A 57077-nucleotide genomic window follows, 5' to 3' on the forward strand; every position below is an offset into this window, starting at 1 on the left:
CGCAGCGGGTCGCTGAAGTCGGCCTTGAGGGCGGCGCGCCAGTCGCCGCAGTCGCCGGCCGCGGTGGCCACGCTGGCGGGCAGCTGCACCCCGGCCAGCGGCGGCTCCACATGGACCGCCGCCTGGCCGTTGCGGTCGGGGCTGAAGGTCATGACGATGGACTTGAAATTGAGCAGCAGGGCGTCGGGCGCGGCGTTGTAGGGCCGCAGCGGCTCGCCGTCGAAGGCTCCCGGGTCCTGCGCCACGGTCTCGAAGGCGCTGTGGTCCAGGACGATGTCGCCGGCGATGGCGCGGATGCCCAGGCCCTGCACCCGGCGCAGCAGCAGCCACAGGCGCTCAACCACCAGCTTGGGGTCGCCCTGGCCGCGGATGTAGAGGTTGCCCTGCAGCGTGCCGCCTTGCACCGGTCCATCCACATAGACCGGGGTGGACCAGGCGAAGGCCGGGCCCAGCAGGTCGAGCGCGGCGATGGTGGTGGCCAGCTTGGCCACCGAGGCCGGATTGACCGGCACGCCGGTGCGGTGGGCAAGCCGAGGCGCGGCCTTGCCGTCGGCATCCACCACCAGCACGGTGATGGCGCTGGCCGGCAGTCTGGCGCGCGCCAGCGCCGCTTCGGCTTCGGCAGGCAGGCCCTGCGCAAGCGTGGAACCGGTGGACAGCAGGGCCAGCCACAGGGCCAGGCGGGAGGGCAGGAGCATGGGGCAATTATCAGCCTCGATAATCAGGGCTTGCCGGATTGCCACCTTTGAAACTCCTTGCCTTCGATACCAGCACCGAGGCCCTGTCCATCGCCGTGGGCTGGGAGGCCGGCGGCCGCCTGGAGCGGCTGGAACACAGCGGCCCCGGCGGGGCCCAGGCGTCTGCCACGCTGATCCCTGCCGTGCAGGACCTGTTGCGCCGCGCCGGCCTGCGGCTGCAGGCGCTGGACGCCATCGTCTTTGGCCGCGGGCCGGGCTCGTTCACCGGCCTGCGCACGGCCTGCTCGGTGGCCCAGGGCCTGGCCTTCGGCGCGAATGTGCCCGTGCTGCCGGTGGACACGCTGATGGCGCTGGCCGAGCAGGCCCGCATCCAGCAGGGCGCCACCCAGGTCGTGGCCTTGCTGGACGCACGCATGGACGAGGTCTATTCGGCGGCCTATGCCTTCGGCGACGGCGTCTGGCGCCAGCAGGGCGAGTTCCGCCTGGGCCGGCCCGAGGCGCTGGAGGTCCCGCCAGGCTGGGTCCTGGCCGGCAATGCCTTCAAGGCTTACGGCGACCGGCTGCCGGCCGCCGCCGACCGGATCGAGGCCCTGCCCACGGCCGCCGCCCTTCTGGCGCTGGCGCCGGCGCTGCTGGCCGCGGGCCGGGCTGTGGATGCCGCCGGCGCCCTGCCCCTGTACATCCGCGATAAAGTGGCGCAAACCACCCAGGAACGCGCCGATGCGCGCGCCCTTGCCGCCGGTCCCCCATGAGCGCCGTCCTCCACACCTCCATCGAAGCGCAGTTCGAGCCGCTGTCTGAAAGCCGGCTGGAAGCGGTGCTGGCGATCGAGCAGCTCGCCTACGAGCACCCCTGGACACGCGGCAACTTCACTGATTCGCTGCGCGCCGGCTACCAGGCCCAGGTGCTGCATGCGGCCGACACCGTGCTGGGCTACTTCGTGGCCATGCAGGGCGTGGACGAGGTCCACCTTCTCAACATCACGGTGGCGCCCGCGCACCACGGCCAGGGCTGGGGCCGCGTCATGCTCGATGCACTGGCGGTGTGGGCGCGCGGCCAGGGCGCGCAGTGGCTGTGGCTGGAGGTGCGCGCCGGCAACCAGCGCGCCCAGCAGATCTACGAGCGTCACGGCTACCGCCGGGTGGGTGAGCGCAAGAACTACTACCCCGCAGCCCAGGGCCGGCGCGAGGACGCGGTGGTCATGAGCCTCAAGCTATGAGCCTGCAGCTTGATGCGCGCCGGCTGGCGATGCTGGAAGAGATGGGTCTGAAGATCTGGCAGCCGCCGGAGGCTGTCCAGGCCGCGCCGCAAACCCGGGCCGCTCCTGAAAAGATAGCTGACCAGGTCCGTCCCATCCGGGAATCGGCCCCATTCGTCCCTCAAATGCCAGCCCAGCCCGTGGCCAGGGCGCCCGCGGTCCAGGGCGACCGGCCGGCCGGCATCGAGGCCATGGGCTGGGAGGCGCTGACCGAGGCCGTTGCCGGTTGCCGCGCCTGCGGCCTGTGCCAGGGCCGGCGCAACACGGTCTTTGGCGTAGGCGACCAGCAGGCCGACTGGCTGATCGTCGGTGAGGCGCCGGGCGAGAACGAGGACCTGCAGGGCGAGCCCTTTGTCGGCCAGGCCGGCAAGCTGCTGGACAACATGCTGCGCGCGCTGGCGCTGGACCGCCACAACAAGGTCTACATCACCAACGTGCTCAAGTGCCGCCCGCCCGGCAACCGCAACCCCGAGCCACAGGAGGTGGCGCAATGCGAGCCCTTCCTGCGCCGCCAGGTGGAGTTGCTGCAGCCGAAAATCATCCTGGCCCTGGGCCGCTTTGCCGTGCAGTCGCTGCTGCAGACGACCGAGCCGATCGGCAAGCTGCGCGGGCGAGTCCACCAGTACAACGGCGTGCCGGTGGTGGTGAGCTACCACCCGGCCTACCTGCTGCGCAACCTGCCAGACAAGGCCAGGGCCTGGGCCGACCTGTGCCTGGCGCAGTCCGTTCTGGACAAGATGACGCCCCAGTGACACGGGGCTGGGGCATTTCCGGGCTTATTGCGCACCTGGGCGCCTGAAGACGCACTGCGAGGATTGCGAGGCGCCGCGGCCCTGTGCTACTTTCAATGCATTTCCGTGGCCGGTCTGGCGTTCCTGCAAGCTGCCGCGAACCTCCAGTCCCGCAGCATGACGCACAAAAAATCTCTTCGCCTGCCCGCCAACAGCCCCGCCGTCGCGGGCTTTCGCCCGGCTGGTGCGGCGCTGGCTGTGGCGGCCGCTTTTGCCGCCATGCCTGCCATGGCCCAACCCACAGGCGCGCAAGCCATCCACGGCGCGGCCAGCCTGAGCCAGCAGGGCAACCGTCTGGTGGTCACGACGCAAAACGGCGCGGGAACGAACCACTCGGCGATCAACTGGCAGTCCTTCTCGGTGCCCGCGGGCAGCGCCACCCAGTTCAACCAGCCATCGGCGGCCAGCACCTCGATCAACCGGGTGCTGGGGTCCAACCCCAGCGCCATTTTTGGCACCCTCAGCTCCAACGGGCGCCTGGTGCTGGTCAACCCCTCGGGCATTGCCGTGGGCGCCGGCGCGGTGGTCGATACCGCGGGCTTCACGGCATCGACCCTGCGCATGAACGATGCCGATGCCCTGGCAGGCCGCCTGCGCTTTGAAGGCGGCGGCGGTGCATTGAATGTGGCCGGCCAGGTTCTGGCGCGCAGCGGCGACGTGGTGCTGGTCGCCCCGAGCATCGAGACCACGGCCAGCGCCTTGCTGCAAAGCCCCAACGGCGCCACCGTGCTGGCGGCCGGCCAAAAGGTCCACATCACCGGCCGCGGCCTGGAAGGCATCCAGCTGGAAGTGCAGGCGCCTGGCGACAGCGCCGTGAACCTGGGCACGCTCTCGGGCGATGCCGTGGGCATCTTTGCCGGGACCTTGAAGCACTCCGGCCTGGCCAGCGCTAACGCGGTCAGTGCCGAGGGCGGAAAGGTTGTGCTCAAGGCCCAGGATGCGGCCGATATCGCCGGCCGCATCACGGCCAGCAAGGGAACGACAGGCGGCCAAGTCCATGCCACGGCCAACAAGGTCATGCTGCGCAGCGGTGCGGTGATCGATGCCAGCGGCGCCAATGGCGGCGGTGAGGTGTTGGTGGGTGGTGGCTGGCAGGGCAAGGACGGGCGCGTGGCCAATGCGCAGCAGACCACGGCTGAAGCGGGCTCCAGCATCAGCGCCGATGCCACGGCGAGCGGCGATGGCGGCACGGTCGTGCTGTGGTCCGATGGCGCCACGCGCAGCCAGGCGGCCATCAGCGCCCGTGGCGGCGTCGATTCCGGCAACGGCGGCCAGGTCGAGACCTCGGGCAAGCAGTACCTGGACGTGACGGTCGCGCCGCAGGCCAACGCCCGCGCGGCCGGATGGCTGGGCGGCCAGTGGCTGCTGGACCCGCAGGAGATCGTGATCGGCACTGGTGGCCCGGCTGCGGCGCCCACGCCCGCGCCCAACACCTACACGGGCGCCAACGCCGGCGGCGCCTCCTACCTGTCGCCCGCGACCATCCAGACCGCGCTGAACGCCGGTACCAACGTCACCGTCCAGACCTCGGGGGGCACCACGATTGCGGGGGCCAACGAGCCGCGCATCCGCGTCGCCGAGAACATCAGCAAGAGCGCCGGCGGGGCCGCCACGCTGCGTCTGGTGGCGCACGAGAACATCCAGGTGGACAGCAACGTCACCATCGGCTCGACCAGCGGCGCCCTGCACCTGGACTTCACTTCCGGTTACGCGCTCGACGCGGGCGCGCCGTCTTCCACGGGCGGCTCCATCCTGCTCAAGAGCGGCTCCACCCTGCAGTCCAACGGCGGCTCGATCGCGATCTCCGGCGTGGCCACCGCCAGCACGCCGACCGAGGCCGTGGAGATCAATGGCCTGGTCAGCGCCGGCGCCGGCGCCATCAACATCACCGGCAACCATCCCAGCATGGACCGGCGCAGCGTGCTGGTCTATTCCGGCCGGGTGGAAAGCACCACCGGCCCGATCTCCATCAATGGCGCCGGGTCCGTGCAGAGCGTCAAGCTGCTGCAGGGCACGGTGAGTTCGGGCGGCGGTGCCATCAACATCACGGCCAGCGGCGCCAACAACAACCACTCGGTCGAGATCGTCAACCAGACTGGCCAGTCAACCGTGGGCTCGGGCAGCGGCGCGATCGGCATCACGGGCAACCTCACCAGCGGCGGCGCCAGCGCGGGTTCGGAAGCGTCCGGCCTGCTGGTACAGAACTCCACCATCAGCTCGACCACGGGCGCCATCACCCTGGCCGGCGATTCGGGCTGGACCAGCGGCGTCGCGCAGATTTCCCGCGGCGTGCTGCTCAAGCCGCTGGCCAATGTAACGACTGCCGGCAACATCAGCATCACCGGGCGTGTCGGGAACAGTGCCTCGGCCACCAGCGTGGGCTTGCGGCAGGATGCGACATCGACCGTCTCCAGTTCGGGCGGCAATGTGACGCTGTCGGGAACGCTGAACAACCCTTCCACCGCCGATGGCACCGGCGCGCGCATCGCCGGTAAGGTTGCTGCGCCGGCCGGCTCCGTGACGATCACCGGCAACGCCAGCGTCGGTGGCTCGTCCGGCACCGGGCTGCTCATCACCAATGGCGCCGACATTTCGGCCCTGCTGGGCGTGACCGCGACGGGGACCGCGCAGTCCTCCACCACCGCGACCAACGTCATCGGCGTGCAGATGACCGTCACCGCCCCGCCTCCACCGGGCGCACCGACGATCACGTCGGCCGGCAACATCGTCATCACCGGCACGCTGGATGCCAACAGCGCCAGCGGCAACGGTGCCTTGCTGCTGGAAGCCGGGACAGTGGCCGCGACGGGCGCGGCCAACACCATCACCCTCACCGGGAGCGGCGTCCCCGCGCCCGCGCCGGTGTCCGCTCGCGACGTCTACATCGGCGGCACGTCCATCACCAGCGGCGGCGGGGAGATCAAGCTGAGGGGCGACCGGATGGAGATTCTGTCGGGCGTCAACGCCGGCACCGGCCGCACGATGATCACGCCGTTCAACACCAGCCGGTCCATCACGCTGGGCGGCACCAGCGAGGCCATCGCGCTGAACCTCAGCAACAGCGAGCTGAACCTGATCACCGCCAGCACTCTTGTGATCGGCGGCAGCACCTACAACGGCGGCATCAGCATCGGCAATAACGGCGGAGCGGTGAACCTCGTCAACGCACCGTCGCTGAGCCTGATCAACAAGAATGCGGGTCCTGGGATCAGCCAGACCGCGAGCCTCACCGTCACCAAGCTGAACGCCGACGCGAACACGGTGACCTTGAACAACGCCGGCAACCAGATCACCCAGCTCAGCGGCCGCAGCTACGGCGGCCTGTTCGATGTCAGCAGCGCCAATGCCCTGGCGGTGAGCACGGTCGATGGCATCGCTGGCATCGATGCCGGCACCTATTCGGTGGTGCTGACCAGCGGCGGCGCCCTGTCCCAGACCCAGGCCATCAAAGTCGGTGCCAGCAATAGCTTCACCGCAAGCGCCACTGGGGGCATGACACTGAACCACAGTGGAAACGTGCTGTCCACCATCAACGGCGCCTCCAACAGCGGGTCGGGAAATCTGGTGCTGCGCAGCACTGGCGCCACCACGATCAGCGGCTCGGTCAACAGCGCCGGCAGCGTCGACGTGGCCAGCACCGGCACCCTGACCCTGGCCTCCACTGGGGGTGTCAGCGGCAGCGGCGCCTCGCTCAAGTCCGGCAGCGGCGCTCTAACGCTGCAAACCGGCGTATCTGCCGGCACCGGCGTGCTCAAGCTCGAGTCGGCCAGCGACATCATCCTGGACATCGGCGGCAGCGCCAGCGCAGGTCTTTATGGCGGCAGCACCACCTTGCTGACGGGCGCCGGCGGCAAGCTCAAGAAGACGGGCACGGGTGTGGCCATCCTCAATGTCGACGTGAGTGCGGCGGAGACCGAGGTCAGCGACGGCAAGCTGCGCATTGCCAAGACCTTCAGCAACACCGGCAACCTGATCGTCTCGGGCAATGGCGCGCTGGAGCTCGATGGCAACGGCGCCACTCTGGACAACAGCGGGGTCGTACAGTTCCAGATCGACAACGGCCTGACCGCCCTGAGCAACGGCACCTCGGTGCAGAACCACGGCCACTTCAAGAAGACCGCTGGCTCGGGCACCAGCCTGGTCAGCGGCTATGACCTGAGCTTTGCCAACCACACGGATGGCAAGATCTACGCCATGAGCGGCACGCTGGCATTTGGCACCGACGTGCTGACCGGCAGCTCCGGATTGATCAACCTGTCCACCGGCGCGACGGTCAAGGCGGCGGTCACCGCGCCCGCCACTTTCGCCAACGCGGGCGTGATCGAAGGCACGGGCACGCTGGACCTCTCGGCGGGCGGCACGCTGACCAACACCGGCACCATCCGTCCGGGCGGCAGCGGTGCGGTCGGCACCCTCAACCTGATCGGCAGCCTCAACACCTCGGCCGGCACCATTGAGCTGGAGCTCGCCAGCACGGCCAACTACGACAAGATCGTCTTCACCGGCAATCTGACCACCGACCCGAACACAGTGCTGAATTTCACACCGCTGACGGGCGCCACCTACGTCGCCGGCGACTCCTTCACGCCTTTGACGCGCAGCGCCACCGGCGGCTCCGCCAGCGGCGGCCTTTCCGCGCCCACGGGCTATACGCTTGCCGTTGCCTCCGACCCGCCCGGCGTGATCGTGACCGCGCAGGCGCCGGCGCCATCAGCGCCTGCGCCCGGTCCGACGCCCCCTGCCCCGCCGGCCAGCCCGACGCCGCCTGCGCCCCCGCCTGCGGCTCCCACGCCGCCGACCCCGCCCGCGCCGCCACCGGAGCCGACCCCGCCCGCGCCTCCACCGGCCAGCCCGCCGCCGCCCGCACCGAGCCCAACGCCCCCCGCCTCCCCGGCATCACCCGCGCCGCCCCCGCCGCAGGCGAGCGCAGAAGAAGTGCGCGAGCCGCTCAACCAGGTGCTGGTCTTCCAGGACCTGTTCCAGCGCGCGCTCGACGACCAGGCCTTCTTCAAGGACAAGGGGCGCGGCGGCAGCGGCGAAGCCGTCATCGTCAACGAGGTGCAGTGCCGGACCTGAGGTGATGGGCGGTCAACAGGCCGCCAGCTCCCGTGGAATGGACGTGGTGCGCTGCGCTTTTGATAGCAACTGAGGCGCCGGAGGGCCGGTGACCCCAAACACCGGGGGGCTGGGTCCTTTTTCACAGACTCAGGGATGGCGTTCGCGGCCAAACCGCAGGAAAATCGGCCCAGTTGCCAGTTGTTACAGGGGCCTTCGCCATGTCCACCGAGTTGTCCTTCACTGCGCGCGTCGCAGCAAGCCCCGCAGTTGCCGGCTTCCAGCCGCTGGTGTTGGCGGTTGCGGTTGCCGCGTGCTTCGGCAGCACTGCCGCGCTGGCCCAACCCACAGGCGCGCAAGCCATCCACGGTGCGGCCAGCCTGAGCCAGCAGGGCAACCGTCTGGTGGTCACGACGCAAAACGGCGCCGGCAGCAACCACTCGGCGATCAACTGGCAGTCCTTCTCGGTGCCCGCGGGCAGCGCCACGCAGTTCAACCAGCCCTCGGCGGCCAGCACCTCGATCAACCGGGTGGTGGGCACCAACCCCAGCGCCATCTTTGGCACCCTCAGCTCCAATGGCAAGTTGGTGCTGGTCAATCCTTCGGGCATTGCGGTGGGCGCTGGCGCGGTGGTCGACACCGCAGGCTTCACCGCCTCCACCCTGCGCATGAGCGATGCCGATGCCCTGGCCGGGCGCCTGCGCTTTGGCGACGGCAGCGCCGCCGGCGCGCTGAGCGTGCAAGGCCAGGTGGTGGCCCGCGGCGGCGACATCGTGTTGATCGCGCCCCAGCTGGAGATCGGTGCAGCGGCGGTGGTGCAAGCCATTGGCGGTGACACCATCCTGGCCGCCGGCCAGAAGGTGAGCATCACCGGCCGCGGCCTGGAAGGCATCCAGCTGGAAGTGCAGGCGCCGGCCGACCGTGCCGTCAACCTGGGCAAGCTGCAAGGCGATTCGGTTGGCATGTTCGCCGGCCAGCTGCAGCACAGCGGCCTGGTGCAAGCGGCCAGCGCCGTTGCGGAGGGCGGCAAGGTGGTGCTCAAGGCGGTTGGCGACACCCTGGTCGATGGCCGCATCACGGCCACTGCCGGCACGCGCGGCGGCAGCGTCGACTTGCTGGGCGGCCGGGTGGCGCTGTTCGGCAGCGCCGTGGTCGATGCCTCCGGCAGCCAGGGCGGCGGCCAGGTGCGTGTGGGCGGTGACTACCAGGGCGCCAATGCCGGCGTGCCCAACGCCAGCCACAGCTTTGTTGGCGAGGGTGTCAGCATCCGTGCCGATGCCGGTGTGCAGGGTGATGGTGGCCGGGTGATCGTCTGGTCCGACGAGGGCACGCGCATGCGCGGCCAGATCTCGGCGCGTGGCGGCGAGCAGGGCGGCAACGGCGGCTTTGCCGAAGTCTCCGGCAAGCAGTTCCTCGAATTCACCGGTCTCGCCGACCTACGCGCGCCGCATGGCACTGTGGGCACCTTGCTGCTGGACCCGAGCGACATCGAGATCAGGGTGGCGGGTCCGTCGACGGTGCCGCCCGCTGTGGGCTACGACTTCAGCGGTGGCCCGGCCAGCGCCGTGCTGATGGTGTCCGACCTGGAGCGGCAACTTGGCTTGGGCCACACACGCGTCGTCGCGACGGATACCAGCGGTGGCCCCCCCGGCGGCAGCATCACTGTGAGTGACGCGGTGAACTGGACATCGGGCAATGCGCTGGCGCTGGAGGCCAGCAACGGCATCGTCCTCAATGCCGATGTGAAAGGCTGGGCGAATGCCAGCAGGGCGGCGGCCGGCGGGAAGCTGCTGCTGTATGCGAAGGGTCCCGATGGCATCACGCAGAGCAACGGCATCGTCCAGGTGTCGGAGCTGATCTTGGCTTCCGCGGCAGGTGCGGTGACCATGGCCAAGGACAACAAGGTTGGCAAGCTGGCCGCTTCGGTGGCCAGTCTTCTGGATTTCCGCAATGTGAGCGGCCTGTCCATCGGCAGTCTGTCAAACCCTTTCCTGCTCGAACCGGTGGCTGGCATTGCGGCTGGCGACAGCATCAGCATCAGCGCCGGCGGCAACATCAACCTGGGCACTTCCAACGTGCATTCGTACGATGGCGACATCACGGTCAAGGCGGGCATCGTGGGGTCCACCCCAGGCAATGGCAGCATCCTGGGCAGCGCGAACATCACGAACATCACGAACATCAGCACGGGGTACTACGGGGTCCACAGCGGTTCGGTCACCCTGAAAGCCCACGGGGCCGGCACCATCAACGTTGGCAACATCGACACCTACGGCTGGGGCGTCAGCTCTGAAAGCATCGGCACCAACGGCGGCCATGTGACCGTCACCTCGGCTTCCGGCGCGATCACCACCGGGACCATCAACACCAGTGGCTACAGCGGTTACGGAGGCTATGAGAGCGCCGGCGGCGCCGGTGGCGACGGCGGGAATGTCAGCATCAATTCCACCGGCGGTGGGGCCATCCGGCCGGGTGCCATCTTCACTTTCGGCGGCAGCGGCGGCAGCGGCTATGACGACGGTGCTGCGTGGGCCGGCGGCCGTGGCGGCAAGGCCGGCAATGTGACGGTCGTCACCTCCGGCTTGCTCTCTACCAACCACAGCGCCGGTTCGGCTGCCTTCCCCATCACCGCGCTGGGCGGCGTCGGCGGCAGCAGCGATACCGGCGCCGGCGGCAATGGCGGCGCCGGCGGTGTGGTCAGCCTGCAGTTCGGCAGCCTCGCGGCCGGTTCCCTGGGGACGATTGCCACCCGCGGCGGCGACGGTGGTCTGGGTGCCACCGTGAACCCCGGGGACAGCAGCTTGCGGCGTCGCGGCGGCAACGGCGGCGATGTCAGCATCAAGGGGACGGTCGGCAATCAGTCGTTGACCGACCTGGTCGTCATTGCCAATGGTGGCGACGGCGGCGAGAAGCGCTCGGCGAGCTCGGCCGACAGCAGTGGCGGCGACAGCGGCAACATCTCGGTCAAGGCCACGGCCGGCAACCTGGCCCTGGGTGGCTTGCTCTTCGCCTCTGGCGGCCTGCCTGGCGTGCTGGGCGAATCCTGCGATGCATGTGATCCCCCCATGAGCCTGACGCCCGGCACGGGTGCGGGCGGGGTGTTCACCCTGTCGGCGACGGGGGGTACGGTCCAGGTCTTCAATGCGCTCTTGCTCGATGGCGCGAAGTGGGGCAACAACAGCCAGCTGGCCGTGTCCAGTGGCGGCAGCATCGGCGGCACCATCGTGCTGGTCAACGAGGCTGACGGCGGTGTGATCACCGTGACCGACCGGAGCTCCATCACGCCTTCAGGCGGCGTGGAGAACCGCGGCACGCTCAACATCGGCAACAGCGAGGGCAGCGGCAGCTATGCCTACAACGTCAATCTCACCCGGAACCTGGGTCTGGTGGATGTGCGCACAGGCGAGCTCTACACACCCAGCCTGAGCAGCAACGAAGGCCGGCTGACCGTCAGTGGGGCCCTGCATGTCGGCTACACATCCGATGCAAGCGGGGGGCCCTCTCCGGGCAATCTCACCAACCTCGGCACCATCCAGGGTTCCGGCACGGTCTACGCCAACCTGACCAACTCGGGCACGGTGTCGCCGGGCATCGCATCGACGCCAACTGTTCCGCAGCCGATCGACGTGCGCATCGGTGCGCTGACCATCGAAGGAAATTTCATCCAGACCTCCAGCGGCACGCTGTCGATGGAGATCGCCGGTCCCCGTGACGGACCTAACGAGCCCTACGACCGCCTCATCGTCAGGGGCACGACGGTGCTGGGTGGCCAACTGCTCGCCACCCTGACCGAACGGCTGGTGTCGCCACCGCCACCGCCTTTGCCGCCGCTGTCTCTGCAGATGCCGATGACAGAGCCGGCACCGCCACCACCCTATGTGCCGGTGCCTGGGGATACCTTCAACGTGATCCAGTCGACCGGCGCGGTCAGCGGCCAGTTCAATCAGATTCCCGCGCTTGCGGGGCTGCGGGTCAATGACGCGCCCCCGCCGGTGGCGCCACCACCGCCCGGGGCATCGCCGCCGCCGGTGGTGGTGGTGACGGCCCCGCCGCCCGGAGCGCCGGCGCCGATCCCCGATGCGCCACCACCGCCGTCGGTGTCGCCTCCGCCTCCGTCGGTGTCGGGCCCGCCTCCGTCGGTCTCGGGACCGGCCACCCCTTCGCCGCCGGCCGTCAGCCTGGACCCAATGGATCCGGCGGACCCGGTGGAGGTGGTGCGGCAGCAGCCCAATGCGGTCACCCAGGACCTGAACAACGTACAGACCTTCCTGGCCCTGCTGACGCAAGAATCCCAGGACCAGAGGGACGAGAAGAAGCAGGGAGACATCACGTTCACCGACGCCCAGTGCAAGCCCTGAGGGCCCGCCGCTGCGCACCAGCAGTTCACCAGCGGCAGGCGCGCGTCAAGGGCTGGCGCGGCCCAGTGTCTTGAGCGCGTCCTTGCCGATCCAGCGCGCCGTCGCATCGTCCGATGCTGCCAGCCGCCTTGCAAGCGCCACAGACGCCTTGGCCAGCTGTGCGTTGCGCCGGCCCACCGCAGCCAGCGCCATCGCCACCGCCTTCTTGACGAAGTTGCGTTCGTCGGTGGCGGCGGCCTCGAGCAGCGGCAGCGCCGCCAGGAATTGCGCATCGCTCGCCTGCTTGTCGTGCAGCGCCAGCGCCCACAGCAGGGCGAAGGCGGCGCGCTTGTGGAATTCACCTTTCTTCGCGGCCCAGACGGCCGGCTTGTCCCAGCGCGGCGCCACGCGGTCGAACAGGTTGAAGCAGACCGTGTCGACGATGGCCCAATTGTCAAAGTCCTTGCACCAGCGCTCCATCTGCGCGGCCGTCACCAGGGCCGGCTCGTCCACCATGCAGGCGAGCATGCGCGCCTCGTAGATGCCGCTGTCCCAGAGCGCCGCGGCCAGGGCGTGGTCGCGGCCCAGCTCCCTGGCCAGGCGCTTCATGTCCGCCATGCTCACGCCCAGCGCATGCTCCTGCGGGATGGCATAGCGGGTCATCCCGGCCAGCGTGGCGGTGCTGGCGTGGGATTTGAGCCAGGCCAGGGCGGAGGCGGCGTCAGCTTGCATCGGCCATCAGCTCCAGCAGCGCTTGCACCTTGCCGTCGCCTCTGGCTTCAGGCCGGCCGCGGGCTGAACTGGGCCGGGTCGTAGAAGAACTGTTCCTGGGCGATGCGCTCGCCTTCCCAGCGCTGCCAGGCCAGCTCCTCGATGCGGCGGGTGCTGCCGTCGTGGCCGGTGAAGACGAAGACCCAGCGCAGCACCACATGGTCGCCGTTAAGGAGGGCCGGCCGCACGCAGCTGGACTGCACCGAGGCCGCGCGCGCCAGGGCCTTCGCCTCGTGGGCCATCAGCGTGTCGCGGCCCACGCGCGGCTGCGCGTTGTTCTCCTGCATCGAGGCCTGCTCGGTGTAGAACTCTTCGATGGCCTCGACGTGGGCGTTGCTCTCCACGCGGGCGATGAAGGCTTCGAGGGTGGCTGGGCTGGGCATGGGCGGATGATGCACCAGAGCACCAGTTACGTCGCTTTGTTTGCCACTGAACAAGCCTGCCTTGACCTTGTTGCGACCGAGTGTTACCAACTTTGTATGCACTCGATCACTCCGCAAGAACGACGCGCCATTTACGCGCGGCTGTTGCAAGGATTCGCCGATGCGCGCTCTGCAGCGCAGGACGCGGATGCGCGTTGGACCTGGCTGATGGCCGCCCATGTGGTGGGCCAGCACAGCCCCAGCCTGCACCTGGACAGCCACCGCCGCATGCTGGGGCTGGCGCGCGAAACCCGCGACTGGCCGGAAGCCGCGGGCCAGCTGCTGCGCTTGCTGCTGTTGCCGCTGGGCCATCTGCTGGACCGCATCCCGCTGGGCAATCTGGGGCGCTCCACGGTCGGCATCACCGAACCCATGACGCCGCCCGAACCGATTCAGCTGCTGATCGACATCGCCACCCTGGAAGCGCAGCTGGAGCGCCTGCAGCACCAGCCGGCTTGATCTCCCTGCGCGGCTTCAACAGCGCATGAGGTTCTGCTCCGCCAGCTTCTTCTACAAGCAAATTAGCCTGCAGCCCCCGGCTGCTGGGCCTGATTTGCTATCGAAAGAGTAGCGTTTACGGAGCCGACAGATGCTTGCCGACGATGCCGGCCAGCTCGAACATCGTGACCTGGTCCTTGCCGAACACCGGCAAAAGCTTGGCATCGGCATTGATGCTGCGCTTGTCCTTGGCGTCCTGCAGGCCGTTGGCCTTGATGTAGTCCCACAGCTTCTTGACCACCTGGGGGCGGGCCACGTTGTCCGGTCCGATCACCGCTGCCAGTTCGGCGCTGGGTTTGAGGCCCGCGCCCGGGGCGCGCGGCTTTTTCGGTGCCGCTGCCTTTTTGGCCGCTGCGACCTTCTTGGCGGCCGGGGCTTTCTTGGCCGCTGCCTTGGCGGGGACGGCCTTGCCGGCGGCCGTTTTGCGCGGCGGGAACTTGCTGGTGCGCGGCTCGAACTCGAAGTTCACCTTGCCCGCTTCCGCGTCCCAGGCCAGGAAGGCCTTGAAGGGCCGGCGCGTGCGCATGGAGACGAACTTGTCCAGCAGGTCAGTCTTGCCGTTGGCCAGCAGTTTTTCCATCTGCTCGCGCACCACCGGCTGCTGCAGGATGATCTGGCCGGTCTTGAAGTCGCAGCTGGGCGTGGCCTGGTCGGCTGTGGGCACCGATTTCTCGCACAGATAGTTCTTGCCGAACTCGAAGATCCGCGCCTTGCACTTGGGGCAGGGGCCCAGCGACTGCTGGGCGCTGAAGTCCACAATTTCGCCGGTCTCGGCAGGGTCGGCCTCGTTGCCGAAGTCGAACTCCAGCTTCCAGTTCTTGTCTTCCTCGCTGAACTTCAGGGCGATCTCGGCGGTGAAGGGCCAGCCGGCCTTGGAGCGGAAGCCCTCGAGCGGGCCGACCTTCTTGTCGCGCAGGAACTGCTCGACCTCGTGCAGCTCGAAGGCGCGGCCGGCCGGAATCTTGGTGAAGGAGAAGCCGCAGGCGTCGGCGCCGTCGGCGCTCTTGCCCATGCAGGTGTAGCGACGGTAGTTTTCCTTGACGACGCCGCCGCAGTTGGGACACGGCGTGACCAGGGTGGCGTAGTCGCCCGGCACGGTGTCGCGGTCGTACTCCTTGGCCTTCATCACGATGCGCCGGGTCATCTCGGCGATCTCCAGCATGAAGGCGTCGCGCGAGAGCTTGCCGTGCTCCATCTGGGCCAGCTTGTACTCCCAGTCGCCGGTCAGTTCGGGGCGCGACAGTTCTTCCACGCCCAGGCCGCGCAGCAGCGTCATGAGCTGGAAGGCCTTGGCCGTGGGGATGAGCTCGCGGCCGTCGCGCAGCATGTACTTCTCGTTGATCAGGCCTTCGATGGTGGCGGCGCGGGTCGCTGGCGTGCCCAGGCCTTTTTCCTGCATGGCTTCGCGCAGCTCGTCGTCTTCCACCAGCTTGCCGGCGCCTTCCATGGCGCCCAGCAGGGTGGCTTCGGAGTAGCGCGCGGGCGGCCGGGTCTTCAGGCCCTTGGGCTCGACCACCTCGGCGCGCACCATCTCGCCGGGCTTGACGGCCACCAGGGTCTTGGCGTTCTCGTCGCCCTCCTGCTCGGCCTCCTTGCCCCAGATCGCCAGCCAGCCGGGCTTGACCAGCACCTTGCCCTCGGTCTTGAAGCTGTGGCCAACCGACTGGCTGATGCGGGTGGTCACCATGGATTCGGCGCTGGGGAAGAACACCGACAGGAAGCGCTTGACGACCAGGTCGTAGAGCTTCTGCTCGGCGTCCGACAGGCCGCTGGGCGCTTGCAGCGTGGGGATGATGGCGAAGTGGTCCGAGACCTTGGCGTTGTCGAAGATGCGCTTGCTGGGCTTGACGTAGGCGCCGTCAATCGCCTGTTTCGCGTAGGGTGCCAGGTGCTTCATGCCGCTGTCGGCCAGCATCTGCATGGTGTCCTTGACCACCGGCAGGTAGTCCTCGGGCAGGGCGCGCGAGTCGGTTCGCGGGTAGGTCAAGGCCTTGTGGCGCTCGTACAGCGACTGGGCCAGCGACAGCGTGGTCTTGGCCGAATAGCCGAAGCGGCCGTTGGCCTCGCGCTGCAGGGAGGTCAGGTCGAACAGCGCTGGCGAGGCCTGGGTGGTCGGCTTGGACTCCTCGGTGACGCTGGCGGCCTTGCCGCGCACCGCGTCGGCGACGGCCTGGGCCTCCTTCTGGGTCCAGACGCGGTCGGCCTTGAGCTCGGCATCGTCCGGATTCTTCTTCCACTTGGTGTCGATCCACTTGGCTTGGTACTCGCCGGCCTCGGCCAGGAAGGTGGCGTGGACTTCCCAGTAGTCGCGGCTGATGAACTTGCGGATCTGTTCCTCGCGCTCGACCACCACCGCCAGGGTCGGGGTCTGGACCCGGCCGACGGTGGTCAGGAAGAAGCCGCCGTCGCGCGAGTTGAAGGCCGTCATGGCGCGCGTGCCGTTGATGCCCACCAGCCAGTCGGCCTCGGAGCGCGAGCGCGCCGCGTCGGCCAGGCCCATCATCTGCTTGTCGCTGCGCAGGCTGTCGAAGCCGTCGCGGATGGCCTGCGGCGTCATCGACTGCAGCCACAGGCGCTTGACCGGCTTGCCCAGCGGCACGTGCTTGCCGGCCTTCTCGCTGCCGGCGTACTGCTCGATCAGACGGAAGATCAGCTCGCCCTCGCGGCCCGCGTCGCAGGCATTGATCAGGTCGCCCACGTCCTTGCGCTTGGCCTGCTTGACCACCGCGTTGAGCCGCGTCTTGGTCTTGTCCACCGGCTTCAAGTCGAAGTACGGCGGGATCACGGGCAGGTGGGCGAAGCTCCACTTGCCGCGCTTGACGTCGAACTCCTCGGGCGCCTGGATCTCCACCAGGTGGCCGACGGCGCTGGTGACGATGTATTTCTCGCTCTCGAAGAACTCGTCGTGCTTCTCGAACTTGCCCGCCACGGGCGTGAGGGCGCGCACGATGTCCTGCGCCACCGAGGGCTTTTCGGCAATTACCAGAGTCTTTGATGTCACAGCTCAAAACGCGGCGCCTTTCGGCGTCCCGTCCTTTTGTTTCTACAATCCACGCTTCCCGCGCATGCGCGCACGCGCACGTACGTGTGCATATTCAACTTAACAGAGTTTCGCGAATGGCCAAAAAACCCGGCGGCGACCCCTACCGCAGAATCCAGACCCGCAAGTCGGGGGTCCACGGCAAGGGGGTCTTCGCCCTGCAGCCCATCGCCCAGGGCGAGACCTTGATTGAATACGTGGGCGAGGTCATCACCTGGAAGGAAGCCCAGCGCCGCCATCCGCACGATCCCAAGGATCCGAACCACACTTTCTACTTCCACGTGGACGACAAGCACGTGATCGACGCCAAGGTCGGCGGCAACTCCTCGCGCTGGATCAACCACTCCTGCGATCCCAACTGCGAGCCCGACGAGGAAGAAGGCCGCATTTTCATCAAGGCCCTGCGCAACATCAAGGCCGGCGAAGAGCTCAATTACGACTACGGCCTGATCATCGACGAGAAATACACCAAGAAGCTCAAGGCCGAATACCCCTGCTGGTGCGGCAGCAAGAACTGCCGCGGCACCCTGCTGGCGCCCAAGCGGGGCAAGCGCTGACGTGATCTGGCCGGCGGAGGCTGTCTGGGAGGGCGTTGCGCCCTTGTTGCCGGATTTCACCGTCGAAATCCTGCCTGAGGTCGATTCGACCAACACCGAGCTGATGCGTCGGGCCCGCGCCGGCCGGCTCGAGCCGGTGCTGCTGGTGGGCGAGCGGCAAAGCGCCGGCCGCGGGCGGCTGGGCCGCCAGTGGCACAGCGCGCCGGGCGACTCCCTGACCTTTTCCCTGGGCCTGCCGCTGGCGCCGGCGGACTGGTCGGGCCTGTCGCTGGCCGTGGGCGTGAGCTTGGCCGAAAGCCTGCACCCGCGCGTCCAGCTCAAATGGCCCAATGACCTGTGGCTGCAGGACCGCAAGCTCGGCGGCATCCTGATCGAGACGGCCAGCTTCGGCCAGGGCGAGGCCGGCCGCTATGCCGTCATCGGCATGGGGCTGAACATCGCGCCGCGCGCCGCCCAGGGCCTGTCCACCGCCCCGGCCTGGCTGCAGGAGCTGCTGCCGGCGCTGGACGCCGGCCAGGCCCTGGAGCGCATCGCCGCGCCCCTGATGCAGGCCGTGCAGGCCTTTGAAAGCCTGGGCTTCGCCCCCTTCCAGGCCCGTTTCAACGCCCGAGACGCCTTGCGCGACCGGGCCGTCACGCTCAGCGACGGCCAGGCCGGAACGGCCCACGGCGCCAGCGAGAGCGGCGCCCTGCTGGTGCATACTGCACAGGGCATGCAAGCCGTCACCAGCTCCGAAGTGAGCGTCCGCCCCGCCTGATCGCCGCCCCCATGCTTCGCATCATTGTTTTGCTCCTGCTCCTGGCCAACGGCGCCTTCTTCGCCTGGACGCAGGGTCTGCTGCTGCAGTGGGGGCTGGGCCCGGTGCAGCAGGCCGAACCCCAGCGCATGGGCCAGCAGATCCGGCCCGAGGCGCTGAGCATCGTCGGCGCCGAAGAGGCCCGGCGCATCGAAACCACGGCGCCGGCCGCGCGCCCGCCCGAATGCCTGCAGGCCGGCCCGCTGGCCGACAACGTGGCCGAGGCCGTTCGCCCTGCGCTGCAGGCCTGGCCGGCCGGCACCTGGACGCTGGAGCCGGTGGTCGAGCCGGCGCGCTGGATCATCTACATGGGCAAGTACCAGACGGCGGACAGCGTCAACAAGAAGAAGGCCGAGCTGCGCCAGATCGGCGTGTCCTTCGAGCCCCTGTCCAACCCCACCATGGAACTGGGCCTGTCGCTGGGCAGCTTTGCCAGCCAGGCGGCCGCCAGCGGGCAACTGGAGCGCCTGAACGAGCGCGGCGTGCGCACCGCCCGCGTGGCGCAGGAGCGGGCCGAGGTGCGCGGCCAGCGGCTCTTGCTGCCGGCGCTGGACGAGAGCCTGCGGCCGCGCCTGGACGAACTGCGGCCCCTGCTCAACGGGGCTGCGCTGCGGCCCTGCCGCTGAACAAGCACAGGAGACATCGACCATGAAGCTGTACTTCGCCCCGGGCGCCTGCTCTTTCGTGCCCCACACCCTGCTCGAGACCATCGGCGAGCCTTTCGAGCCGGTGCTGGTCAAGCTGCACAAGCAGGAGAACCTGTCGCCTGAGTACAGGGCCATCAACCCGCGTGGCCAGGTGCCGGTGCTGGTCGATGGCGACACGGTCATCACCCAGATCCTGGCCATCGTCAATTATCTAAGCGATCGTTTCCCCGAAAAGGGCTTGCTGCCGCGCGATCCGCTGGCCAAGGCCAAGGTCCTGGAAACCCTGGCCTGGATGAACAACACGGTGCATCCCACCTTCACCCATGTGTTCATGCCCTTCAAGTTTGCGCCGACCGAGCAGGGCCAGGCCGAGATCAAGGCCCATGCGGTCTCGCTGTACGGCCCCATGCTGACCGAGATCGAGGCCATGGCCCAGGCGGCGGCGGCCAAGGGCCAGGCCTTCCTGGGCGGCGAGAGCTTCGGCCCGCTGGACGCCTATGCGCTGACCCTGCTGCGCTGGGGCGGCTTTGCCGGCATCGATCCGGCGGGCTTTCTGGCCCTGTGGGCCCATGCGCAGAAGGTCGCGCAGCTGCCTGCAGTGGCGCGCGCCATCGAGCGCGAGCGCCTGCAGATCAATGTCTACAAGCCGGCCTGAGCCGATGCGTCCAGCACAAAGCGCACGCTGACCCGCGTGCCCGGCGGCGTCTCGCCCGGCCGGGCATCTTCCAGCGAGATGCCGGCGTCGTGCTGGCGGGCGATCTCCAGGACGATGGGCAGGCCCAGGCCCGAGCCGTCGACATTGGTGCCCAGGGTGCGGTAGAAGGGCTGGAACACCAGCTCGCGCTCGTTTTCGGGGATGCCCGGGCCCGAGTCCTCCACCTGCAGCACCAACACATGGCCGAAGGGATCGGCCAGCACCCGGGCCGTGATCACGCCCGGATGTTCGGCGCTCGACGGCGTGTAGCTGATGGCGTTGTCCAGCAGGTTGCGGATCATTTCCTTGAGCAGGGTGGGATTGCCAGCGACGGCGACGCCGGCCGTGCCCGGCGCCGCGCCTTCGTAGCCCAGGTCGACGTGCAGGGACATGCTGCGCGGCAGTGAGTCTTGCACCGCCTCCATGGTCAGCCGAACCAGGTCGCAAGGCTGGCGCGCCAGGGCCCTGCCGCTGCTCTCGGCCCGCGCCAGTGCCAGCAGCTGATTGACCGTGTGGGTGGCGCGCATGCTGGAGCGGCCGATCTGCTTGAGCGACTGCTTGAGTTCCTCGGCGCTGGAGCCCTCGCGCTGGGCCAGATCGGCCTGCATGCGCAGGCCCGCCAGCGGCGTCTTGAGCTGGTGGGCGGCGTCGGCCAGGAAGCGCTTTTGCGTGGCGATTGAGTCCTTCAGGCGGGTCAGCAGGTCGTTCACCGACGACACCAGGGGCGCCACTTCCAGCGGCACGGCCTTGTCGTCCAGCGGGCTCAGATCGTCGGGCTTGCGCTGGCGGATGCGCTCTTCCAGCTGCGACAGCGGCTTGATGCCGCGCACCAGGGCCAGCCAGACCAGCAGCACGGCCAGCGGCAGGATGACGAACTGCGGCAGCATCACGCCCTTGATGATTTCGGTGGCCAGGACCGAGCGCTTCTCGCGCGTCTCGGCCACCTGCACCAGGGCCGGTTGCGCGCCCGGCAGGTCCAGCCGCACCCAGGTGTAGGCCACGCGCACGTCCAGCCCGCGCATCTCGTCGTCACGCAGGCGCACCTCGCCCGGCTGCAGCTTGTCATCCTCGGGCGGCACCGGGAAGTCGCGCTCGCCGCTCAGGAGCTCGCCGCGGGCGCCCAGCACCTGGTAGTAGACGTGGTCCGAATCGTCGGCGCGCAGCATCTCGCGCGCCGGCTGCGGCAAGTTGAACACCACGCGCTGCTGCTGGATGGTGATCAGCTGCGACAGGGCCTGGACGTTGTACTCCAGCGCGCGGTCGAAGGGACGGCCGGCGATGCTTTGCGCCACCAGCCAGGTCAGCGCCAGGCTGACCGGCCACAGCAGCAGCAATGGCGTGAGCATCCAGTCCAGGATCTCGCCGAACAGCGAGCGTTGCTCACGCTGGAAGATTTTCATGCGCGGCCGGTCATCCCGGGATCTTCTCCAGGCAGTAGCCCAGGCCGCGCACGGTGGCGATGCGGATCGGGCCTTTCTCGATCTTCTTGCGCAGGCGGTGGATGTAAACCTCGATGGCGTTGTTGCTGACCTCTTCGCCCCACTCGCACAGGCGCTCGACCAGCTGGTCCTTGCTGACCAGGCGACCGGCGCGCTGCAGCAGTACCTCCAGCAGGCCCAGTTCGCGCGCCGACAGTTCGACCATTCGGCCGTCAATGGTCGCCACGCGGCCGGCCTGGTCGTAGACCAGCGGGCCGTGCTTGATGGTGTTGCTGGTGCCGCCCATGCCGCGCCGCGTCAGCGCCCGCACGCGGGCCTCCAGCTCCTGCAGGCTGAAGGGCTTGGCCATGTAGTCGTCGGCGCCGTAGTCCAGGCCCTTGACGCGTTCTTCCACGCTGTCGGCCGCGGTGAGGATCAGCACCGGCATGGAAGAGCCCCGGCTGCGCAGCTTGCGCAGCACCTCCAGGCCATGCATCTTGGGCAGGCCCAGGTCGAGGATCAGCAGGTCGAACTCGTTGTTGGTCATCAGGGCCGCATCGGCCTCGGTGCCGCTGCCCACATGGTCGACGGCGGCGCCCGAGGCGCGCAATGTCCGTAGCAGGCCGTCTGCCAGCACCTGGTCGTCTTCGGCGATGAGAATCCGCATGGCTGTCTCCTGTTGTATACGCCCGCTCCCAACGGTGCTGCCTAAATTCTAGGCCGTGGGGCCGGCGTAGGCCTCCAGGCCGATCATCACCACCGCCGCGACCTCGGTCCCGACCTCGGCGCGGAACTCCGCCTCGGCCTGTGCCACCGCGTCCTTGAAGGCCTGCAGCCAGGCCAGGCCGGCGGGCGTGAAGCGGACCTTGCGGGCGCGGGCGTCCTGCGGGTCGCTCTCGCGCACCACCACGCCCCAGGCCTCGCACTGGTTGACCAGGTCGCCCATGGCCTGCTTGCTCATGCCGGCGTTTTGCGCCAGCTCGGTCAGGCGCGAGCCCGCCAGCGCCAGGTGGCGCGTGACATGGATGTGGGCGGCGCCGATCTGGGCCCGCGCCGCCAGGTTGGACAGGGCCAGGGGCACGTCGATGTTGTGGGCCATCAGGTAGAGCACGCGTTCGTCGAAGCGGCGGGTCGCGTGGCCTAGCAGGCGGCCCAGATGGGTCTGGCGCCAGCCTTCTTCGATCGGAGTCTGCATGCCTTAATAGTAAGGCAAACTGACCAAAAAACGCGTTTACTTCCGGCAAGCGGCTGCGTTAAAGTACTGGTCAAGCATCCAGCCTGTGCATGAAGACAGCTGGATGAAATGAGCTAACCCACTGATTCACAAGGAGAATTTCTATGGATGCCCAAGTCAAAGGAACCCGTATCGCCGCCGACAGCGAGAAGAGCAAGGCCTTGCAGGCCGCGCTGGCCCAGATCGACAAGCAGTTCGGCAAGGGCACGATCATGCGGCTGGGTGAGGGCGAAAAGCTGGAGGACATCCAGGTGGTGTCCACCGGCTCGCTGGGCCTGGACATCGCCCTGGGCGTGGGCGGCCTGCCGCGCGGTCGGGTGATCGAAATCTACGGCCCGGAGTCCTCGGGCAAGACCACGCTCACGCTGCAGGTCATCGCCGAGATGCAGCGCCAGGCCGGCCAGTGCGCCTTCATCGATGCAGAGCACGCGTTGGACGTGCAGTACGCGCAGAAGCTGGGCGTGAACCTGTCGGACCTGCTGATCAGCCAGCCCGACACCGGCGAGCAGGCCCTGGAAATCTGCGACAGCCTAGTGCGTTCCGGCGCGGTCGACCTGATCGTCATCGACTCGGTCGCCGCGCTCACGCCCAAGGCCGAAATTGAGGGTGAGATGGGCGACTCCCTGCCCGGCCTGCAGGCCCGTTTGATGAGCCAGGCCCTGCGCAAGCTGACCGCCACCATCAAGAAGACCAACTGCATGGTGATCTTCATCAACCAGATCCGCATGAAGATCGGCGTGATGTTCGGCAGCCCCGAGACCACGACCGGCGGCAACGCGCTGAAGTTCTACGCCTCGGTGCGCCTGGACATCCGCCGTACCGGCACCATCAAGAAGGGCGAGGAGGCCATCGGCAACGAGACCAAGGTCAAGGTGGTCAAGAACAAGGTGGCGCCGCCCTTCAAGACGGCGGAGTTCGACATCCTGTTCGGTGAGGGCATCAGCCGCCATGGCGAGATCATCGACATGGGCGTCACCGCGCGCATCCTGGAAAAATCCGGCGCCTGGTATGCCTACAACGGCGAGAAGATCGGCCAGGGCCGCGACAACGCCCGCGAGTTCCTGCGCGAGAACCCCGTGCTGGCACGCGAGATCGAGAACAAGGTGCGCGAGTCGCTGAACATCCCGCTGCTGCCGGCCGACGTCGAAGCCGAGGCCTGAGCACGCAGCCATGGCATTGCTGGGCCAGCTGTCGCTCAAGGGGCGGGCCCTGCGCCTGCTCAGCGGCCGTGAGCATTCGCGCGCCGAGCTCGAGCGCAAGCTGGCCCCGCATGAGCAGGAGCCCGACCAGCTGCGCGCCGTGCTCGACGAGCTGCAGGCCAAGGGCTTCATCAGCGAGGAGCGGGTCGTCGAATCGGTGTTGAACCGGCGCGCTGCCAAGCTCGGCGCCGGCCGCATCCGCCAGGAACTGCAGGGCAAGGGGCTGGACGGCGAACTGGTGGCGCAGGCCATGGAGCGGCTCAAGGGCACGGAGCTGGAACGGGCGCGCGCGGTCTGGCAGCGCAAGTTCGAGGTCTTGCCGCGTGATGCGGCCGAGCGCGGCAAGCAGGCGCGCTTTCTGGCTGCGCGCGGCTTTGGCGGTGAGGTGATCGGCAGGGTGCTCAAGGGCTCCGGCGCTGCTGATTAGGAGCAAAATTTGGCGCTAGCCCGCGTCAAAACTGGACTCTTTGCTCCTGAATCAGGAGCAAATCACAGGCCCAGCATCAACTTCAGGTTTTGCACTGCGGCGCCGCTGGCACCCTTGCCCAGGTTGTCCAGCCGCGCCACCAGGATGGCTTGGCGGTATTCGTCGCTGCCGTAGACCCGCAATTCCATCTTGTTGGTGTCGTTCAAGGCCAGGGCGTCGAGCTTGCCATCGGGGGTCGGTGCTTCCACCGTGACCCATTCGCTATCGGAATAATGTTTATGCAGGGCCGCCTGCAGGTCGGCCACCGACGGTGTGCCGGGCAGGGTGTCAAGATGCAGGCCGAGCTCCACCAGCATGCCCTGGCGGTAGTTGCCGACCGAGGGGATGAAGATGGGCCTGCGCGTCAGGCCGGTGTACTTGATGATCTCCGGCAGGTGCTTGTGCTTGAGGCCCAGGCCATAGATCTCGAAGCCCGGCGCATTGCCCTGTTCATGGGCCTCGATCATGCTGCGGCCGCCGCCCGAATAGCCGCTGGTCGCCGGCAGCACGACGGGATGGTCCTTGGGCAAGATGCCAGCGTCCACCAGCGGACGCAGCAGCGCGATCGCGCCGGTCGAATAGCAGCCCGGGTTGCTCACCTTTTTCGCTCTGGCCACAGCGTCACGCTGGCCCGGCGCGAGCTCCGGAAAACCGAAGACCCAACCCTGCGCTGTGCGGTGCGCGGTGGACGCGTCGATGATGCGGGGCGCGCGTCCCGTGGTCTTCTCGATGTCATCGATCATGGCCACCGATTCGCGTGCGGCGTCGTCGTGCAGGCACAGGATCACCAGGTCCACGCTGGCCATCAGTTCGCGTTTGGCGGCGGCGTCCTTGCGCAGTTCCGGCGCGATGCTCACGAGTTCGACCTGCGGCATTTTTTCCAGCCGCTCGCGGATTTGCAGACCGGTGGTGCCGGCTTCGCCGTCAATGAAGATTCTGGCCATCTTTTGTTCCTGAAAAACTGCTTCCTGGCACTGTAAGCCAAGCTGCGTTTTGGTGCATTGCAGCATGATACAGTTGGAGGCTGCACCTTGCAGGTGTGCTGCAAGACGCCCCACGCCCGTCGTCGGGCACAACCCCAGTTCCTCGAGAGACACCTCATGAAGATTCACGAGTACCAGGGCAAGGAAATCCTTGCCAAGTTTGGCGTCCCGGTGCCGCGCGGCATCCCGGCCTTCACGGTTCAAGAGGCGGTGGAAGCCGCGCAAAAGCTCGGCGGGCCGGTCTGGGTGGTCAAGGCCCAGATCCACGCCGGCGGCCGCGGCAAGGGTGGCGGCGTCAAGGTCGCCAAGTCCATCGACGATGTCAAGCGCCTGGCTGGCGAGATCCTGGGCATGCAGCTCAAGACCCACCAGACCGGCCCGGAAGGCCAGAAAGTGCGCCGTCTGTACATCGAGGACGGCGCCGACATCAACAAGGAATACTACATTTCGGCCGTGACCGACCGCGCCACGCAGAAGGTCGCGTTCATCGCCTCCAGCGAAGGCGGCATGGACATCGAGGAAGTGGCGCACTCCACGCCCGAGAAGATCATCACCGTGTTGGCCGACCCCAAGGACGGCCTGACGGACGCGCAAGCCAAGCAGATCGCCGACGGCATCGGCATGCCGGCCGACTCCACCGCGCAGACTGTGGATATCCTCAAGAAGCTGTACGCCTGCTACATGGAGACGGACGCCTCGCTGGTCGAGATCAACCCGCTCAACCGCGACGGCAAGGGCAAGGTCATGGCGCTGGACGCGAAGTTCAACTTCGACAGCAACGCGCTGTTCCGCCACCCCGAGATCGTGGCCCTGCGCGACCTGGACGAGGAGGACGCGGCCGAAGTGGAGGCTTCCAAGTTCGACCTGGCCTACATCTCGCTGGACGGCAACATCGGCTGCCTGGTCAACGGCGCCGGCCTGGCCATGGCCACCATGGACACCATCAAGCTGTTCGGCGGCGAGCCGGCCAACTTCCTGGATGTGGGCGGCGGCGCCACTCCCGAGAAGGTGACCGAGGCCTTCAAGATCATGCTCAAGAACAAGAACGTGGAAGCCATCCTCGTCAACATCTTCGGCGGCATCATGAAATGCGACACCATCGCCACCGGCGTGATCGCAGCCTGCAAGGCGGTGAACCTGCAAGTGCCGCTGGTGGTGCGCATGAAGGGCACCAACGAAGTCGAAGGCAAGAAGCTGCTGGCCGAGTCCGGTCTGCCCATCATCAGCGCCGACACCATGGCCGAAGCAGCCCAAAAAGTGGTTGCGGCCGTCGCGAAGTAAGGAACAGTCATGTCGATCTACATCAACAAAGACACCAAAGTCATCACCCAAGGCATCACCGGCAAGACCGGTCAGTTCCACACCGAAAAGTGCCAGGAATATGCCAACGGCAAGAACTGCTTCGTCGCAGGCGTCAACCCGAAGAAGGCCGGCGAGTCGATCTTCAACATCCCGATCTTCGGCTCGGTCAAGGATGCCGCCAAGCAGACCGGCGCCACCGTCTCGGTGATCTACGTGCCGCCGGCCGGCGCCGCTGCCGCCATCTGGGAGGCCGTCGAGGCCGACCTGGACATGGCCATCTGCATCACCGAAGGCATCCCGGTGCGCGACATGCTGGAAGTGCGCAACCGGATGAAGGCCAAGGAGGCCGCCGGCGGCAAGAAGACCCTGCTGCTGGGCCCCAACTGCCCCGGCCTGATCACGCCCGAAGAAATCAAGATCGGCATCATGCCCGGCCACATCCACCGCAAGGGCCGCATCGGCGTCGTCAGCCGCTCCGGCACGCTGACCTACGAAGCGGTGGCGCAGCTGACCGAGATCGGCCTGGGCCAGTCCAGCGCCGTGGGCATCGGCGGCGATCCCATCAATGGCCTCAAGCACATCGACGTGATGCAGGCCTTCAACGACGATCCGGAAACCGATGCCGTCATCATGATCGGCGAGATCGGCGGCCCGGACGAGGCGGACGCCGCCCGCTGGTGCAAGGCCAACATGAAAAAGCCCGTGGTCGGCTTCATCGCCGGCGTGACCGCCCCTCCGGGCAAGCGCATGGGCCATGCCGGCGCGCTGATTTCCGGCGGTGCCGATACGGCCGAAGCCAAGCTGGCCATCATGGAAGAAAGCGGCTTCACCGTGACACGCAACTTCTCCGAGCTGGCCAAGCTGCTCAAGGCCAAGCTGTAAGCAGAATTACGAACGCTCCCCGCGGGCCGCACGGCTACACTGCGACGGGGAAACGGAGGCGCTCCGGACCTGGGTTCGCGGCGCCTCTTTCATGTGGCCCATGGCGGGTTTCCACCCGGGCCGAATTTTTCCAAACTTGACGCCAGTCAAGAGCTTTTGTCCTGAACCAGCCGAGGATGCGCACGCACCCCATGGCGATGGGCAAGCACAACATATAACAATGGAGATGGCGCATGGAATTGCTGCAAAGCACAGACTTCTGGATCGGTCTGGTCAAGATCATCTGGATCAACATCATCCTGTCGGGTGACAACGCGGTCGTGATCGCGCTGGCCGCCCGCTCACTGCCGCCGCACCAGCAGCGCAAGGCCGTTCTCTGGGGCTCCGGCGCCGCCGTCGTCATGCGCATTGCGCTGACCATTGTGGCGGTCCAACTGCTGGCTCTGCCTTACCTGCAGATCGTCGGCGGGCTGCTGCTGCTGTGGATCGGTGTCCAGTTGCTTGGTGACGAGGGCGAAGAAGAGGGGGGCGCCAAGGAGAACGGTTCCCTGATGGCGGCCGTCCGCACCATCCTCATCGCGGACCTGGTCATGAGCCTGGACAACGTCATCGCCGTCGCCGCGGCTGCCAAGGGCAGCACCACCTTGTTGATCATCGGCCTGGCAGTGAGCATCCCGCTGGTGATCTTCGGCAGCACGCTGATGATCAAGCTCATGGAGCGCTTCCCCATCATCATCGTGCTGGGCGCTGCGCTGATCGGCTGGGTGGGCGGGGAAACCATGCTTGGCGACGCCATGCTCAGGGACGTCGTGGCCGCCAACCCCTGGCTGCACTATGCTGGCGCTGCTGCCGGTGCGGCCCTTGTGGTCGGGCTGGGCAAGTTCCTGCAAGGACGGGCCAAGACAGCCTCTCACGCTGGCTGAGGCCGGTTTCAGACGCGACGCGGCCGGCTTTTGCTGGCCGTGCGCGTTTGCAACAGAACGTACTAATGCGGTGACAAAGTCCCTTGTCCGTCCGTTGGGGCTCTGTTAACGTCCAGCCAGGAGTCTGCACCCTTCTCGTGGCGTAGCGGGCGCGGAATGCTGTGAAAAATCACAGTATTTTAGATCGGCCATCTGGACAAGGGGTGGGGAAGTGAGCACATCGTCGTCGGCAAAGCGCAGCCAGTTTTGGCGCACGGACTGGTTCGTGGGCGTGCTGGTCGTGGCCGGCGTGGTAATCCTGCACCAGGCCACCGACTTGATCGGCACTTTGGAGCGCCGTTTCTACGATTACGCCAGCACCCAGAGCTCGCGCCAGCCCTCAGACCGCATTGCCATCATCGCCATCGATGACCAGAGCATCGCCAATATCGGTCGCTGGCCCTGGCCGCGCGATGTCCATGCCCAGCTCATCGACCAGCTGGCGGCTGCCAAGGCCAAGACCGTGGTCAACACGGCCTTCTTTTTCGAGCCACAGGCGGACCGTGGCCTAGTGTTCATCCGCAAGATCAAGGAGGCCCTGGGTCCATCGGCGGAGGCCGGGCAGGGTGGGATCGGCGAGCAGCTTGGCAAGGTGATTACCGAGGCCGAAGAGACACTGGACACCGACGCCAAGCTCGCCGCCAGCATCACCAAGGCTGGCAACGTGCTGATCCCCTCGGTTTTCCTGCTGGGCGAGCCGCAGGGCAAGGCCGACAGTCCGTTGCCGGGCTTCATGGCCAAGAGTGTTGTCGACGAGAGCAACGGCTTCTCATTCCCTGCGGTCCGCGGCCAGTACCCAATTCCGATTCTGGGCAGCGCTGCGGCCGGTGTCGGCCACCTCAACCAGCTCAACGACGTCGATGGCGCTGTGCGCGACGATCCACTGCTGGTCAATTACTACGGCAAGGCCGTCCCGTCCATGGCCCTGCTTGCTGCCGCACGCAGCCTGAACCTGGGGCCCGGCGACATCAAGCTCCATCCGGGTGAGTCGGTCCAGATCGGCAAGCTGCGCGTCAAGACCGACGACATGGCACGCATGCTGCCGCAGTTCTACCGGGCGCGCGATGGCAAGCCGGCATTCGCGATCGACTCCTTCTACGACGTGCTCAGCGGCAAGATCCCGGCCAGCAAGTATGCGGACAAGATCGTCCTGATCGGCGCGACCGCGGCGGGCGTGGGCACGACCTTTCCCACCCCCGGCTATGCCGGCCTGTCACCCGCCGAGATGCTGGCCCACATCACCTCCAGCATTCTGGGTGAGCATTTCATCGTCCAGCCGGGATGGGGCGTATGGGCCGCGCTCGGAGTATTCCTGCTGGTGGCCGGCTATCTGGTGGCCCTGTTGCCGCGTCTGAGCGCCGGCATGGGCGCGGCCCTCACGGCAGGCCTGTTCGTGCTCCTGGTGGGCAGCGAGTTCGTCCTTTTGTCCAGTGCGGCGTTGTGGCTCAAGCTGGTGTTCCCCGCGGCCTTGCTGGTGATCGGCCATCTGGCGTTGACCACCAAGCGATTCCTGGTCGCCGAGGCTGGCAAGCTCAAGTCGGATGACGAATCTGCGGAGACCAACCGGATGATGGGCCTGGCCCTGCAAGGCCAGGGGCAACTGGACATGGCGTTCGACCGTTTTCGCCGCGTGCCCATGAGCGACGCCGTGATGGAGAACCTCTACAACCTGGCCCTGGACTTCGAGCGCAAGCGCCAGTTCAACAAGGCCCAGGCGGTGTACGAGCATATGGCCGCCTGGAACAAGGGCTTCAAGGACCTGCAGTCCAAGCTGAACCGGGCCAAGAACCTGTCGGAAACCGTGATCCTGGGCGGGGGCGGCGCCCACCCCGGCGGCACCATGCTCCTGGACGGCGGAGCTGTCGAGAAACCCATGCTGGGCCGTTACCAGGTCGAAAAAGAACTGGGCAAAGGCGCCATGGGCGTGGTCTATCTGGGCAAGGATCCCAAGATCGGGCGCGTGGTGGCCATCAAGACCTTGGCCCTGAGCCAGGAGTTCGAGGGCGACGAACTGAGCGACGCCCGGGAGCGCTTCTTCCGCGAGGCGGAAACGGCTGGCCGGCTGCAGCACCAGAACATCGTCACGATCTTCGATGCAGGCGAGGAACACGACCTTGCGTACATTGCCATGGAGTTCCTCAAGGGAAAGGACCTGGCGGACTTCTGCAAGGATGGTCAACTGCTGCCGGCGCCCAGGGTGCTGTCCATCGTGGCCCGGGTGGCCGAGGCGCTTGCTTATGCCCATCGGCAGAACGTGGTGCACCGCGATATCAAGCCCGCCAACATCATGTACGAGGACGCCAGTGACACGGTCAAGGTGACGGACTTCGGCATCGCGCGCATCACCGACTCCAGCAAGACCAAGACCGGTCTGGTGCTTGGCACGCCCAGCTTCATGTCGCCCGAGCAGATTGCCGGGAAGAAGGTCGATGGCAGATCGGACCTGTATTCGCTGGGCGTGATGCTGTTCCAGATGCTGTCCGGCGTTCTGCCCTTCCGCGGCGATTCGATGGCGGAGCTGATGTACAAGATCGCCAACGAGGAGGCGCCCGACATCCGGATCATCCGCAAGGATATTCCTGCGCACCTTGCCGGCGTGGTGGCGCTGTCGCTGGCCAAGAAGTCCGAGGCGCGCTACCAGGATGGCGACCAGTTCGCGGCCGACCTGCGCGCGGCCATTGCCGAATTGTCCGGCGCCGCCCGGGCGCCGGTGACGGCCGCACCTGCAGGGACTGGCGTCGATGCGCAGAAGACAGTTGCGTTCGCCGCCACGCCGGCGGCAGCTTTCGAGGCCACCGTGGTTGGGGCAGATGTTTCGCCCTCAGCTGCACCCAGCTATGATGCGACCCAGAAATTGGCGGCGAGCGACATTGACGCATTTGCGAAAACCTCAGTGACCAGCAGGCCCCCGATGCCTGACTCGTCGCTCGCCGGTGATGGCAAAGCCGGCAACGAAGCGTAACCCCCGGACAATCAATGAATTACGAGTTCTGTTTACGCACCGATCCGGGTCTCGCGCGCGAGAACAACGAGGATTCCGTCACGTTTGAAGAGTTGACCCGGCTCGGGGTGCTGGCCGACGGCATGGGTGGCTACAACGCGGGCGAGATTGCCAGTGGCATGGCGACGACTTTCATCAAGTCCGAATTGGGCCGCTGGCTGTCCCAGGCAGGACGGCATGCCAATGCCAGGGAGGTACGCCGCGCCATGGAAATCTGCGTGGACAATGCCAACCGCTCGATTTTCAACGCCGCCAATTCCAACCCCCAGTACAGCGGAATGGGAACGACGCTGGTGCTGGGCGTCTTCCAGGACGAGCGGTTGATGCTGGGCCACATCGGCGACTCGCGGTGCTACCGGATGCGGGGCGGGGATTTTGTCCAGATCACCAAGGACCACTCCTTGCTGCAGGAGCAGATGGATGCTGGCCTGATCACCCCTGAGCAAGCCGCCACTTCCACCAACAAGAACCTGGTCACCCGCGCCCTGGGCGTGGAGGACGCGGTGCTGCTGGAGGTCAACGAGCACAAGGTCGAGCCGGGCGACATCTACCTGATGTGTTCCGATGGACTGTCGGACATGGTGGACGATGGTGGCATCGCCAGAATTCTCGAAACCGGAGCCACCCTGGAAGAAAAAGTGGTGCAGCTCATTGACGCAGCCAATGCAAATGGCGGTCGGGACAACATCTCCGTTCTGCTGGCGCTTGCCAGCAGCGGATCGACAAAACGCGGCTTGATTTCCAGATTGCTGGGAAAATAGTCTTTGGTATTCATGCCCCAGAACAAGTTTTAGACAGGAGCCGACCATGCCGAAAATGATCGTGTCGATCGACGGTGTCGTCATCAAGGAAGTGCAGCTGAGCAAGGACCGGACGACCCTGGGGCGCCGGCCGTACAACGACATCGTGATCGACAACCTGGCGGTGAGCGGGGAGCATGCCGTTCTGCAGATGATGGGCAACGAGGTTTATCTGGAAGACCTCAACAGCACCAATGGCACATACGTCAATGGCAAGGCCGTCAAGAAGCAGTTGCTGCAAAACAGCGACACGGTCGAGATCGGCAAGTACAAGATCAAATACGTCAACGAAGCCGTGAACGCCGGCTTCGAGAAGACGATGATCATCAAGGCGGGTTCGGTCGTTCCAGCCGCGGCAACGCCTGCAGCAGCGGCGGAAGCTCCTGTAGTGGGCGATTCCAGCATCGCCGCTGCCATCAAGGTCCTGTCCGGGGCCGCTGCCGGGCGCGAGGTGCCGCTCGTCAAGGTTGTGACCACCATCGGCAAGCCCGGCGTCGCAGTGGCCGCCATCACCAGGCGGCCGCATGGTTTTGTTGTCGCACACGTCGAGGGTGGCAACAAGCCGACACTCAACGGAACTCCTATCGGTGCTGAGCCGGTCACGCTCAAGAACGGTGATCTGCTTGAACTGGCCGGGACACAGATGCAGTTCGTCCAGGCCTGATTGGGCCGTTCGGCTTTTGCCGACAACACGATAGCGAGGTGCCGGGCCTATGGGTGTGCTCTCCAAACATTGGTCCCGGATTGCGGTCACGCTGATCCCGTTGGCTTTTGCGCTGCTGCATGCCAGTGGCGTGTTGCATATCGGCGTGTTGCAGCGGCTGGACGACATCATTTATGACGCGCGCCTGCGCGCCACCATGCCGGGCACACTGGATGAGCGCATCGTCATCGTCGATATCGATGAGCAAAGCCTGGCTGAAGTGGGCCGCTGGCCTTGGGGCCGCAACCGGCTGGCCGAGTTGTCCGACACACTGTTCGATCGGCACAAAATCGCCTTGCTGGGTTTCGACGTCGTGTTTGCAGAGGCCGACGAGAGTTCCGGCCTGAAGCGCCTTCGCCAACTGGCGCAAGCCGAACTGAAAGACCAGCCTGGTTTTGCCGACAAGCTCAACCAGATCCAGGCCTCGCTGGACTACGACGCGGGTTTCGCCAAGGCCATCGGGCAGCGTCCCGTGGTGCTGGGCTACTACTTCACAAGCGACCGTGACGGCCGGGCCTCTGGCGTCCTGCCTGCGCCGGTGATGCACAAGGAACACCTGCAAGGCCGGCCCATCAAATTCACGAGCTGGAACGGGTATGGCGCCAACATCGAACAGCTGGCCAAGGCCGCGCCCATGGCGGGGTTCTTCAATCCCATCGTCGATGGCGACGGGGTGGTGCGATCGGTGCCCTTGCTGGCGGAATACAAAGGGCAGTACTACGAGTCACTGTCTTTGGCGATGTTCCGGATGCTGGTGGGCCTGCCCGGCGTCGAGCCCGGCTTTCCAAGGGACAGGTTTCTTTCGAGAAGCTACCAGGGGCTCGAGAGCGTGGTGCTCCGACAAGGGCAAAAGACGCTGGCTGTCCCGGTGGACGATCGCGTGGCAACTCTGGTGCCGTTCCGCGGTCCGGGGGGCGTCGGCGGGGGGTCGTTCAAGTATGTTTCCGCTGCCGATGTGCTGGCCAAGCGCTTGCCCGAAGGTAGTCTGAAGGACAAGATCGTGCTTGTCGGGACAACTGCTCCCGGCTTGCTCGACCTGCGCGTGACGCCCGTGGGCAAAACCTATGCCGGCGTGGAAACCCATGCCAATGTCATTTCCGGCTTGCTCGACGGCAAGGTCTTCGTCAAACCCGACTATGCAATGGGTTTCGAGGTGGTCGTGCTGGTCCTGGCCGGCCTGACGCTGGCATTCTCGTTGCCGCTGTTGTCCGCTCCCAGGGCGGTGGCGGCCAGCGCCCTGGTCCTGCTTGGGCTGCTCGGTCTGAATTTTTGGCTATATCTCGGGGCGGGCCTGGTCTTGCCGTTGGCCGCCGCGCTGGTGATGGCGTTGACCGCGTTTGCGCTGAACATGAGTTACGGCTATTTCGTCGAAAGCCGCTCCAAACGTGAACTCGCCAACCTGTTCGGAACCTATGTGCCGCCCGAACTGGTCGATGAGATGGTGAAGGATCCGGACAGTTACAGCATGAAGGCGGCGAACAAGGAGCTCACCGTCATGTTCTGCGACATGCGTGGCTTCACCAAGATGTCCGAGAAGATGGAGCCGACGCAGCTGCAGGAGCTTCTCAATTCCGTTTTCAGCAGGCTGACCAATTTGATCCGCGCCAATCGCGGCACCATTGACAAGTACATGGGCGATTGCGTGATGGCTTTCTGGGGCGCGCCAGTGGAAACATCGGGCCACGCCTACCTTTCGGTCAAGACGGCCATGGAAATGGCCAACGCGGTGCGCAAGATCAACGAGGAGCACCGCGCCAAGGGCATTCTTGAGATCGGTATCGGCATCGGTCTGAACACCGGCACGATGTGCGTGGGCGATATGGGCTCGGACATCCGCCGCAGCTACACGGTCATCGGTGATTCGGTCAACCTGGGTTCGCGGCTGGAAGGCCTGTCCAAGGTCTATGGCGTGGACATTGTTGTCAGCGAAAGCACCCGCAAGCTGGCACCCGAGTTCGCATGGCAGGAGCTCGACAAAGTCAGGGTCAAGGGCAAGGAGCAGGCCGTGGGAATCTTCTGGCCGGCGGCGCCTGCCGATCGCCTGGACAAGGACCATGCCGACGAATTGAAAATCTGGGCCGGCTTTCTCAAAGCCTACCGGTCGCAGGATTGGGACCAATGCGATTTGCTGATGCTCAATCTACAGCGGATGAATGCGAAAAAATACCTTTACGAGTTGTATTCCGAACGTGTAGCCTCAATGAGATTGCTGCCTTTTGACCCCGAGTGGGACGGGGCAACCAACTTCGAAACCAAGTAAGGATCGTGATGAAGGTGCGTGTTCTGGGCTGTTCTGGAGCGATAGCGAAGGACTGTCGGACCACGTCCTTCCTGTTGGACCAGGACATGCTTGTGGACGCTGGCACCGGCGTTGGCGATCTCACTCTGGAAGAGATGCGGGGCATTGAGAACGTCTTGCTGACCCATTCGCACCTGGACCATGTGGCAGCCCTGCCCCTGATGATCGACTCCATTGCGTCCCAGCTCACCAAGCCCGTCCGGATCCATGCGCTGCCCGGAACGATTGCAGCGCTCAAGACGCACATCTTCAACAACGTGATCTGGCCCGATTTCAGCCGGATTCCGACGCCGGACGCGCCCTTCATCAGCTTTCATGAAATCGAGGTCGGGCAGGTTCTGGAGATCACGGGCAAGCGCATCGAAGTCCTGCCGGCCGTGCATACGGTGCCCGCAGTCGGCTACGCGGTGACAGCCGGCAAGGGCTGCTGGGTGTTCACTGGAGACACCGAGCGCAACCCTGCTTTCTGGCGGCGCCTCAACCAGATGAATGTTGCGGCCCTCGTGATCGAAACGGCCTTCAGCAACCGTGAAAAGGATCTGGCCCGGCGCAGCTTGCATCTGTCTCCCAATGCCTTGGCGGACGAGCTGGACTGCATTGACAAGGGCAAGTCATTCCCGATCTACATCACCCACACCAAGCCGGCGGAGACCGAGTTGATCATGACCGAGATCCAGAAGTTCGACCAGACCCAGCCTTTCGGGCCCAATGTCGTGCATGACATCCGCTGGCTACGCGCCGGCCAGGAATTCGACCTATGAACGCCGTGCTCAAGCCAGAGCGGGATTCGGAGCAGGCATTTTTCAACTCCCAGATGCTTCCGCCGGAAAAGCGCGGTGTCTCGTTCGAGGCGTTGTTCTATCGCCAGCTTCAGCAGGTCTCGACCCGCATCCACGAGACCGAAAACATCGACCAGCTGATGCTGGAAGCCAGCCAGGACATCTGCAAGCTGTTCAATGCAGATCGCCTGACACTGTATGCAATCAATGAAGACGGCAGCGCCATTGTTTCCAAGGTCAAGACCGGACTGAACACCAGCCGCGACCTGAAGCTTCCAATCAGCGCCCAGAGCATTGCTGGCTATGCGGCGTTCAGCAAGCAGATGCTGAACATCGCCGACGTTTATGACGACGAGGCGCTCAAGCGCATCTATCCGACGCTGAGCTTTCTCAAGGAAGTCGACAAGCGCTCCGGCTACCGCACCAAGCAGATGCTGGTGGTTCCCATCCTCGATGGTGAGTCGGTGTACGGGGTATTGCAGGTCATCAACAACAAGAGCGACCAGGCCTTCGGTGATCTCGAGGTCGAGGGGGCATCGCAACTGTGCAAGACGCTGGCGACGGCGATTCGCCAGAGGATGCAGAAGGTCGACGAGAGCAACCGGCGAAAGTCCACCAAGTACGACGGCTTGATCGCGGACGGGGTTCTCACCTCCGATGAGTTGCAGCAGGCGATCCTGAAGGCGCGCGAAGAGGCCCTGTCGGTGGAACACGTGCTGATGGCCGATTTCCGTCTCCGGCCGGCGCAGATCGGGCCGTCCCTGGCCAAGTTTTTTGGTGTGCCCTACGAGCCCTTCAACAAGGGGCGCATCCGTTCCGAGATGCTGCATGGCGCGCTCAAGCGCGACTTCGTCGAAGAGCAGGGATGGACTCCCCTGGAAGACTCGCCCGATGGCCTGGTGATCATGTGCCTTGATCCCGAGGCGGTGCGGGGCGCACGCATGGTGCCGCAGATCTTTTCGCGTTTCAGCAAGTTTGCGTACCGGGTCACCACCCAGACCGAATTCCTCGAGACGCTAGGCCAGGTGTATGGGATCGAGGCGGAAAGCGGCTCCATTGACGATCTGCTGGCGGATCTGTCGCCCGCAGATGACGACGGCGCAGAGGAGGGGTCTCTCGAATCGGCCGCTGCCGACAACGAACTCGTGAAGTTCGTCAACAAGGTCATCGTCGACGCCTACACCCAGAAAGTGTCGGACATCCACATCGAGCCCTTGCCCGGCAAGGCCAAGACGGGCATCCGCTTTCGTATCGACGGCAGCTTGCAGCCTTATATCGAGGTCCCGTCGCATTTCCGTCAGGCCATGGTGACGCGCCTGAAGATCATGTGTGATCTGGACATCTCGGAGAAGCGCAAGCCCCAGGACGGCAAGATCAAGTTCAAGAAGTTCGGTCCGCTGGACATCGAGTTGCGGGTGGCCACGATCCCTTCCTCTGGCGGTGTCGAAGACGTCGTCATGCGCATTCTTGCGGCAGGCGAGCCGATCCCGCTGGAAAAGCTGGGCCTGACTCCCCACAACGGGGAGCGCGTGGAAAGAACCGTGAGCAAGCCCTATGGCCTGTTCTATGTCTGCGGCCCGACGGGCTCGGGCAAGACGACCACCTTGCACTCGATCCTGAAATTCCTCAACACACCGGACACCAAGATCTGGACAGCAGAGGATCCGGTTGAAATCACCCAGAAGGGTTTGCGCCAGGTCCAGATCAACAAGAAGGCCGGGATCGATTTCGCGCTGGTGATGCGCGCATTTCTGCGTGCCGACCCGGACATCATCATGGTGGGTGAATCGCGCGACAAGGAGACCGTGTCCATGGGTGTGGAGGCCTCGCTGACAGGCCACCTGGTGTTCTCGACCCTGCACACGAACTCGGCGCCCGAATCCATCACCCGTTTGCTGGACATGGGGATGGACCCGTTCAACTTCGCCGACGCCTTGTTGGGCATCCTGGCCCAGCGCCTGGCCAAGAAGCTGTGCGACTGCAAGGAGTCCTACGCGCCCGCGCCCGATGAAATCAAGACCTTCCTGGCTGAATACGCCGAGGAACTGCGCCATTCGGCGGCCTGGAAGGCCGACCCAGGCGGCGAAGCCCAGATGCTCTACGAAAGCTGGGTCAAGGCCTATGGGCAGGACGACAAGCTGAAGTTCTACCGCACAGTGGGCTGCGAGAAGTGCAACAAGACGGGCTACAAGGGCCGGATTGGCCTGCACGAACTGCTGATCGCCGACGACTCTGTCAAGAAACTGATCCAGGAGCGCGCCCGCGTGGCGGAGATTTTTGCGGCGGCGGTCGAGGGTGGTATGCGGACCTTGAAGATGGACGGCATGGAGAAAATCATGATGGGCATGACCGACCTGAAGCAGGTTCGGTCAGTCTGCATCAAGTAAGGCGACAAAAATGTCCCGTAAAACAGGCGCAGGAGCATGCCGTGTCAAAACGGCAGGCGGCAGCGCTTCAAATTTAATCCTTTAGGATTAAAGGCTTGTTTGGCATAGCAATTGCTCAACTGGATGGCTTCTCTATCAATTCACACACCCGGAGGTTTCAAATGAAGCGTCAACTGCAACAGGGTTTCACCCTGATCGAATTGATGATCGTGGTCGCGATCATCGGTATTTTGGCCGCCGTGGCCCTGCCTGCTTACCAGGACTACACCAAGCGCGCCAAGCTGTCTGAGGTGGTTCTGGCCGCTTCCGCCTGTCGCACGACGATTTCCGAGGTCTACCAGACCGGTTCGCGCACGACCGTGGACGCCAATGACTGGGGTTGCGAGTCGACCGGTGCCACCTCCAAGTACGTGGCCTCGATCGCCACCGACACTGTCGGCAAGATCACCGTGACCGCGCGTAATTTCAGCGACTCCAACATCGACGCCAAGACCATCGATCTGGTTCCGACGCTTGCCGACCAATCCGCCATCACCGCCTATAGCCCGGGCACCGTGGTTGGTGGTTGGAAGTGCGGCCCTGGCTCTGCCAACCCCATCCTGGCGAAGTACCTGCCTGGCTCCTGCCGCGGCTGATAGCATTCGCCATGCTTAGAGCGAGCGGCTTCGGCCGCTCGTTTTGTTTGAGATCCCGGATCGAGCGCCGTTGCCACCTCCATGCCTTCTTCACCCTATGAATTGACGGTGCTGATGCCTTGTCTGAACGAGGCGCGGACGATCGGAGCTTGCATCGAGGCGGCACAAAGCTATTTCCGCAGGTCGGGGCTCCATGCAGAAGTCCTGATCGCCGACAACGGCTCCACCGACAACTCCCCGCAAATCGCTACGGCTGGCGGCGCCCGGGTCGTCCACGTCCCTGTCCGCGGCTATGGTTCCGCACTGCTGGCAGGCATTGAAAGCGCGCAAGGGCGCTTCGTCATCATGGGTGACGCGGACTGCAGCTACGACTTCTCCCGCCTCGATGCCTTCGTTGAGCGCCTGCGCGCTGGTGCCGACATCGTCATGGGCAACCGTTTCCAGGGCGGCATCGAGCCCGGCGCGATGCCTTTTCTGCACCGCTACCTGGGTAATCCGGTCCTGAGTTTTGTCGGGCGGCTCTTTTTCCGAACTCCCATTGGGGACTTCCATTGCGGCCTGCGCGGCTTCTCTCGCGATGCGGTCCGTCGCTTGGGCCTGGTCAGCGGCGGCATGGAGTTCGCTTCTGAAATGATTGCAAAAGCCGCCATGGCGGGGTGCAGGATCGATGAAGTCCCTACGGTCCTGAGGCCCGACGGCCGCGACCGCCCGCCACACTTGCGAACCTGGCGCGATGGCTGGCGGCATCTTCGCTTTCTGCTGCTGTTTTGCCCCCGCTGGCTTTTTCTCTATCCCGGCCTTGCCTTATTGGCTGGCGGCGTGGGCGGTTTTGTCTCGCTGCAACCATGGACGGGATTGAGCTTCTCCGTGGGGGCGCGGGTGCACACGATGCTTTACATGGCTGGCGCAACCGTGATCGGCGTGCAACTGGTGCAACTCGCCGTGCTGACAAAGTGGCTGGGGGTGATATCGGGAATCGTCCCGGAGCCTGCGTGGATGGCAAGGACCCGACCGCTGCGCAATGTCGAGATGGGTTTGTTGTCCGGTGGGGCGTTATTCCTTCTTGGGCTGGCATGGTCCGTGGCCAAAGCGTATGTTTGGGGTTCCTCGGGCTTTGGTGCACTCGATCCTGTGGAGGGCATGCGCACCGTGATCCCCGCGGTCACACTCATGATCGTGGGCATGCAATCGATTGCGGGCGCGCTGTTTGCCGGGGCAGTCCAGCTTTGCTGGCGTTCAATTGATGGCAAGCGGGGCAACTGAAGCCCCCGGGCGCGCCCCGGCATGGGCGACGCGATGGGAGCAGCTTTTCATTGTCATTGCCTGCGGATTGGCGCTGGCAGCCATCGCTGTCTCGCTGGGGCACATCGGCCTGAGCTGGGATGCGCTGAACCACCACATTTACCTGGGATGGACAGCCGACCAACCCCGATTTGACAGGGACTATCTGGCCGCTTCGTACCAGTCCTATCAGTTCCCCTACCTTTACTGGCCCGTGTACAAGCTTGCCTCGCTCGGCGCGAGCGGGGTGGTCGCTGGCGTGGTGTTGATGCACTTGCACCTCACTGTCGTGCCGGCGCTATGGATTCTGGCGCGTGCTTGCATCCCTGGTCACACTTGGTTCGATCTTGGGATGCGCGCGATTGCAGTGGCGCTGGCAATGGCCAATGGCATTGTGCTGTCGATGTTCGACACCACCGGAAACGATCTGCTGGCTGCCATTCCACTGGTATGGGCGATTGCCTTGGCGATTGCGCCCCTGGCATCCGAAAGCCGCCAGGACGCCGGTTGGCTGAAAGTCGTGGCTCTTTCCGGCTTTCTCGCGGGAGTCTCCACCGCATGCAAGCTGAGCAATGCGCCTATCGCAGTCCTTCTCCCCATTGTCTGGATGTGGCCGGCGGGCAGCGTTCGTGCGCGGCTGTGGGCTATGGTGCTGGGAGGTGGGGTCGCAATCACGGGGTTCGCAATCGTCTATGGCTACTGGGGATGGATGCTCTGGACGCACTATGGCAATCCCTTCTATCCCTTCTTTGATCCCTGGATGGAGCCTTTGCGGCAGTGGAGTGGGTGGGTGCGATGATTCGCTTCATTCCGGATACATGGGTGGAGGCGCTGCTGCGCTTTTTTGCAATGGCGGCCCCAGACGCCAACGTCTATGTCGAGATCGCGGCGCCTGACCTGCGATTTGCGGCGATGCTATTGCTGGCGCTTGCCGCGCTTGTATTCCAAAGACGGCTTGTCGGTAGCGCGCGACCTGCGGTCGCATTGCTTGCCCTGCTTTTTCCAGCGACTGCAATCTGGCTGTGGACATCTGGAAATGGGCGCTATTTCCTCCCCATGCTGCTTTGCGTGGGCCCGTTGACCATAGGGCTTGTCTATCTGCTGCCGCTGACCAAGGCGTTTCGCCTTTTCCTGGCGGGCGGTCTCCTTGTCGCTCAGCTGTTCGTGGTGGCAACGAGTTCACCGTGGGACGCATGGGCATGGTTGCACTGGAAGGATGCGCCTTATTTCCAGATTGACCGGCCAGCTCCCTCGCAGGCACCTCAAGCAACCACATATGTGACGATTTCGAGCATTTCCTACTCACTGATCGCCCCGGCCTTCCCCGATTCCTCGCGGTGGATCAATCTCAGCAGTGTCGGCGCAGCGGTCCGCGATGCGCAATGGGGGCAGGGCTTTCTGGCGGTCTCCAAGGGCCCTATCCAGCTGGTGGTGCCATCGATTCAAGGGCAGTCGGGTGCGGATGGCGGGCCCGCGCCGGCAGTGCGTGAGGCGCTGGACGTGTTGTTGGCGCCGCACAGGCTGTCATTGGCCGCACAAGCGTGCCAACTGCTGCCATCGCAGGGGTTGGCAGCCATCCGCGGGAAAACTCAGCCAACGGCAGAGAAAGGGAGGGAGGCCGGGTTCTGGATTTGCCCCTTGCGCTACCCAGTCGACGGCGCGCTCCAGCAGTTGCTCCCTCTTTCAGCGAAGGTCGAAGCCGCATTCGAGAAAGTCGAACAGACCTGCCCCAGGTTCTTGCCGCCGGCAAGCACCACAACGACTCGCGTCAACGGCGGGGCCTTGAGGCACTACCCACACTCCGACATGAAGGTTTACGTTCTGGACGATGGGCTGGTTATCTACAAGTTCTGGCGGGCGTTGAATCCGGTTGTCATTGGTACGGTGGATGAGGTTCTATCAGGAAACAAGCTGATGGACTGCGCCCGGATTCGAGGTCGGTCGGGTCTTCCCTGGAACCGGGACATATGACCGGAGTGCAGCGACTTCTGGTCGATGTGACCTACACCCGTACGCAAGTGGGCAATGTCGGGATCACGCGCACTGTGAGGCGGCTGCTCGATTCCTGGCAGACTCTTCACGAGCAAGGCGGCGTGCAGTGCGTCCCTGTGAGTTTCAATTCAACCGGATTCCGGGAGGCGCTCTTTGTCAGGCCAGACGCAAAAGGCGGTGCAGGGGGTGAGGGCATTTCTTCGCTGTATCGGCGTCTTACCGGCGGCAGCGCAAGGCGGGTCGCCCAGGCACTTGCGCCAGCGTCGCTGCTCAAAGCGGCGTGGGCATTCGCAAACCGTCTGACGTTCGACGCGTTGAGTTCCAGGGAACCGCAGATCTCTTTTGGACAGGGCGATTGGCTGGTGTTGGCAGACGAGTCCTGGAACTACAAGGTCTGGCTGGCAGCGGCGCGTGCGCGCGCGCAAGGCGCGCGGGTCGTGCTTGTTCTCTACGACCTGATTCCGCTGCGGCAACCGCAATTTTGCGCACCACTTTTCACGCGTGTCTTCGAGCCCTGGCTGCGCAGAATGACTGGTAACTGCGATGCTGTGCTTTGCATCTCCCGGTCCACCGAGGAGGACTACCTGGCCTATTGCGCCGAGCAAAAAATCCCGCCGCCACAGGTTCGCCATTTCCGCCTTGGCAGCGATGTGCCGGCAAGTACGACGGGTGGCGTACGCAGTCAAGTGCTTGATTTCGCCGCCGCGTCCTCGCCCTGGTTTGCCTCCATAGGGACGATTGAGCCCCGCAAGAATCACCGGCTGCTTTTGCGAGCCTTCGAGAGCTTGTGGGCCGCCGGCCTGGATGTGCGCTTGCTGGTGGCCGGCAGGGCGCACCCGGATTGCACGCAACTTGTCGCGGAGATCCGGCGCCACCCGGAACAGGGGAAGCGGCTGCTGCTTCTGCTCGATGCATCCGACGAGGAAATAGGGGTTGCCTACTCGCGCAGCCGCGCCCTCCTTCTGCCGTCTCTGGCAGAAGGATTCGGGCTTCCGCTGGTCGAGGCACGCGCCCGAGGCTGCCCTGTCATTGCAAGCGATCTACCAGCTTTGATGGAACTGGGCGGGGAGGGCGTCGTATTCTTCCAAAGGGATTGCCAGTCTGAGCTTGAGCAATTGATCCGGAATCACGCCCAGAGCCCGCGTCCAGGCGCATTGGTCTGCGACAAGCCTTTCTCATGGATGGACAGCGCGAAGCAATGCCTTGCCGGGGCCTCCATGGCACTCGCAGCCGGGGCGCTCAAGCCAGAAGCCGGTGAATTGACGCAGCGCAGCCAGCCTGACGTGCTGCATGCGCACCACAGGGTGTTGAAAAAACTCAGTAGCGATGTGCTTGCAGGCACGGCCAGTTCAGCGGCCGCGGTGATTGCCGCAATTCTGGCGACCCCGCTGTACTTGCGGTATCTCGGCAGCGAGGCCTATGGCGTTTTTGGCTTTGTGTTGGTGCTTCAGGCCAGCCTGCTTGTCCTTGACGGGGGGATGGGAATTTCCATCACCCGGGTGGTTGCCCAGCGCACCGATGGCTCTTCCGGACCGACGGCAGATCTGGTTCATGGCCTTGCCCGCCTGAACGCACTGATTGCAGTCATTCTGGCGGTTGCGGTGGCAGGGCTCGCCTCTGTCCTGGCCAACCGTTGGCTCAAGCCCGTCAGTCTTGACCCCGCCTATGTGACGCAATCACTGGTGCTTGCTGGCGTGGCCATTGGCTCTCGCTGGCCTGTTGCGTTGTACCAGAGCGTGCTGATCGGCTTGAAAAAAATGGCGGTGCTGGGCATGGTCAATCTGGTCATGACCGCGTTATCCGCGGGCGGTGCCGTTGCGCTGCTTGCCTATGGAGCGCCAGATCTGCGTGTCATGTTCGCATGGCTGTCGTTGACCGCATGGGTTCAGTGCCTTTGGTGCCGCCACCTGGCGAAGGCCGGCTTGGGCCCCGCCCAATTGCCCGAGGCAGGCAAAGTGCGGGATTTCTACCGGCAAAGTGCGGCAACTGCTGGATTGGGCATTGTCGGCGCGCTGGTGATGCAACTGGACAAGGTCGTTCTGAGCCGTATTCTCGCGCTCGATCAATTTGGCTACTACGTGATGGCAACGCTGATGGCGGGCGTCCTGTACGCGCTGGTAACCCCCGTATTCCAGGTGGTCTATCCCCGGCTTTGTGCATCGGCCTCCGCTGCGCAACGCGGCGAACTCGAGCAAGCCTACCGCACCAGCTCACTGGCACTTGCCAGTTTTCTGTTTCCGGTGGCCGCCGTTGCCGCCTTTTTCTCCAGGGACATTCTCCTGGTCTGGACCGGGGATGCCGCCGTCGCGGCGGCTGTGGCTCCGCTCGCCTTCCTCTTGTGTCTTGGGTCCGGCTTGCATGGAATCATGTACATGCCGTACGCATTGAAACTTGCTTGCGGAGCCACAAGGCTGGCACTGGCGATCGGGATTGGCGTGCTTGGGGTTTCGCTGCCGCTGACCATTGGGGCGGCGCTCCTGTGGGGCGCCAGAGGTGCGGCAGGAGCATGGCTCGTCCTTCATCTGCTTTACGTGCTGATCGGGTCCGCGGTGACGCACAACAGGCTTTTGCCTGGGCTCGGTGCCCGTTGGCTTTTCAGGGATGTTGGTATTGCCGTCCTGGTGGCAACGGCAGCCGCAGCTGTGGGATCCTGGTGGGCGCACCATCACACATGGTCAGCCGTGAGCAGTCTGGGGCTGGCTGTCGCACTGGTGCTTGGATGCTGGGCCGCGTTGGCGCTGTCATCGCGTCGCTTGCGCCGCGCACTGCTGTCGGTCGCCAAGGCCGACGGCCGGCTCTAGGATCTCGATGAAAAGCCAAGCCCGTCTCGCAAAACTAGAATCGGCGCCACCCAACATGCGAAAACAATTTATTGAAGTCCCGCTGCAACTCGATGCCCGCCCCCTTGACCGGCTGAGAACGCTCCTGAGCGCCGTCCTTCTGTCGCCGCTCAGTCTTGCGGTTGCCAGCATCAGGGGCGCGCCCGGAATCGGCCTGCATTTGCGCATCATGCGCACTGGTTTGAGGTTAATGCTTCTGGGGCGCCTGCCATGGAATATTTGCGCGGGCTTCATTCTTTTTCCGATGGATTCGACCCGCTACTTCGAGTTTGACGCGGTTGGCAAGCGTGTCGGGAGCCTGCCCTTCAAGCGGTACCTAGATATTTCATCGCCGCGCTTTGCCCCTGTCTTCCATCTGCAGGACGGTCCGGACGCAACAGCGGTGTTCATCAACCCGGACGCGAGCGACCTCGATCAGACAAGAGCTCTTGCGAGCGCACTTGGCTTGGACGCGCGCTGCAGCTTCTTCAATGGGGTGCTCGAAGATCTGCCTGAGCCGGCAGGTTCATTTGACCTGGTCACGTGCATCTCGGTGCTGGAGCACATCCCAGACGACACCAAAGCCATTGAAAGCATGTGGGCCGCGCTTCGTCCCGGTGGACGCTTGCTGTTGACTTTGCCGTGCATGGCTGTTGGCCTGGAGCAATTTATCAGCCACGACCAGTACGGCGTCTTGCAACCAGGTGAAGACGGCTATACCTTCTGGCAGCGTTATTACGACCAAGATCTTCTGAGTGCGCGCATCTTCAGAAAGGTCGGCGTTCCGGCCTATACCGCGATTTATGGCGAGAAGCGGTGCGGCCTATTTTTCAGAAACGCCACAATGAAGCGGTTGCTTGGGGCGCGCTATCCGTCCTGGCGAGAGCCCTTGATGGTTGCAAATGAGTACCAGAGATATTCATCAATTGGCGAACTGCCTGGTGAAGGCGTCGTCATGCTCGAATTCAGCAAGCCGACGCAATAACGAAGAGAGAGCAAGTGATGAAGCTGTCAATGTGCATTGCAACGTTCAATCGTGCCGGGTTCATTGGACAAACTCTTGACTCAATCTTGCCCCAGCTGACGTCGGAGGTGGAGTTGGTGGTGGTTGACGGTGCGTCAACGGATGGTACGGCTGATGTAGTCGCTGCATACCGTTCGCAATACCCAAGCCTTGTCTATCACAGAGAGAAAGAGAATTCTGGTTTTGACCGCGATGTCGACAAGGCGGTGACGTATGCAAGAGGCCAATATTGCTGGCTGATGAGCGATGACGACATCCTTGCAGACGATGCTATAGCCACAGTACTCAAGTCTTTGGCTGATGGTCCGGCGCTGGTTGTTGTAAACGCCGAGGTCAGAAGCAAGGACCTTTCAAAATGCTTGAAGGAGCGGCAACTGAATGTGGGTGCTGACCAAGAATTCGCGGCAGAAGAGCAAGCGAATCTTTTCGCCGTCACGACCAACTATCTCAGCTTCTTCGGTGCCGTTGTCATTCAGCGCGACCGCTGGCTCGCTCGTGAACGGGCGCCCTATTTCGGATCCATGTTCATCCACGTCGGGGTCATCTTCCAGTCGCCTTCCATCGGGCGTGCCAAGCTGATTGCCCGTCCGTTGATCAAAATTCGCTACGCCAATGCAATGTGGACGGCGCGGGCGTTCGAGATATGGGCCGCGAAATGGCCACGCCTCATCTGGTCTTTCGATCAATTCTCCACCACCTCAAGAGCTGGTGTCACGCAGCGGTATCCTGCGACGAGCCTCAAGCTGCTGTTGCACTACAGGGCACTTGGTGCCTATGGCCCAGGCGAGTATCGGTCCCTGCTTGCAGGTCGCGACGAACCCCATCACCCCCTGGCTATCGCAGTTGCATGGCTGCCGGCACGCGGCGTGAATGCCGCAATTGCGCTGTCATGCCTTCTTCGTCGGCATGTGGATGCGCCGATGATGCTTCATGACTTGGTGCGTGCACGTTGCGCCAGCAGCCTCGCTCGATGGATTTCTACGCTGTCTTCGCTCTCCGCAAATGGGAAATGAACTGTCGGCCTGCGACCAAGGTACTTGATGGACGAACAACTGGTTCTTGCCGCAGTGGTCAACTGGAATGGTTGGCGCGATACGCTGATTTGCGCACAGAGCCTGCGCGCAATGAGCGGGCCGCCCTTCCATCTGCTGCTTTGTGACAACGGTTCCAGCGACGAGTCCTATGACCATCTGTGCGAATGGGCCCGCCAGGCCCTGTCGGGCGCCCCGGAAACGCAGCTGGACTTTGAAGGAGCAGGAAGCGTCCTGGCCATCGAAAGCGATCCAGGCGCCGCGTCCATCTTCCGGGGCGTGTACGTCATGCGCTTGCCCCGCAACTATGGCTATGCAGGCGCCATCAACCGGTGCATCTCCTGGGGACGTGAACGGCTCGATCCTGATTGCTTCTGGTTGTTGAACAACGATGTCTGGCTGGAGCCGGCGGCGTTGAAGCATTTGCTGGCCGCCACAACGAGCGCAAGCGATATCGGATTGTGTGGTTCGGTTCTTCTCGAGTGGGACGATCCGCACCAGATACAGGCCGTGGGCGGGCTCTTGCGCCGGGTCGTGGCCACAGGCAGCCATCTCAAGCAGGTACCCACTGGCGTGCCAGCCGACCAGAATGTGTTCTTCGACATCGACTACCCGGTAGGCGCCTCAATGCTTGCCACCCGCGGGTACCTGCAGGCGGTCGGGCTGATGGACGAAGACTATTTTCTTTACTACGAAGAAGTGGACTGGGCGGAGCGAGGGCGGGCTTGCGGCTTCCGGCCCGCAGTGGCGCTGCATAGCCGTTTGCGACACAAGGAAGGGGCCAGCACCGGCTCAGTAGGAGGGATTCGGCACAAGTCGCTGCTGTCGGAGTACTACGGGGTGGTGAACCGTTTGCGGTTCACCAGGAAGTTTTCCCCCCGGCTCGTCCCTGTTGTCTGGGTGAGTTTGTTCCTGGTCGTGCTGGACCGGCTTGTGCACCACGAGTGGCGGCGCGCAGGTCTGGTCTTGCGGTTGATGTTCCTGCCGCGCAGTGTTCCCCGACCGGGCGCACCGCAGCCGGGGGCGGCTCGCCTCATCACCTAAAATCAGCCACCGAAGGCTCGGCAACGGCCGGAGCATCAACATCAGGCAAGGGAACATCGGTGATTTCACAAGCGCGGACAGCCCTTGTTCACGAATGGCTGACCGATTGGGGCGGCTCCGAAGACGTGACCCGGCTGATGCTGGAGAGCCTGCCCCAGGCGCAACTCCACGCCACAATTGATTTCCTGTCGGAAGAGCACCGGGCGCGGCTTGGCGGGGGGCCCATCCAGACCACGTTTCTGCAGCGGGCACCGTTTGTACAGAAGAAGTTCTGGAACTACCTGCCGCTGACCGGCCTGGCCGTCGAGCGCCACGATCTCGATGCGTTCGACATCATCGTTTCCAATTCCCATGCCTTTGCCAAGGGCGTGATCACCAGAGGTGACCAGCTCCACGTGAGCTATGTCCAGTCGCCGATGCGCTATGCATGGGACCTGAACCACCAGTACCTGCGTGACTACGGTCTGGACAAGGGTGTCAAGGGCCTGATGGCGCACTACATGTTCCACCGGCTGCGCGCCTGGGACCGCCAGACCGCCAACAACGTCGACCTGTTCCTGGCCAATTCACGCTACATCCAGCAGCGGGTCTGGCGCACCTATCGCCGCCGCTCCCGGGTGCTCTATCCCCCGGTGCGCACCAGCCTGTTCGCTCTGCAGCCGCACAAAGAGGACTTCTACGTCACGGTGTCGCGTCTGGTCTCCTACAAACGCATCGACCTGCTCGTGGAGGCCTTTGCCGCCATGCCGCAGCGCAAGCTCGTGGTGATCGGCGATGGCCCTGAGGCGCAAGCGCTCAAGCTACGCTGCCCCGCCAACGTCACCCTGATGGGCTGGCAGTCCGACGAGGTGGTGCGCCAGCATCTGGGATCCGCCCGCGCCTTTCTTTTTGCGGCGCTGGAAGACTTCGGCATCTCGCCGCTGGAAGCGCAGGCATGCGGCACGCCCGTGATCGCCTACGGCAAGGGCGGCGCAACCGAGACGGTGCGCGACCTGCATGCCGCCGACCGCCCCACCGGCCTGTTGTTTCCCGAGCAGACAACGGCCTGCATCGTCGAGGCCGTTGAGGCGTTCGAGGCTGCCGGGGTCATCTTTGATCCGCACGCCTGCCGGACCTGGGCCGAGACCTTCAGCGAAGAGCGCTTCAAGCGCGAATTCAAGATCTGCGTCGACCAGGCCTGGGATGTATGGCGGCGCCAACCGCAGGAGCTTGAGAGCATCCTGACCGACGGCCCATGAAAGCAATGGCTAGCGCCGGCCTGGAGCGGGGGCGCCGTCAAGAGCGGGTCTATGCTGTGGTCGTCTTCCTGTGCGTGGCCATCCCCTGGCTCAACCCTGTCGCTCCAGGCCCTTCTCCGGCGTTCTGGCCCTGGATTCTCAGCGCCCTGCTGGCCACCTTGTTGTGGGCGGCAAGCCGGCCTGCCGGCCTCCATGCCGGCGTCGCGACAGGACTGGCCGCACTGGCCGCCTGCATTGTCGTGAGCGCGAATGCGGCGCCAGATGCCCTGGCTGCGGCTGCAGCCTGCCTGGTCACCCTGCTCTGCGCCAAATCCGCGGCATCCCTGCAACGTGATGAGGTGCGATATGTGTTTGGGGCCTGGGCCGCCGCGGCCCTGCTTAGCTGCGCCATTGCCGCCTGCCAGTATTTCGGGCTTGCCCATTTCCTGGATCCGCTGGTCAATGCTTCCTCCGTGGGCCAGGCGTTCGCCAACCTGCGCCAACGCAACCAGTTCGCTTCTCTGACCGCGCTCGCAATGGCGGCGCTGCTCTTCTGGCCGGGCAGCCGGCCCAAGCCCGCGGGCGCGGTCCTGGCCATGTGCGTCCTGGCAGCGGGCAATTCCATGTCGGCTTCGCGCACGGGATTGTTTGAACTGGTCATGCTGGCCGTGCTGGCCGCCTGTTGGGGCGGTGCCGGCCGCCGGCACCGGCTTGTCCTGTGCCTGGCCGCAGGGCTGGCCTATGCTGCGGCCGCCGTGCTTTTGCCCATGGCCCTGGCGGCCGCAACCGGAGTGACTGCGCCCAACGTCTGGGGCCGCATTGCCGCGGCCGACAGCTGCAGCAGCCGCACCGTGCTCTGGGACAACGTTGTGGACCTGATCGCTCTCAAGCCCTGGACAGGCTGGGGATGGGGGGCGCTGGACCAGGCGCACTACGCCACGCTGTATCCGGGTGAGCGGTTCTGCGACATCCTCGACAACGCCCACAACCTGCCGCTGCATCTCGCGGTGGAGCTCGGTATTCCTGCGACCCTGCTGTTGTGCGGTCTCTTCGCATGGATGGTGCTGAAGGCCGCGCCCTGGCGCGAAACCGACACGCTGCGGCAGGCTGCCTGGGCGGCTCTGGCGGTGATCGGGCTGCACAGCATGCTGGAGTACCCGCTGTGGTACGGACCCTTCCAGATGGCCTTTGGCCTGTGCCTGGGCATCCTGTGGGGCCGTTGCCGGGACTCCGCGGGTGCCGTCACAGCACGCTTGCAGCCCGTGCTGGCTGCGGGAATCGTCGGCGTGATCGGCCACGTGGTCTGGGACTACCAACGCGTCAGCCAAGTCTATCTGCCTGAACAATCCCGGCGTGCCGCGTACAGGGACGGCACCCTGGACAAGATCCGGGGCTCCTGGCTGTTTCGTGACCAGGTCAGGTTCGCCGAGATCGGCACCACCGCATTGACGCCGGCCAATGCGCAGTGGACCTTTGACAGCGCCAGCGCCTTGCTGCTTTTTTCGCCGGAACCGCGAATCGTCGAAAAGCTGTTGGACAGCGCGCTGGTGCTGGGACGCCATGACGACCTGCTTGCGCACGCTGCGCGGTTCCGTGCGGCGTATCCCGTGGAATACGCGCAATGGATCGCCAGGAACACGGGTGTGGCAGCCCCAGCGCCCATGCCTTGAGCGGCCGGGGCTCAGGTGTTGACGAAGCTGCCCGACCTGCCGCCGTGCTTTTCCAGCACGCGCACGGCGTTGATGGTCATGCCGCGGTCCACCGCCTTGCACATGTCATAGACCGTCAGCAACGCGACCTGCACGGCTGCCAGTGCCTCCATCTCGACGCCCGTGGGCCCCACGGTTTCCACCGTGGCCGTGCAGCTGACAGCGCCCAAGCCGGGAGTGCCAGCACTGGGGAAATCAAACTCGACCGCCACCCGCGTCAGTGCCAGCGGGTGGCACAGCGGGATGAGGTCGCTGGTTTTTTTGGCGGCCTGGATGCCGGCGATGCGGGCGATGCCAAGCACGTCGCCCTTCCTGGCCGTGCCGCTCTGGATCAGGGCCTGGGTCTGGGGCTGCATTTCGATGCGCCCCGACGCGATGGCGATCCGGTGCGTGCTGGCTTTGCCCGCCACGTCCACCATATGGGCCTGGCCTTGGGCGTCGAAGTGCGTGAGAGGGCTCATGATTCGGACTTGGTGTAAAAAACCAGCTTCGGAACGTTCAACTGGTAAAGCCATCATACGACCATGCTCCATTGGAAAGACCGCGTCAAAGCCGCCAGCATCCACCTCGGAATCAGCCTGGGCATCGCCGCGCTGGCCGCCGCACTGGTGTTCGGAATCTGGTATCCCTACCCTTACCGCGAAATTTCAGGCGGTAGCGAACTCTTTCTAATCCTCATCACCGTCGATGTGATCCTGGGCCCCTTGATCACGCTGTTCGTCTTCAATCGCAAGAAGCCGCGCAAGGAGTTGCGGCGGGACCTCGCCGTGGTGGGCCTGATCCAGCTCGCCGCACTGGGCTATGGAATGACCACGGTCTTTGCCGCGCGTCCGGTTCACCTGGTCTTCGAGTTCAACCGCTTTCGTGTCGTGCACGCGGTGGACGTGCCCTCCGACTTGATGGACAAGGTGCCTGCCGGCATCGAGGCCATGCCCTTGCTGGGGCCGACCCCCTTGGCGCTGCGTCCGTTCAAGGATGCGAAAGAGGAGGCGGACGCCACCCTGGTGGCGTTGCAGGGGATCTCGCTGAGCGCCCGTCCGGATCTCTGGCAAGACTATGCGGCGGGCAAGGCGCAGGTTCTGGCCGCCGCCAAGCCGGTCCAGGCGCTCAAGGTGCGCTTTCCCGAGCGCGCCGCAGCGATCGATGCCGTCCTGGGGCGCGCCGGCCGGCAGGCCGACAGCACGGTCTACTTGCCGATGACCGGTCGGAAATCGTTCTGGACCGCCTTCATCGACCCCGGCTCCGCCGCTGTGGTGGCTTTCATGCCCCTGGATTCGTTTTGAACCTGCTTTCTCCAACAGAACAGCCGCGAGCCCCCGGGCGTCGGTCCTCATTTGCTATTGTTTCGGTAGCAATCGGCATTCTGTTGGCCGCGCTGCCGGCTGCCGCACAGCTGCCCACCCTGGGCGACACCAGCGAAATGAGCAGCGGGGCCGAACGCAAGCTGGGCGAGCGGATCGCCCGTGAGCTGTACCGCGACCCAGACTACATCGACGATGCGGTGCTGGTCGAGTACGTGCAAGGCATCTGGCAACCTTTGCTGGCTGCCGCGCGCGCGCGCGGCGAGCTGACGGCCGAACTGGACGAACGCTTCGCCTGGCAGGTGCTGCTGGGCAAGGACCGTAGCATCAACGCTTTCGCTCTGCCTGGCGGCTGGATGGGTGTGCACCTGGGGCTGATCAGTGTCACCACCAGCCGCGACGAGCTGGCCTCGGTGCTGGCCCATGAACTGAGCCACGTCACGCAGCGCCACATCTCACGCCTGATGAGCCAGGAGAAGCGCCAGGCGCCACTGGTCATCGCCGCCATGATCCTGGGCGCGCTGGCGGCGAGCAAGAGCACCGATGCAGCCAATGCGGTGATGGCGGGCAGCCAGGCGCTGGCGATGCAGAACCAACTCAATTTCTCGCGCGACATGGAGCGGGAAGCCGACCGCGTCGGCTACGGCGTGATGACCCAGGCCGGCTTCGAGCCGCAAGGCTTCGTCACCATGTTCGACAAGCTGCAACAGGCGGCACGCCTGAACGACAACGGCAACTTCCCCTACCTGCGTACCCATCCCATGACGACCGAGCGCATTGCCGACATGCAGTCGCGCCAGCAGCTTGCGGCCCGGCCGCCGTTGGCCGGTCCCGGCATGGAGCATGCGCTGATGGCGGCACGCTCGCGCGTGATGACCAATCCCGGCGTGGACGCCCTGCGCGCCCAGCTGCGCGACGCGGACACCCTCATCGCCGGTCTGGCCGGGGCGCGCCAGGCGGCAGCGCTTTATGCGGCAGCGTTGGCCAGTGCCAGGCTGCGAGACAACGCTGCTGCTGCGCGCTACCTGGAGCGCTTGACGCCGCTGGTCGCGGCTGACCCCAAGGCGGCGCGCCTGGCGAACTTGCTGGCTGCGGAAATCGCGCTGGCGGTGGGTGAGCCGGCGCGCACAGTCCAACTCATAGACCCCGCCTCGCAGGGGCGGCCCGAGGTCTTGTTCCTGTCACAAGCCTGGATCCGCCTGGGCCGTCCTTCCGACGCATCGCAGCGCCTGCAGACTTGGGTGGCCTTGCAACCGCGCGACGCCACTGCGTGGCAGATGCTGGGGACGGCTTACAGCGCGCAGGGGCAGACCTTGCGCGCCGTTCGCGCCGATGCCGAGTCGCAGGTCGCGCACCTGGACTACCCGGCCGCCATGGACCGCTTCAAGGCGGCACAGGAACTGATGCGCAAGGGCGGGACGGCGGGCGACCACATCGAGGCGTCGATCATCGACACCCGGGCCCGCCAGGTCGCGTCACTTCTTCGAGAACAGGCGCTCGAGCGCTGAATCGATGACCAGGCCGATGAGCGAATAGATCAGCGAGCCCAGCAGCGCGGCGCCGAATCCGCGTACGTGGAATCCGTCCAATACTGAGGCGGCGGCCCAGAACATCAGGGCGTTGATGATGAACAGGAACAGGCCCAGTGTCAGCACGGTGACCGGTAGTGTGAGCACCACCAGCACCGGCCGGAGCACCATGTTGAGCAGTCCGATGATCAGGGCCGCGATCATCGCCGAGCCAAAACTCGTGACCTCGACGCCGCTGTAGATGTAGGCCACCAGCAGCAGAGCGGCGGCGCTGAGCAGCCATTGGGCGAGAAGCTTCATGGCCGGAGAGCATAGCACCCGGCCATGAAGCGCGCAGCCCTTACTCGGCTGCCAGCACCAGCACGGCGCCCATGCCAACCACCGCGCCAGGCACGGTCCAGCGACCCTCGGTCGGCGCCGGCTGGTCGGCGGAAACCGGCTGCAGGTCCTGGCCGAACTTGGGTCGGCGCGCGTCCAGCACGCGCGCCGTTGCGTGCTCGGTGGTGAGCTTGCGCGTCAGTTCGGGCAGCGGGCCTTTGGCCAGCAGGGTGGTGACCGTGTCGCCGTTGGCCTGCAGCGCAGGAACCACCTGCCCGAACAGCTTTTCAGCCCACTTGGCGCGCCAGTTCTCGCGCGCACTGTGGCTCACCCATTTGCTGATGCGGTGCGTCATGCGCGGAGCGCAGGCCACAAGCACCCAGTGGGTCGCTTGCCCGGCTTGGGCCGGCGCCGCGCTGGTCTTCATGGGCGCGAGCTGTTGCTGGGCATAGGCGGGGTCGTCCAGGTACACGATGATTTTTTCCATGATGAACTCCTTTTGTACAAGTTGGGGGACGGGAGAAAACGAACGGGAATGGATCAGGCGGCCTGGCCGGTCTGTTGGTCGAGCGTGCGGCGGTTGCTTAGCCAGCCGGCGGCCAGGACGGCGGCGATGGCTGCAATGCAAACTGCCCAGTAGGCCAGCTGGTGGGTGACGTCCGGGCCCTTGAAGACGGAGGCCAGGAGCTTTTCGTTGACGATCATCTTGCCGGCGGTGAATGCGAGCACACCGGCGCCGATGTACATGATCGAGGGATAGCGCTCGACCAGCTTGAGAACCAGGGTGCTGCCGAACACCACGATCGGAATGCTGATCAACAGGCCGATGACCACCAGGTCGAAAGAGCCATGTGCTGCGCCAGCCACGCCCAGCACGTTGTCGACGCCCATGATGGCGTCGGCAATAACGATGGTTTTCATGGCGCCCCAGAAGGTGGTCGCTACCGGTCCGTGCGCATCCCCGTCATCGGGCTTGTTGGCGATCAGCTTGTAGGCGATCCATAGCAGGGCGATGCCCCCGACCAGCATCAGGCCGGGAATCTTGAGCAGCCAGACGACGCCCACGGTCATCGCCGAGCGCACGACGATGGCACCGACGGTGCCCCAGACGATGGCTTTTTTCTGATGTTCTTTGGGAAGGCTGCGGGCGGCCAGCGCGATCACGATGGCGTTGTCGCCGGCGAGCACGAGGTCGATGAGGACGATGGCCAGCAATGCCGACCACCAGGCGGTGGAAAGAAACTCCATGACAAGACACTCCGAGTTGTATCGATCAACAACCGGATCCGTGCGCAGTCAATGGAGCTGTGATTGCCGTGAATCACAAGCGCACTTCGACCGAACCTGGATCAGGTTCCAATCGAAGGTCTTGCTCGGCATGGAGTCATGCAGATATGTGCCCAACAAGCCGGAAGTAATACTTCGTAATGACGACTTGCTGATACCGGCTGCAGCGATGCCCAATATTCCGGACACCTCCCTGTGCTGCAGCAAGCGGGAGCTACTCCCCTTCGTGCCCGGATTAGACCATACCCGCAGGGGCCTGTGTGTAGGTGGGAACGCTTATCATCGCCTCCCCCCAGTCTTTCCACACCATGGCCGGCATCCACATCACTGACATCGAGGCCGCGATCAACTTCTGGCGCGAGAAAACCCCCTCGCCCGACGGCATCACCCTGGCCCCTGAGTTGCGGGCGCTGGCCGAGGTCTACGCGCTGATGATCTATTACCACGAGGACGAGGCGCAGGAGCGCGGCTTTCCGCCCAAGGCCTATGCCGCCTGGAAGACTTGGTACGACACCACCCCCGACACCCCCTGCATCGCCATCTGCTCCACGAGCCAGGGTGACGCCGACTGCAAGGGCTGCGGGCGCACTTTCGAGGAAGTGCAGTACTGGCCGGAGATGAGCCCCGCGCAAAAGCGCCAGACCTGGCGCCGCATCACCCTACAGGGCGACGCCTGGCGCTTCAACCGTTATTCAGAGCGCGCCGTCGAAGGCGAGGCCGGTCAGCCGGCGGCCTGAGCCGCCCATGCAGCGTCTGGCCCAGGCCCCCAACATCGCGATCGCGGCGTTCTGGGTCGACGCCCTGCGGCATGCCGGGATCGACGCCTCGGTGCAGCGCTATTTCCTGGGTGCCGCGGCCGGCGAACTACCGCCCGACCAGTGCCTGCCCGAGGTCTGGCTGGTGCATGACGCTCAGGAGGCGCCGGCACGCGCCCTGCTGCACGAGCTGACCCACGCGCCGCAGCGCCGCTGGCTCTGCGCCTGTGGCGAAACGGTGGAGGGCGGCTTCGAGGCCTGCTGGCAGTGTGGGCTGCCGATGCCTGGCTGAAGGCGTCTCAGGCGCTCATTTCCAGCGCACCGGCTCGACGTCGATGCTGCGCGTGCCGTCGCCCAGCATCAGCACGCCTTCCTGGATGGTGGCCTGCAGTTGCATGCTGCGCTGGGCCAGCGCGGCCAGCGCCTGCGAGGCCTCGGTGGGCACGCGGAACACGCTGAGGCTGGACAGGCGCGTCAGCTTGTTCTCGATGCCGCGCCACCAAACCTCGGCGGCATGGTGGAAGCAGTACACATGGACCTGGTCGGCCTTGCCGCAGGCCTTGGCCAGCGGCTTGTCCTCGGGCTGGCCCACTTCGACCCACAAGCGTGCCTGGCCGGTGAAATCGCGCAGCGACAGGTCCGGGTCGTCCGGGTTGGACAGGCCTGCGCCGAAGGCCAGTGTGCCGTCGCCCGCGCACACCGTCTGCAGCATGTGGGCGTTCAGCGCCAGCGCCACCAGCCGGATCATCATGCGCTCATCGGTCTCGCTGGGATGGCGTGCCAGGGTCAGCGCGTGGTCGGCGTAGTAGCCGTGGTCGATGTCGGCCACGGCCAGGCTGGCCTTGAAGATGGTGGATTTGAGTGCCATGAATGCTATTGTTTTGGAAGCGACTCAAGCCCGTTTCACGGGGGGTAGAGGCCGATTTGCCTGCGAAATCTGGACTTCAGGCCCGTTGTGCCAGTTCGGTCGCCTTGCCAACATAGCTGGCTGGCGTCATCGCCAGCAGCCGGTCTTTCTCGGGCTGCGGAATCTCCAGCGAGCGGATCAGGGCGTGCAGGTCTTGCGCCCGCACAACCTTGCCGCGCGTGACTTCCTTGAGCTTCTCGTAGGCGCCCTGCACGCCGAAGCGGCGCATGACGGTCTGGATCGGCTCGG

At 65.0% G+C, this 57077-nt stretch carries 49 protein-coding genes (2 of these 49 running past the window's edge); 35 read left to right on the plus strand and 14 right to left on the minus strand.

Translation table 11 applies throughout. The annotated features are described in order from the left end of the window. Window positions 1-698 carry the 5' portion of a D-alanyl-D-alanine carboxypeptidase/D-alanyl-D-alanine-endopeptidase gene (gene dacB, locus Q0632_RS13075; protein ID WP_298930482.1) on the minus strand. The gene continues 700 nt to the left of window position 1, outside the view, so the window shows 698 of its 1398 coding nt (coding positions 1-698); it begins with the start codon at window positions 696-698; the stop codon falls past the left edge of the window. Between the two features lie 47 nt (window positions 699-745). On the opposite strand from dacB, the gene tsaB reads away from it, so the two are divergent. The 5 genes from tsaB (at window position 746) to Q0632_RS13100 (ending at window position 12160) form a co-directional block, all read left to right on the plus strand. Then, the gene (gene tsaB / locus Q0632_RS13080; RefSeq protein WP_298930485.1) at window positions 746-1450 is read left to right on the plus strand and encodes a tRNA (adenosine(37)-N6)-threonylcarbamoyltransferase complex dimerization subunit type 1 TsaB; all 705 of its coding nucleotides are present in this window, start codon (window positions 746-748) and stop codon (window positions 1448-1450) included. Beyond that, on the plus strand, window positions 1447-1917 hold the full coding sequence (rimI, locus tag Q0632_RS13085) for a ribosomal protein S18-alanine N-acetyltransferase (protein WP_298930489.1): 471 nt from the start codon (window positions 1447-1449) through the stop codon (window positions 1915-1917). The genes tsaB and rimI overlap by 4 nt, the downstream gene beginning before the upstream one ends. Continuing rightward, window positions 1914-2708, plus strand: a complete 795-nt coding sequence (locus Q0632_RS13090; protein WP_298930491.1) for a uracil-DNA glycosylase — start codon at window positions 1914-1916, stop codon at window positions 2706-2708. The genes rimI and Q0632_RS13090 overlap by 4 nt, the downstream gene beginning before the upstream one ends. 156 nt (window positions 2709-2864) lie before the next feature. After that, window positions 2865-7823 (plus strand): filamentous hemagglutinin N-terminal domain-containing protein, encoded by a 4959-nt coding sequence (locus Q0632_RS13095; RefSeq protein WP_298930493.1) that lies wholly within the window; start codon window positions 2865-2867, stop codon window positions 7821-7823. Between the two features lie 200 nt (window positions 7824-8023). Next, complete coding sequence (locus Q0632_RS13100) at window positions 8024-12160, plus strand: filamentous hemagglutinin N-terminal domain-containing protein (RefSeq protein ID WP_298930495.1); 4137 nt, start codon at window positions 8024-8026, stop codon at window positions 12158-12160. A gap of 45 nt (window positions 12161-12205) precedes the next feature. On the opposite strand, the gene Q0632_RS13105 is transcribed toward Q0632_RS13100, so the two are convergent. Together Q0632_RS13105 and Q0632_RS13110 are read right to left on the minus strand one after the other, a co-directional pair. Continuing rightward, a complete protein-coding gene (locus Q0632_RS13105; RefSeq protein ID WP_298930497.1) occupies window positions 12206-12871 on the minus strand; it encodes a DNA alkylation repair protein in 666 nt (221 codons plus the stop codon). A gap of 47 nt (window positions 12872-12918) precedes the next feature. Next, window positions 12919-13293: a nuclear transport factor 2 family protein gene (locus Q0632_RS13110; protein ID WP_298930500.1), complete on the minus strand. Its 375-nt coding sequence runs from the start codon at window positions 13291-13293 to the stop codon at window positions 12919-12921. Window positions 13294-13389: 96 nt separating this feature from the next. Here Q0632_RS13110 and Q0632_RS13115 point away from each other — a divergent pair, with 96 nt between their 5' ends. After that, window positions 13390-13791, plus strand: a complete 402-nt coding sequence (locus Q0632_RS13115) for a DUF3703 domain-containing protein (RefSeq protein WP_298930504.1) — start codon at window positions 13390-13392, stop codon at window positions 13789-13791. A 115-nt stretch (window positions 13792-13906) separates the two neighbouring features. Here the strand turns inward: Q0632_RS13115 and Q0632_RS13120 are convergent, their stop codons facing one another. Then, window positions 13907-16831 carry a DNA topoisomerase III gene (locus Q0632_RS13120; protein ID WP_298930506.1) on the minus strand — a complete coding sequence of 975 codons (2925 nt, stop codon included), beginning with the start codon at window positions 16829-16831 and terminating at the stop codon, window positions 13907-13909. Window positions 16832-16947: 116 nt separating this feature from the next. On the opposite strand from Q0632_RS13120, the gene Q0632_RS13125 reads away from it, so the two are divergent. Genes Q0632_RS13125 through Q0632_RS13140 form a run of 4 tightly spaced genes read left to right on the plus strand, consistent with a single transcriptional unit; the run spans window position 16948 to window position 19525 of the window. Next, a complete protein-coding gene (locus Q0632_RS13125; RefSeq protein ID WP_298930509.1) occupies window positions 16948-17427 on the plus strand; it encodes an SET domain-containing protein-lysine N-methyltransferase in 480 nt (159 codons plus the stop codon). A 1-nt stretch (window position 17428) separates the two neighbouring features. Further along, complete coding sequence (locus Q0632_RS13130; protein WP_298930512.1) at window positions 17429-18184, plus strand: biotin--[acetyl-CoA-carboxylase] ligase; 756 nt, start codon at window positions 17429-17431, stop codon at window positions 18182-18184. Between the two features lie 29 nt (window positions 18185-18213). Continuing rightward, the gene (locus Q0632_RS13135) at window positions 18214-18849 is read left to right on the plus strand and encodes an SPOR domain-containing protein (protein ID WP_367181199.1); all 636 of its coding nucleotides are present in this window, start codon (window positions 18214-18216) and stop codon (window positions 18847-18849) included. Between the two features lie 22 nt (window positions 18850-18871). Continuing rightward, window positions 18872-19525, plus strand: a complete 654-nt coding sequence (locus Q0632_RS13140) for a glutathione S-transferase family protein (RefSeq protein ID WP_298930517.1) — start codon at window positions 18872-18874, stop codon at window positions 19523-19525. Here the strand turns inward: Q0632_RS13140 and Q0632_RS13145 are convergent. Genes Q0632_RS13145 through Q0632_RS13155 form a run of 3 tightly spaced genes read right to left on the minus strand, consistent with a single transcriptional unit; the run spans window position 19510 to window position 22177 of the window. Continuing rightward, complete coding sequence (locus tag Q0632_RS13145; protein WP_298930520.1) at window positions 19510-20964, minus strand: sensor histidine kinase; 1455 nt, start codon at window positions 20962-20964, stop codon at window positions 19510-19512. The two genes, Q0632_RS13140 and Q0632_RS13145, sit on opposite strands and share 16 nt — an antisense overlap. Window positions 20965-20974: 10 nt before the next feature. Continuing rightward, a complete protein-coding gene (locus Q0632_RS13150) occupies window positions 20975-21649 on the minus strand; it encodes a response regulator transcription factor (protein ID WP_298930523.1) in 675 nt (224 codons plus the stop codon). Window positions 21650-21697: 48 nt separating this feature from the next. Beyond that, complete coding sequence (locus Q0632_RS13155) at window positions 21698-22177, minus strand: MarR family transcriptional regulator (RefSeq protein WP_298930528.1); 480 nt, start codon at window positions 22175-22177, stop codon at window positions 21698-21700. A gap of 143 nt (window positions 22178-22320) precedes the next feature. Here Q0632_RS13155 and recA point away from each other — a divergent pair, with 143 nt between their 5' ends. Together recA and recX are read left to right on the plus strand one after the other, a co-directional pair. Next, window positions 22321-23376, plus strand: a complete 1056-nt coding sequence (gene recA / locus Q0632_RS13160) for a recombinase RecA (protein WP_298930531.1) — start codon at window positions 22321-22323, stop codon at window positions 23374-23376. A 10-nt stretch (window positions 23377-23386) separates the two neighbouring features. Then, window positions 23387-23842, plus strand: coding sequence for a recombination regulator RecX (recX, locus tag Q0632_RS13165; RefSeq protein ID WP_298930534.1), 456 nt, complete (start codon window positions 23387-23389; stop codon window positions 23840-23842). Window positions 23843-23904: 62 nt separating this feature from the next. Here recX and argC read toward each other — a convergent pair whose 3' ends face one another. Beyond that, entirely contained in the window at window positions 23905-24825 is a 921-nt protein-coding gene (gene argC, locus Q0632_RS13170; protein ID WP_298930537.1) for an N-acetyl-gamma-glutamyl-phosphate reductase, read from the minus strand. Between the two features lie 156 nt (window positions 24826-24981). On the opposite strand from argC, the gene sucC reads away from it, so the two are divergent. From sucC to Q0632_RS13265, 19 genes are all read left to right on the plus strand, one after another. Then, window positions 24982-26145 carry an ADP-forming succinate--CoA ligase subunit beta gene (sucC, locus tag Q0632_RS13175; protein WP_298930540.1) on the plus strand — a complete coding sequence of 388 codons (1164 nt, stop codon included), beginning with the start codon at window positions 24982-24984 and terminating at the stop codon, window positions 26143-26145. A gap of 9 nt (window positions 26146-26154) precedes the next feature. Then, window positions 26155-27048: a succinate--CoA ligase subunit alpha gene (gene sucD / locus Q0632_RS13180; protein WP_298930543.1), complete on the plus strand. Its 894-nt coding sequence runs from the start codon at window positions 26155-26157 to the stop codon at window positions 27046-27048. Window positions 27049-27281: 233 nt separating this feature from the next. Continuing rightward, on the plus strand, window positions 27282-27971 hold the full coding sequence (locus tag Q0632_RS13185; RefSeq protein WP_298930546.1) for a TerC family protein: 690 nt from the start codon (window positions 27282-27284) through the stop codon (window positions 27969-27971). Between the two features lie 211 nt (window positions 27972-28182). Further along, window positions 28183-30972, plus strand: a complete 2790-nt coding sequence (locus Q0632_RS13190; protein ID WP_298930548.1) for a CHASE2 domain-containing serine/threonine-protein kinase — start codon at window positions 28183-28185, stop codon at window positions 30970-30972. A gap of 14 nt (window positions 30973-30986) precedes the next feature. Next, on the plus strand, window positions 30987-31772 hold the full coding sequence (locus Q0632_RS13195; RefSeq protein ID WP_298930553.1) for a Stp1/IreP family PP2C-type Ser/Thr phosphatase: 786 nt from the start codon (window positions 30987-30989) through the stop codon (window positions 31770-31772). 46 nt (window positions 31773-31818) lie between these two features. Beyond that, the gene (locus Q0632_RS13200) at window positions 31819-32475 is read left to right on the plus strand and encodes an FHA domain-containing protein (RefSeq protein WP_298930556.1); all 657 of its coding nucleotides are present in this window, start codon (window positions 31819-31821) and stop codon (window positions 32473-32475) included. Window positions 32476-32524: 49 nt separating this feature from the next. Beyond that, the gene (locus Q0632_RS13205; RefSeq protein ID WP_298930558.1) at window positions 32525-34774 is read left to right on the plus strand and encodes a CHASE2 domain-containing protein; all 2250 of its coding nucleotides are present in this window, start codon (window positions 32525-32527) and stop codon (window positions 34772-34774) included. Window positions 34775-34782: 8 nt separating this feature from the next. Then, window positions 34783-35574 (plus strand): 3',5'-cyclic-nucleotide phosphodiesterase, encoded by a 792-nt coding sequence (locus Q0632_RS13210; RefSeq protein WP_298930562.1) that lies wholly within the window; start codon window positions 34783-34785, stop codon window positions 35572-35574. Then, window positions 35571-37979 carry an ATPase, T2SS/T4P/T4SS family gene (locus Q0632_RS13215; protein ID WP_298930565.1) on the plus strand — a complete coding sequence of 803 codons (2409 nt, stop codon included), beginning with the start codon at window positions 35571-35573 and terminating at the stop codon, window positions 37977-37979. Before Q0632_RS13210 ends, Q0632_RS13215 begins: the two co-directional genes overlap by 4 nt. Before the next feature lie 161 nt (window positions 37980-38140). Beyond that, window positions 38141-38614, plus strand: coding sequence for a pilin (locus tag Q0632_RS13220; protein ID WP_298930568.1), 474 nt, complete (start codon window positions 38141-38143; stop codon window positions 38612-38614). Between the two features lie 81 nt (window positions 38615-38695). Next, window positions 38696-39877: a glycosyltransferase family 2 protein gene (locus Q0632_RS13225; protein WP_298930571.1), complete on the plus strand. Its 1182-nt coding sequence runs from the start codon at window positions 38696-38698 to the stop codon at window positions 39875-39877. Continuing rightward, complete coding sequence (locus Q0632_RS13230) at window positions 39858-40694, plus strand: hypothetical protein (RefSeq protein ID WP_298930574.1); 837 nt, start codon at window positions 39858-39860, stop codon at window positions 40692-40694. The genes Q0632_RS13225 and Q0632_RS13230 overlap by 20 nt, the downstream gene beginning before the upstream one ends. Then, complete coding sequence (locus Q0632_RS13235) at window positions 40691-41866, plus strand: hypothetical protein (RefSeq protein WP_298930577.1); 1176 nt, start codon at window positions 40691-40693, stop codon at window positions 41864-41866. The genes Q0632_RS13230 and Q0632_RS13235 overlap by 4 nt, the downstream gene beginning before the upstream one ends. Beyond that, on the plus strand, window positions 41863-44688 hold the full coding sequence (locus Q0632_RS13240; protein WP_298930580.1) for a glycosyltransferase: 2826 nt from the start codon (window positions 41863-41865) through the stop codon (window positions 44686-44688). The genes Q0632_RS13235 and Q0632_RS13240 overlap by 4 nt, the downstream gene beginning before the upstream one ends. Before the next feature lie 55 nt (window positions 44689-44743). After that, window positions 44744-45691 carry a bifunctional 2-polyprenyl-6-hydroxyphenol methylase/3-demethylubiquinol 3-O-methyltransferase UbiG gene (locus Q0632_RS13245; RefSeq protein WP_298930583.1) on the plus strand — a complete coding sequence of 316 codons (948 nt, stop codon included), beginning with the start codon at window positions 44744-44746 and terminating at the stop codon, window positions 45689-45691. A 17-nt stretch (window positions 45692-45708) separates the two neighbouring features. Continuing rightward, entirely contained in the window at window positions 45709-46743 is a 1035-nt protein-coding gene (locus Q0632_RS13250; RefSeq protein WP_298930586.1) for a glycosyltransferase, read from the plus strand. 27 nt (window positions 46744-46770) lie between these two features. Next, window positions 46771-47805 (plus strand): glycosyltransferase family 2 protein, encoded by a 1035-nt coding sequence (locus Q0632_RS13255; RefSeq protein ID WP_298930589.1) that lies wholly within the window; start codon window positions 46771-46773, stop codon window positions 47803-47805. Further along, a complete protein-coding gene (locus Q0632_RS13260) occupies window positions 47706-49043 on the plus strand; it encodes a glycosyltransferase (protein WP_298930592.1) in 1338 nt (445 codons plus the stop codon). Before Q0632_RS13255 ends, Q0632_RS13260 begins: the two co-directional genes overlap by 100 nt. Before the next feature lie 161 nt (window positions 49044-49204). Then, a complete protein-coding gene (locus Q0632_RS13265; RefSeq protein WP_298930595.1) occupies window positions 49205-50692 on the plus strand; it encodes a PglL family O-oligosaccharyltransferase in 1488 nt (495 codons plus the stop codon). An 11-nt stretch (window positions 50693-50703) separates the two neighbouring features. Here the strand turns inward: Q0632_RS13265 and moaC are convergent, their stop codons facing one another. Further along, on the minus strand, window positions 50704-51192 hold the full coding sequence (gene moaC, locus Q0632_RS13270; RefSeq protein WP_298930598.1) for a cyclic pyranopterin monophosphate synthase MoaC: 489 nt from the start codon (window positions 51190-51192) through the stop codon (window positions 50704-50706). Between the two features lie 63 nt (window positions 51193-51255). Between moaC and tfpZ the strand changes: the two genes are divergently transcribed. Together tfpZ and Q0632_RS13280 are read left to right on the plus strand one after the other, a co-directional pair. Next, entirely contained in the window at window positions 51256-52014 is a 759-nt protein-coding gene (tfpZ, locus tag Q0632_RS13275; protein ID WP_298930601.1) for a TfpX/TfpZ family type IV pilin accessory protein, read from the plus strand. A gap of 137 nt (window positions 52015-52151) precedes the next feature. Further along, window positions 52152-53540, plus strand: a complete 1389-nt coding sequence (locus Q0632_RS13280) for a M48 family metalloprotease (protein ID WP_298930706.1) — start codon at window positions 52152-52154, stop codon at window positions 53538-53540. Here the strand turns inward: Q0632_RS13280 and Q0632_RS13285 are convergent. The 3 genes from Q0632_RS13285 to Q0632_RS13295 are packed head-to-tail and all read right to left on the minus strand — an operon-like array spanning window position 53508 to window position 55127. Continuing rightward, a complete protein-coding gene (locus Q0632_RS13285; protein ID WP_298930604.1) occupies window positions 53508-53861 on the minus strand; it encodes a phage holin family protein in 354 nt (117 codons plus the stop codon). The two genes, Q0632_RS13280 and Q0632_RS13285, sit on opposite strands and share 33 nt — an antisense overlap. Window positions 53862-53901: 40 nt before the next feature. Further along, on the minus strand, window positions 53902-54366 hold the full coding sequence (locus Q0632_RS13290; protein ID WP_298930607.1) for a hypothetical protein: 465 nt from the start codon (window positions 54364-54366) through the stop codon (window positions 53902-53904). A 53-nt stretch (window positions 54367-54419) separates the two neighbouring features. Beyond that, the gene (locus Q0632_RS13295; RefSeq protein WP_298930610.1) at window positions 54420-55127 is read right to left on the minus strand and encodes a TerC family protein; all 708 of its coding nucleotides are present in this window, start codon (window positions 55125-55127) and stop codon (window positions 54420-54422) included. Window positions 55128-55474: 347 nt separating this feature from the next. On the opposite strand from Q0632_RS13295, the gene Q0632_RS13300 reads away from it, so the two are divergent. Both Q0632_RS13300 and Q0632_RS13305 read left to right on the plus strand, forming a co-directional pair. After that, window positions 55475-55903 carry a DUF3717 domain-containing protein gene (locus Q0632_RS13300; RefSeq protein ID WP_298930709.1) on the plus strand — a complete coding sequence of 143 codons (429 nt, stop codon included), beginning with the start codon at window positions 55475-55477 and terminating at the stop codon, window positions 55901-55903. A gap of 7 nt (window positions 55904-55910) precedes the next feature. Then, entirely contained in the window at window positions 55911-56213 is a 303-nt protein-coding gene (locus Q0632_RS13305) for a DUF2007 domain-containing protein (RefSeq protein ID WP_298930613.1), read from the plus strand. A gap of 15 nt (window positions 56214-56228) precedes the next feature. On the opposite strand, the gene Q0632_RS13310 is transcribed toward Q0632_RS13305, so the two are convergent. Together Q0632_RS13310 and purB are read right to left on the minus strand one after the other, a co-directional pair. Beyond that, window positions 56229-56789: a YaeQ family protein gene (locus tag Q0632_RS13310; protein ID WP_298930616.1), complete on the minus strand. Its 561-nt coding sequence runs from the start codon at window positions 56787-56789 to the stop codon at window positions 56229-56231. A gap of 76 nt (window positions 56790-56865) precedes the next feature. Then, window positions 56866-57077: the 3' end of an adenylosuccinate lyase gene (purB, locus tag Q0632_RS13315; RefSeq protein ID WP_298930619.1), read on the minus strand. The gene runs 1168 nt beyond the window's last position; the window shows 212 of its 1380 coding nt (coding positions 1169-1380); the start codon falls outside the window, past its right edge; it ends in the stop codon at window positions 56866-56868.

It is taken from the genome of uncultured Ramlibacter sp., assembly GCF_936925435.1.
Lineage (GTDB): Bacteria > Pseudomonadota > Gammaproteobacteria > Burkholderiales > Burkholderiaceae_C > Ramlibacter.

What these genes read in the sequence shown, in the direction of transcription:
- rimI (WP_298930489.1), top strand. Translation starts at nt 1,447, where the DNA reads ATGAGCGCCGTCCTCCACACCTCCATCGAAGCGCAGTTCGAGCCGCTG.
- Q0632_RS13090 (WP_298930491.1), top strand. Translation starts at nt 1,914, where the DNA reads ATGAGCCTGCAGCTTGATGCGCGCCGGCTGGCGATGCTGGAAGAGATG.
- Q0632_RS13095 (WP_298930493.1), top strand. Translation starts at nt 2,865, where the DNA reads ATGACGCACAAAAAATCTCTTCGCCTGCCCGCCAACAGCCCCGCCGTC.
- Q0632_RS13100 (WP_298930495.1), top strand. Translation starts at nt 8,024, where the DNA reads ATGTCCACCGAGTTGTCCTTCACTGCGCGCGTCGCAGCAAGCCCCGCA.
- Q0632_RS13105 (WP_298930497.1), bottom strand. Translation starts at nt 12,871, where the DNA reads ATGCAAGCTGACGCCGCCTCCGCCCTGGCCTGGCTCAAATCCCACGCC.
- Q0632_RS13110 (WP_298930500.1), bottom strand. Translation starts at nt 13,293, where the DNA reads ATGCCCAGCCCAGCCACCCTCGAAGCCTTCATCGCCCGCGTGGAGAGC.
- Q0632_RS13115 (WP_298930504.1), top strand. Translation starts at nt 13,390, where the DNA reads ATGCACTCGATCACTCCGCAAGAACGACGCGCCATTTACGCGCGGCTG.
- Q0632_RS13125 (WP_298930509.1), top strand. Translation starts at nt 16,948, where the DNA reads ATGGCCAAAAAACCCGGCGGCGACCCCTACCGCAGAATCCAGACCCGC.
- Q0632_RS13140 (WP_298930517.1), top strand. Translation starts at nt 18,872, where the DNA reads ATGAAGCTGTACTTCGCCCCGGGCGCCTGCTCTTTCGTGCCCCACACC.
- Q0632_RS13145 (WP_298930520.1), bottom strand. Translation starts at nt 20,964, where the DNA reads ATGAAAATCTTCCAGCGTGAGCAACGCTCGCTGTTCGGCGAGATCCTG.
- Q0632_RS13150 (WP_298930523.1), bottom strand. Translation starts at nt 21,649, where the DNA reads ATGCGGATTCTCATCGCCGAAGACGACCAGGTGCTGGCAGACGGCCTG.
- Q0632_RS13155 (WP_298930528.1), bottom strand. Translation starts at nt 22,177, where the DNA reads ATGCAGACTCCGATCGAAGAAGGCTGGCGCCAGACCCATCTGGGCCGC.
- recA (WP_298930531.1), top strand. Translation starts at nt 22,321, where the DNA reads ATGGATGCCCAAGTCAAAGGAACCCGTATCGCCGCCGACAGCGAGAAG.
- recX (WP_298930534.1), top strand. Translation starts at nt 23,387, where the DNA reads ATGGCATTGCTGGGCCAGCTGTCGCTCAAGGGGCGGGCCCTGCGCCTG.
- argC (WP_298930537.1), bottom strand. Translation starts at nt 24,825, where the DNA reads ATGGCCAGAATCTTCATTGACGGCGAAGCCGGCACCACCGGTCTGCAA.
- sucC (WP_298930540.1), top strand. Translation starts at nt 24,982, where the DNA reads ATGAAGATTCACGAGTACCAGGGCAAGGAAATCCTTGCCAAGTTTGGC.
- sucD (WP_298930543.1), top strand. Translation starts at nt 26,155, where the DNA reads ATGTCGATCTACATCAACAAAGACACCAAAGTCATCACCCAAGGCATC.
- Q0632_RS13185 (WP_298930546.1), top strand. Translation starts at nt 27,282, where the DNA reads ATGGAATTGCTGCAAAGCACAGACTTCTGGATCGGTCTGGTCAAGATC.
- Q0632_RS13195 (WP_298930553.1), top strand. Translation starts at nt 30,987, where the DNA reads ATGAATTACGAGTTCTGTTTACGCACCGATCCGGGTCTCGCGCGCGAG.
- Q0632_RS13200 (WP_298930556.1), top strand. Translation starts at nt 31,819, where the DNA reads ATGCCGAAAATGATCGTGTCGATCGACGGTGTCGTCATCAAGGAAGTG.
- Q0632_RS13205 (WP_298930558.1), top strand. Translation starts at nt 32,525, where the DNA reads ATGGGTGTGCTCTCCAAACATTGGTCCCGGATTGCGGTCACGCTGATC.
- Q0632_RS13210 (WP_298930562.1), top strand. Translation starts at nt 34,783, where the DNA reads ATGAAGGTGCGTGTTCTGGGCTGTTCTGGAGCGATAGCGAAGGACTGT.
- Q0632_RS13215 (WP_298930565.1), top strand. Translation starts at nt 35,571, where the DNA reads ATGAACGCCGTGCTCAAGCCAGAGCGGGATTCGGAGCAGGCATTTTTC.
- Q0632_RS13220 (WP_298930568.1), top strand. Translation starts at nt 38,141, where the DNA reads ATGAAGCGTCAACTGCAACAGGGTTTCACCCTGATCGAATTGATGATC.
- Q0632_RS13225 (WP_298930571.1), top strand. Translation starts at nt 38,696, where the DNA reads ATGCCTTCTTCACCCTATGAATTGACGGTGCTGATGCCTTGTCTGAAC.
- Q0632_RS13230 (WP_298930574.1), top strand. Translation starts at nt 39,858, where the DNA reads ATGGCAAGCGGGGCAACTGAAGCCCCCGGGCGCGCCCCGGCATGGGCG.
- Q0632_RS13235 (WP_298930577.1), top strand. Translation starts at nt 40,691, where the DNA reads ATGATTCGCTTCATTCCGGATACATGGGTGGAGGCGCTGCTGCGCTTT.
- Q0632_RS13240 (WP_298930580.1), top strand. Translation starts at nt 41,863, where the DNA reads ATGACCGGAGTGCAGCGACTTCTGGTCGATGTGACCTACACCCGTACG.
- Q0632_RS13245 (WP_298930583.1), top strand. Translation starts at nt 44,744, where the DNA reads ATGCGAAAACAATTTATTGAAGTCCCGCTGCAACTCGATGCCCGCCCC.
- Q0632_RS13250 (WP_298930586.1), top strand. Translation starts at nt 45,709, where the DNA reads ATGAAGCTGTCAATGTGCATTGCAACGTTCAATCGTGCCGGGTTCATT.
- Q0632_RS13255 (WP_298930589.1), top strand. Translation starts at nt 46,771, where the DNA reads ATGGACGAACAACTGGTTCTTGCCGCAGTGGTCAACTGGAATGGTTGG.
- moaC (WP_298930598.1), bottom strand. Translation starts at nt 51,192, where the DNA reads ATGAGCCCTCTCACGCACTTCGACGCCCAAGGCCAGGCCCATATGGTG.
- tfpZ (WP_298930601.1), top strand. Translation starts at nt 51,256, where the DNA reads ATGCTCCATTGGAAAGACCGCGTCAAAGCCGCCAGCATCCACCTCGGA.
- Q0632_RS13280 (WP_298930706.1), top strand. Translation starts at nt 52,152, where the DNA reads ATGAGCAGCGGGGCCGAACGCAAGCTGGGCGAGCGGATCGCCCGTGAG.
- Q0632_RS13285 (WP_298930604.1), bottom strand. Translation starts at nt 53,861, where the DNA reads ATGAAGCTTCTCGCCCAATGGCTGCTCAGCGCCGCCGCTCTGCTGCTG.
- Q0632_RS13290 (WP_298930607.1), bottom strand. Translation starts at nt 54,366, where the DNA reads ATGGAAAAAATCATCGTGTACCTGGACGACCCCGCCTATGCCCAGCAA.
- Q0632_RS13295 (WP_298930610.1), bottom strand. Translation starts at nt 55,127, where the DNA reads ATGGAGTTTCTTTCCACCGCCTGGTGGTCGGCATTGCTGGCCATCGTC.
- Q0632_RS13300 (WP_298930709.1), top strand. Translation starts at nt 55,475, where the DNA reads ATGGCCGGCATCCACATCACTGACATCGAGGCCGCGATCAACTTCTGG.
- Q0632_RS13305 (WP_298930613.1), top strand. Translation starts at nt 55,911, where the DNA reads ATGCAGCGTCTGGCCCAGGCCCCCAACATCGCGATCGCGGCGTTCTGG.
- Q0632_RS13310 (WP_298930616.1), bottom strand. Translation starts at nt 56,789, where the DNA reads ATGGCACTCAAATCCACCATCTTCAAGGCCAGCCTGGCCGTGGCCGAC.